Annotated in this window: 50 protein-coding genes and 1 tRNA gene (2 of these 51 only partly in view); 39 read left to right on the top strand and 12 right to left on the bottom strand. The window is 61.8% G+C overall.

The window, feature by feature from the left end; all coding sequences use genetic code 11:
* From fmt to GQB00_RS16860, 9 genes are all read left to right on the top strand, one after another.
* A protein-coding gene (gene fmt / locus GQB00_RS16900; protein ID WP_165857185.1) for a methionyl-tRNA formyltransferase crosses the window boundary here: on the top strand, positions 1 to 2 show a 2-nt sliver of it. The gene continues 934 nt to the left of window position 1, outside the view; just 2 of its 936 coding nucleotides fall inside the window; its start codon lies off the left edge, out of view; only part of the stop codon is in view: it crosses the left edge, with 2 bases visible at positions 1 to 2.
* Positions 3 to 1,331 carry a 16S rRNA (cytosine(967)-C(5))-methyltransferase RsmB gene (gene rsmB, locus GQB00_RS16895; protein ID WP_165857184.1) on the top strand — a complete coding sequence of 443 codons (1,329 nt, stop codon included), beginning with the start codon at positions 3 to 5 and terminating at the stop codon, positions 1,329 to 1,331.
* Positions 1,328 to 2,701 carry a Trk system potassium transporter TrkA gene (trkA, locus tag GQB00_RS16890; RefSeq protein ID WP_111498422.1) on the top strand — a complete coding sequence of 458 codons (1,374 nt, stop codon included), beginning with the start codon at positions 1,328 to 1,330 and terminating at the stop codon, positions 2,699 to 2,701. Before rsmB ends, trkA begins: the two co-directional genes overlap by 4 nt.
* Before the next feature lie 19 nt (positions 2,702 to 2,720).
* On the top strand, positions 2,721 to 4,169 hold the full coding sequence (locus GQB00_RS16885) for a TrkH family potassium uptake protein (protein WP_111498421.1): 1,449 nt from the start codon (positions 2,721 to 2,723) through the stop codon (positions 4,167 to 4,169).
* A gap of 199 nt (positions 4,170 to 4,368) precedes the next feature.
* Positions 4,369 to 5,313 (top strand): glycine--tRNA ligase subunit alpha, encoded by a 945-nt coding sequence (gene glyQ, locus GQB00_RS16880; RefSeq protein ID WP_111498420.1) that lies wholly within the window; start codon positions 4,369 to 4,371, stop codon positions 5,311 to 5,313.
* Positions 5,314 to 5,315: 2 nt separating this feature from the next.
* Complete coding sequence (glyS, locus tag GQB00_RS16875; protein ID WP_165857183.1) at positions 5,316 to 7,391, top strand: glycine--tRNA ligase subunit beta; 2,076 nt, start codon at positions 5,316 to 5,318, stop codon at positions 7,389 to 7,391.
* A gap of 4 nt (positions 7,392 to 7,395) precedes the next feature.
* Positions 7,396 to 7,950 (top strand): D-glycero-beta-D-manno-heptose 1,7-bisphosphate 7-phosphatase, encoded by a 555-nt coding sequence (gmhB, locus tag GQB00_RS16870; protein WP_111498419.1) that lies wholly within the window; start codon positions 7,396 to 7,398, stop codon positions 7,948 to 7,950.
* Between the two features lie 91 nt (positions 7,951 to 8,041).
* Positions 8,042 to 8,118 (top strand) — tRNA-Pro (locus GQB00_RS16865).
* A gap of 158 nt (positions 8,119 to 8,276) precedes the next feature.
* Positions 8,277 to 9,026, top strand: a complete 750-nt coding sequence (locus GQB00_RS16860; RefSeq protein WP_111498418.1) for a VC0807 family protein — start codon at positions 8,277 to 8,279, stop codon at positions 9,024 to 9,026.
* Positions 9,027 to 9,135: 109 nt separating this feature from the next.
* Here the strand turns inward: GQB00_RS16860 and gyrB are convergent, their stop codons facing one another.
* The 5 genes from gyrB to dnaA all read right to left on the bottom strand — a co-directional run bounded on the left by gyrB (position 9,136) and on the right by dnaA (position 17,616).
* Entirely contained in the window at positions 9,136 to 11,550 is a 2,415-nt protein-coding gene (gyrB, locus tag GQB00_RS16855) for a DNA topoisomerase (ATP-hydrolyzing) subunit B (RefSeq protein WP_111498417.1), read from the bottom strand.
* 24 nt (positions 11,551 to 11,574) lie between these two features.
* Positions 11,575 to 12,693: a DNA replication/repair protein RecF gene (gene recF / locus GQB00_RS16850; RefSeq protein WP_165857182.1), complete on the bottom strand. Its 1,119-nt coding sequence runs from the start codon at positions 12,691 to 12,693 to the stop codon at positions 11,575 to 11,577.
* A gap of 864 nt (positions 12,694 to 13,557) precedes the next feature.
* Positions 13,558 to 14,820, bottom strand: a complete 1,263-nt coding sequence (locus tag GQB00_RS16845; protein ID WP_165857181.1) for an ABC1 kinase family protein — start codon at positions 14,818 to 14,820, stop codon at positions 13,558 to 13,560.
* A 130-nt stretch (positions 14,821 to 14,950) separates the two neighbouring features.
* Positions 14,951 to 16,054: a DNA polymerase III subunit beta gene (gene dnaN / locus GQB00_RS16840; protein ID WP_165857180.1), complete on the bottom strand. Its 1,104-nt coding sequence runs from the start codon at positions 16,052 to 16,054 to the stop codon at positions 14,951 to 14,953.
* Positions 16,055 to 16,119: 65 nt separating this feature from the next.
* A complete protein-coding gene (dnaA, locus tag GQB00_RS16835; protein WP_165857179.1) occupies positions 16,120 to 17,616 on the bottom strand; it encodes a chromosomal replication initiator protein DnaA in 1,497 nt (498 codons plus the stop codon).
* Positions 17,617 to 18,534: 918 nt separating this feature from the next.
* Between dnaA and rpmH the strand changes: the two genes are divergently transcribed.
* The 5 genes from rpmH to mnmE all read left to right on the top strand — a co-directional run bounded on the left by rpmH (position 18,535) and on the right by mnmE (position 22,529).
* The gene (gene rpmH, locus GQB00_RS16830) at positions 18,535 to 18,669 is read left to right on the top strand and encodes a 50S ribosomal protein L34 (RefSeq protein ID WP_004579611.1); all 135 of its coding nucleotides are present in this window, start codon (positions 18,535 to 18,537) and stop codon (positions 18,667 to 18,669) included.
* Positions 18,670 to 18,688: 19 nt separating this feature from the next.
* Positions 18,689 to 19,063: a ribonuclease P protein component gene (rnpA, locus tag GQB00_RS16825; RefSeq protein WP_111498412.1), complete on the top strand. Its 375-nt coding sequence runs from the start codon at positions 18,689 to 18,691 to the stop codon at positions 19,061 to 19,063.
* 22 nt (positions 19,064 to 19,085) lie between these two features.
* Positions 19,086 to 19,370, top strand: a complete 285-nt coding sequence (gene yidD / locus GQB00_RS16820; protein ID WP_111498477.1) for a membrane protein insertion efficiency factor YidD — start codon at positions 19,086 to 19,088, stop codon at positions 19,368 to 19,370.
* A 4-nt stretch (positions 19,371 to 19,374) separates the two neighbouring features.
* Positions 19,375 to 21,075: a membrane protein insertase YidC gene (yidC, locus tag GQB00_RS16815; RefSeq protein WP_111498411.1), complete on the top strand. Its 1,701-nt coding sequence runs from the start codon at positions 19,375 to 19,377 to the stop codon at positions 21,073 to 21,075.
* A 92-nt stretch (positions 21,076 to 21,167) separates the two neighbouring features.
* On the top strand, positions 21,168 to 22,529 hold the full coding sequence (gene mnmE, locus GQB00_RS16810) for a tRNA uridine-5-carboxymethylaminomethyl(34) synthesis GTPase MnmE (protein ID WP_111498410.1): 1,362 nt from the start codon (positions 21,168 to 21,170) through the stop codon (positions 22,527 to 22,529).
* A 40-nt stretch (positions 22,530 to 22,569) separates the two neighbouring features.
* On the opposite strand, the gene GQB00_RS16805 is transcribed toward mnmE, so the two are convergent.
* Complete coding sequence (locus tag GQB00_RS16805; protein ID WP_111498409.1) at positions 22,570 to 22,878, bottom strand: AzlD family protein; 309 nt, start codon at positions 22,876 to 22,878, stop codon at positions 22,570 to 22,572.
* The gene (locus tag GQB00_RS16800; protein ID WP_111498408.1) at positions 22,868 to 23,584 is read right to left on the bottom strand and encodes an AzlC family ABC transporter permease; all 717 of its coding nucleotides are present in this window, start codon (positions 23,582 to 23,584) and stop codon (positions 22,868 to 22,870) included. The genes GQB00_RS16805 and GQB00_RS16800 overlap by 11 nt, the downstream gene beginning before the upstream one ends.
* Before the next feature lie 111 nt (positions 23,585 to 23,695).
* On the opposite strand from GQB00_RS16800, the gene GQB00_RS16795 reads away from it, so the two are divergent.
* The 10 genes from GQB00_RS16795 to GQB00_RS16750 all read left to right on the top strand — a co-directional run bounded on the left by GQB00_RS16795 (position 23,696) and on the right by GQB00_RS16750 (position 35,247).
* Positions 23,696 to 24,565, top strand: a complete 870-nt coding sequence (locus GQB00_RS16795; RefSeq protein WP_111498476.1) for a LysR family transcriptional regulator — start codon at positions 23,696 to 23,698, stop codon at positions 24,563 to 24,565.
* Between the two features lie 272 nt (positions 24,566 to 24,837).
* Entirely contained in the window at positions 24,838 to 25,590 is a 753-nt protein-coding gene (locus tag GQB00_RS16790; protein ID WP_111498407.1) for a substrate-binding periplasmic protein, read from the top strand.
* Between the two features lie 287 nt (positions 25,591 to 25,877).
* The gene (locus GQB00_RS16785; protein WP_111498406.1) at positions 25,878 to 26,624 is read left to right on the top strand and encodes a substrate-binding periplasmic protein; all 747 of its coding nucleotides are present in this window, start codon (positions 25,878 to 25,880) and stop codon (positions 26,622 to 26,624) included.
* Positions 26,625 to 26,892: 268 nt separating this feature from the next.
* A complete protein-coding gene (locus GQB00_RS16780) occupies positions 26,893 to 28,506 on the top strand; it encodes an ABC transporter substrate-binding protein (RefSeq protein ID WP_165857178.1) in 1,614 nt (537 codons plus the stop codon).
* 18 nt (positions 28,507 to 28,524) lie between these two features.
* Positions 28,525 to 29,553: an ABC transporter permease gene (locus GQB00_RS16775; protein WP_165857177.1), complete on the top strand. Its 1,029-nt coding sequence runs from the start codon at positions 28,525 to 28,527 to the stop codon at positions 29,551 to 29,553.
* A gap of 3 nt (positions 29,554 to 29,556) precedes the next feature.
* The gene (locus tag GQB00_RS16770; protein WP_165857176.1) at positions 29,557 to 30,450 is read left to right on the top strand and encodes an ABC transporter permease; all 894 of its coding nucleotides are present in this window, start codon (positions 29,557 to 29,559) and stop codon (positions 30,448 to 30,450) included.
* A gap of 10 nt (positions 30,451 to 30,460) precedes the next feature.
* Positions 30,461 to 32,146 (top strand): dipeptide ABC transporter ATP-binding protein, encoded by a 1,686-nt coding sequence (locus GQB00_RS16765; protein ID WP_165857175.1) that lies wholly within the window; start codon positions 30,461 to 30,463, stop codon positions 32,144 to 32,146.
* Complete coding sequence (locus tag GQB00_RS16760; RefSeq protein WP_165857174.1) at positions 32,143 to 32,841, top strand: GntR family transcriptional regulator; 699 nt, start codon at positions 32,143 to 32,145, stop codon at positions 32,839 to 32,841. The genes GQB00_RS16765 and GQB00_RS16760 overlap by 4 nt, the downstream gene beginning before the upstream one ends.
* A 4-nt stretch (positions 32,842 to 32,845) precedes the next feature.
* Positions 32,846 to 34,456 (top strand): gamma-glutamyltransferase family protein, encoded by a 1,611-nt coding sequence (locus tag GQB00_RS16755; RefSeq protein WP_165857173.1) that lies wholly within the window; start codon positions 32,846 to 32,848, stop codon positions 34,454 to 34,456.
* Positions 34,453 to 35,247, top strand: coding sequence for a sulfite exporter TauE/SafE family protein (locus GQB00_RS16750; protein WP_165857172.1), 795 nt, complete (start codon positions 34,453 to 34,455; stop codon positions 35,245 to 35,247). Before GQB00_RS16755 ends, GQB00_RS16750 begins: the two co-directional genes overlap by 4 nt.
* A gap of 34 nt (positions 35,248 to 35,281) precedes the next feature.
* On the opposite strand, the gene GQB00_RS16745 is transcribed toward GQB00_RS16750, so the two are convergent.
* The 4 genes from GQB00_RS16745 to GQB00_RS16730 all read right to left on the bottom strand — a co-directional run bounded on the left by GQB00_RS16745 (position 35,282) and on the right by GQB00_RS16730 (position 39,686).
* Complete coding sequence (locus GQB00_RS16745; RefSeq protein WP_111498398.1) at positions 35,282 to 35,821, bottom strand: hypothetical protein; 540 nt, start codon at positions 35,819 to 35,821, stop codon at positions 35,282 to 35,284.
* Positions 35,818 to 36,471 (bottom strand): hypothetical protein, encoded by a 654-nt coding sequence (locus GQB00_RS16740; RefSeq protein WP_165857171.1) that lies wholly within the window; start codon positions 36,469 to 36,471, stop codon positions 35,818 to 35,820. The genes GQB00_RS16745 and GQB00_RS16740 overlap by 4 nt, the downstream gene beginning before the upstream one ends.
* Positions 36,472 to 36,704: 233 nt before the next feature.
* Positions 36,705 to 37,640 carry an ectoine hydroxylase gene (thpD, locus tag GQB00_RS16735; RefSeq protein WP_165857170.1) on the bottom strand — a complete coding sequence of 312 codons (936 nt, stop codon included), beginning with the start codon at positions 37,638 to 37,640 and terminating at the stop codon, positions 36,705 to 36,707.
* Between the two features lie 225 nt (positions 37,641 to 37,865).
* On the bottom strand, positions 37,866 to 39,686 hold the full coding sequence (locus GQB00_RS16730) for an acyl-CoA dehydrogenase C-terminal domain-containing protein (RefSeq protein WP_165857169.1): 1,821 nt from the start codon (positions 39,684 to 39,686) through the stop codon (positions 37,866 to 37,868).
* A gap of 259 nt (positions 39,687 to 39,945) precedes the next feature.
* On the opposite strand from GQB00_RS16730, the gene GQB00_RS16725 reads away from it, so the two are divergent.
* From GQB00_RS16725 to GQB00_RS16715, 3 genes are read left to right on the top strand one after another with little or no spacing between them, the layout of a single operon-like run.
* Positions 39,946 to 40,485: a DUF3833 domain-containing protein gene (locus GQB00_RS16725; protein WP_407657904.1), complete on the top strand. Its 540-nt coding sequence runs from the start codon at positions 39,946 to 39,948 to the stop codon at positions 40,483 to 40,485.
* A 27-nt stretch (positions 40,486 to 40,512) separates the two neighbouring features.
* Positions 40,513 to 41,607 (top strand): efflux RND transporter periplasmic adaptor subunit, encoded by a 1,095-nt coding sequence (locus GQB00_RS16720; RefSeq protein ID WP_165857168.1) that lies wholly within the window; start codon positions 40,513 to 40,515, stop codon positions 41,605 to 41,607.
* Between the two features lie 2 nt (positions 41,608 to 41,609).
* Positions 41,610 to 44,759: an efflux RND transporter permease subunit gene (locus GQB00_RS16715; RefSeq protein WP_165857167.1), complete on the top strand. Its 3,150-nt coding sequence runs from the start codon at positions 41,610 to 41,612 to the stop codon at positions 44,757 to 44,759.
* 24 nt (positions 44,760 to 44,783) lie between these two features.
* Here the strand turns inward: GQB00_RS16715 and GQB00_RS16710 are convergent, their stop codons facing one another.
* On the bottom strand, positions 44,784 to 46,040 hold the full coding sequence (locus tag GQB00_RS16710; RefSeq protein ID WP_165857166.1) for an EAL domain-containing protein: 1,257 nt from the start codon (positions 46,038 to 46,040) through the stop codon (positions 44,784 to 44,786).
* A gap of 432 nt (positions 46,041 to 46,472) precedes the next feature.
* Here GQB00_RS16710 and GQB00_RS16705 point away from each other — a divergent pair, with 432 nt between their 5' ends.
* From GQB00_RS16705 to atpG, 12 genes are all read left to right on the top strand, one after another.
* Complete coding sequence (locus GQB00_RS16705; protein ID WP_165857165.1) at positions 46,473 to 48,353, top strand: MFS transporter; 1,881 nt, start codon at positions 46,473 to 46,475, stop codon at positions 48,351 to 48,353.
* Between the two features lie 417 nt (positions 48,354 to 48,770).
* On the top strand, positions 48,771 to 50,657 hold the full coding sequence (gene mnmG, locus GQB00_RS16700; protein ID WP_323127308.1) for a tRNA uridine-5-carboxymethylaminomethyl(34) synthesis enzyme MnmG: 1,887 nt from the start codon (positions 48,771 to 48,773) through the stop codon (positions 50,655 to 50,657).
* A complete protein-coding gene (gene rsmG / locus GQB00_RS16695) occupies positions 50,654 to 51,310 on the top strand; it encodes a 16S rRNA (guanine(527)-N(7))-methyltransferase RsmG (RefSeq protein ID WP_165857164.1) in 657 nt (218 codons plus the stop codon). Before mnmG ends, rsmG begins: the two co-directional genes overlap by 4 nt.
* A 2-nt stretch (positions 51,311 to 51,312) precedes the next feature.
* On the top strand, positions 51,313 to 52,107 hold the full coding sequence (locus GQB00_RS16690; RefSeq protein WP_111498387.1) for a ParA family protein: 795 nt from the start codon (positions 51,313 to 51,315) through the stop codon (positions 52,105 to 52,107).
* A 52-nt stretch (positions 52,108 to 52,159) separates the two neighbouring features.
* The gene (locus GQB00_RS16685; RefSeq protein WP_111498475.1) at positions 52,160 to 53,038 is read left to right on the top strand and encodes a ParB/RepB/Spo0J family partition protein; all 879 of its coding nucleotides are present in this window, start codon (positions 52,160 to 52,162) and stop codon (positions 53,036 to 53,038) included.
* 225 nt (positions 53,039 to 53,263) lie between these two features.
* Positions 53,264 to 53,662: a F0F1 ATP synthase subunit I gene (locus GQB00_RS16680; RefSeq protein ID WP_165857163.1), complete on the top strand. Its 399-nt coding sequence runs from the start codon at positions 53,264 to 53,266 to the stop codon at positions 53,660 to 53,662.
* Positions 53,663 to 53,681: 19 nt separating this feature from the next.
* The gene (gene atpB / locus GQB00_RS16675; RefSeq protein ID WP_111498385.1) at positions 53,682 to 54,554 is read left to right on the top strand and encodes a F0F1 ATP synthase subunit A; all 873 of its coding nucleotides are present in this window, start codon (positions 53,682 to 53,684) and stop codon (positions 54,552 to 54,554) included.
* Between the two features lie 59 nt (positions 54,555 to 54,613).
* On the top strand, positions 54,614 to 54,868 hold the full coding sequence (gene atpE, locus GQB00_RS16670; RefSeq protein ID WP_004579640.1) for a F0F1 ATP synthase subunit C: 255 nt from the start codon (positions 54,614 to 54,616) through the stop codon (positions 54,866 to 54,868).
* A gap of 68 nt (positions 54,869 to 54,936) precedes the next feature.
* Positions 54,937 to 55,407 carry a F0F1 ATP synthase subunit B gene (locus GQB00_RS16665; RefSeq protein ID WP_111498384.1) on the top strand — a complete coding sequence of 157 codons (471 nt, stop codon included), beginning with the start codon at positions 54,937 to 54,939 and terminating at the stop codon, positions 55,405 to 55,407.
* A gap of 12 nt (positions 55,408 to 55,419) precedes the next feature.
* On the top strand, positions 55,420 to 55,956 hold the full coding sequence (locus tag GQB00_RS16660; protein ID WP_111498383.1) for a F0F1 ATP synthase subunit delta: 537 nt from the start codon (positions 55,420 to 55,422) through the stop codon (positions 55,954 to 55,956).
* Between the two features lie 28 nt (positions 55,957 to 55,984).
* A complete protein-coding gene (gene atpA / locus GQB00_RS16655) occupies positions 55,985 to 57,529 on the top strand; it encodes a F0F1 ATP synthase subunit alpha (protein WP_111498382.1) in 1,545 nt (514 codons plus the stop codon).
* A 71-nt stretch (positions 57,530 to 57,600) separates the two neighbouring features.
* Positions 57,601 to 57,671 carry the 5' end (the start) of a F0F1 ATP synthase subunit gamma gene (gene atpG / locus GQB00_RS16650; RefSeq protein WP_111498381.1) on the top strand. Its footprint extends 799 nt past the window's final position, so 71 of the gene's 870 nt are visible here — the first part of the coding sequence; it begins with the start codon at positions 57,601 to 57,603; its stop codon lies beyond the right edge, outside the window.

The following is a 57,671-nucleotide window of genomic DNA, read 5'->3' as shown; positions in this document are numbered from 1 at the left end:
AGATGGCCCGCCAGCAACTTCCCCTGCGCGCACTCGCGGCCCGGGTGATCCAGTCCGTCACCCAGGGGCAGTCCCTCTCCGATGCGCTGCCACCGGCCCTGCGTCAGGCCCAGGAACAGGACCGCAGCCAGTTGCAGGCCCTGTGCTACGGCACCTGCCGCTGGTACCACCGCCTCGACGCCGAACTGCAGACACGCCTGCACAAACCGCTCAAGAAGGGCGATCGCATTGCGGTGCCGCTGATCCTGCAGGCGCTGTTCCAGCTGCGTCACAGTCACCAGGCCGAGCACGCGGTGCTCAATGAAACCGTGGCCGCCTGCCGGTCGTTGGGCAAACCGCACCTGGCAGGCCTGGTGAACGCCATCCTGCGAGCGGCCCAGCGCGACGGCGAGCCCGAGCCAACGACGCCGGCCGCGACCTTCAGCCACCCCCAGTGGCTCACCGAAAAGCTGCGCCATAACTGGCCGGACCAGTGGCAGGCGATTCTCGACGCCAACAACGCGCAGGCGCCCATGACCCTGCGCGTCAATGCCCGCCAGGCCACCCGCGACGCCTACCTGGCCGCGCTGGACGAGGCCGGCATCGAGGCCAGCGCCACCCGTTTCGCGCCTCACGGCATCCAGCTCGCGGAACCCTGCGGCGTCGACCGGCTGCCCGGTTTCGCCGAGGGGCGCGTCAGCGTGCAGGACGAGGCGGCCCAGCTGTGCACCGAACTGCTCGACCTGGCCCCCGGTCAGCGGGTGCTGGACGCCTGCGCCGCGCCGGGCGGCAAGACCTGCGCTATTCTGGAGGCACAGGCAGAAATCAAAGAGGTGGTGGCTCTGGATCAGTCGGCGCAGCGCCTGGAACGGGTGCGGGAAAACCTGGAGCGGCTGCGTCTGCCGGCCACGGTCAGCGCCGGCGACGCCGCCGACCTGGAGCGCTGGTGGGACGGGGAGCCGTTCGACCGCATCCTGCTGGACGTGCCCTGCAGCGCCAGCGGTGTAATTCGCCGCCATCCGGACATCAAGCTGCTGCGGCGTGAGGACGACATCACGCCGCTGGCCGCCATCCAGATGGGGCTGCTGGAGCGCCTGTGGAGCACCCTGAAACCGGGCGGTAAACTGGTCTACGCCACCTGTTCCGTGTTCCCACAGGAAAATCACCGTATAATCCAACGCTTTATCAAGGCGCATGAGGACGCTGTCCTGACCATGCCGCCGGTTTCCTGGGGTCAGGACACCGGCGCAGGGCGGCAGCTCTTCCCGGACGCCGGGTCGCACGACGGGTTCTTCTACGCCTGCCTGACCCGACAGGACGATCACGCAGCCAATCAGGCCTCTACGTCATGAAAATCATCATCCTCGGCGCCGGCCAGGTCGGCGGCACCCTCGCCGAGAACCTGGCCAACGAAGCCAACGACATCACCGTCATCGACAGTGACAGCAGCCGGCTGCGCGAGCTCCAGGACCGGCTCGATATCCGCACCGTGCAGGGCCGCGGGTCCTATCCGAGCGTATTGCGCCAGGCCGGCGCCGAGGACGCGGACATGCTGATCGCGGTCACCAACAGCGACGAGACCAACATGGTCGCCTGTCAGGTGGCCTACTCGCTGTTCAAGACGCCGACCAAGATCAGCCGGGTGCGGGCCAACGCCTACCTAGCGCGCAAAGAGCTGTTCAGCACCGACGGCTTCCCCATCGACGTGCTGATCAGCCCCGAGCAGGTGGTCACCCGCCACATCACGCGGCTGATCGAGTACCCCGGCGCGCTGCAGGTGCTGGAGTTCTCCAAGGGGCTGGCGCGACTCGTCGCCATCCAGGCGACCAAGGGCGGCCCGCTGGTGGGCCACGAGCTGTCTCACCTGCGCACCCACATGCCCAAGATCGATACCCGGGTGGCGGCCATCTTCCGTAAGGACCGCCCCATCATCCCGCAGGGGGACACGGTGATCGAAGACGGCGACGAGGTCTTCTTCATCGCCGGCACCGACCACATCCGCTCAGTGATGAGCGAGCTCCAGCCGCTGGAAAAACCCTACAAGCGCATCTTCATCTGCGGCGGCGGCAATATCGGCCAGCGTCTGGCGCACAACCTGGAAAACCGCTACCAGGTGAAGCTGATCGAGCGCAACCGGGACCGCTGCGTGATGCTGTCGGAAAACCTGCGCAAGACCATCGTATTGCAGGGCAACGCCGCCAACAAAGACCTGCTGCTGGAAGAGAACATCGAGAGCACCGACGTCTTCTGCGCCGTCACCAACGACGACGAGGCCAACATCATGGCGTCGCTGCTGGCCAAGCGGCTAGGGGTGCGCAAGGTGCTGACGCTGATCAACAACCCGGACTACGTGGACCTGATCCAGGGTGGCGAAATCGATGTGGCCATCTCGCCCCAGCAGACCACCATCGGCAGCCTGCTGACCCACGTGCGCCGGGGTGATGTCGTAAACGTTCACTCACTGCGCCGGGGCGCTGCCGAGGCGATTGAGGCCATCGCCCACGGCGACCACCGGTCGTCCAAGGTGGTGGGCAAGCGGCTGGATGAGATCCCGCTGCCGGAAGGCACCACCATCGGCGCCATCGTGCGTCATAACGAGGTTTTGATTGCTCACGACCACCTGCGCGTCCAGCCCGACGATCACGTGATCCTGTTCCTTGTGGACAAGTCCCGGATCCGCGACGTCGAGCGCCTGTTCCAGGTTGGTCTGACCTTCTTCTGATCCGGGTTTAATCCGATTCATGCGACTGTCGGTCATTCTCAAGATCCTCGGCATCCTGATGATGCTGTTCAGCTTCACCATGCTGCCGCCGCTGGGCATCTCGCTGATCTATGACGACGGTCAGTGGCTGCGCTTCGCCGACGCCATGGCGATCGTCTTCATCGGCGGGCTGCTGGTGTGGGCGCCGTTCCATTCGGTACACGGCGACCTGCGGGTGCGCGACGGGTTCCTGATCACCACCCTGTTCTGGGTGGTACTGAGCGTGGCCGGCTCGATTCCCTTCTACCTCAGCGATAACCCGCCTCATTCCTACGTGGATTCGCTGTTCGAAGCCGTCTCCGGCCTGACCACCACCGGCGCCACGGTGATCACCGGCATCGACGACCTGCCGCATTCGATCCTCTGGTATCGCCAGCAGCTGCAGTGGCTGGGCGGCATGGGGATCATCGTGCTGGCGGTGGCGATCCTGCCGATGCTGGGCATCGGGGGCATGCAGCTGTACCGCGCCGAGGTACCGGGCCCGGTCAAGGACAATAAGCTCACCCCACGCATCGCGGAAACCGCCAAGGCGCTGTGGTACATCTACGTGTCGCTCACCGCGATCTGCGCCATTGCCTACTGGATGGCGGGCATGAGCTGGTTCGACGCCATCGGCCACAGTTTCTCCACCATCGCCATCGGCGGGTTTTCCACCCACGACGCCAGCATCGGCTATTTCAACAGCCCGGTGATCGAGATGATCGCAGTGGTGTTCATGGTGCTGTCCGGCGCCAATTTCGCGCTGCACTTCATGGCCTGGCGCCAGCGCAATCCGCTGCTCTATCTGGCGGACTCGGAATTCAAGCTGTATATCGGCGCGCTGATCGTGGTCAGCCTGATCACCATCGGCGTCCTTATCGGCACCGACACCCTGGGCCCCATGGAAGCGGTCACCAGCGGCATCTTCGAGGTGGTCTCCCTGGCCACCACCACCGGCTACGCCACCGCGGATTTCTCCGTGTGGCCGGCCATGCTGCCGTTCCTGCTGTTCGTGATGTCCTTCATGGGGGGCTGTGCGGCGTCCACCGGCGGCGGCATCAAGGTGGTGCGCATCCTGCTGATCTTCCGGCAGGGGTCGCGGGAAATGAAACGCCTGCTGCACCCCAACGCGGTGATGCCGGTCAAACTGGGCAACCGGCCGGTCTCGGACCGGGTGCTGCAGGCGGTGTGGGGCTTCTTCTCGGTCTACATGTTCATGTTCGTGGTGCTGCTGGTGATCCTGCAGGCCACCGGGCTGGATCAGGTGACCGCCTGGACCGCCGTCGGCGCCACCATCAACAACCTGGGCCCCGGCCTGGGCGAGGTGACCTATCATTACGGCACCATCAACGATACCGCCAAGTGGGTGCTGTGCTTTTCCATGCTGCTTGGGCGGCTGGAAGTGTTCACCCTGCTGTTGCTGCTGACCCCCGCTTTCTGGCGCCGCTAGTACGCGCCGTTCCAGACGGGGAGGCGGCGGCCCAAGTCGACTGTACAAAACACGAACAGGTTTCGAAATAGCGTGGCGAGAAGCGTATAATGCCGGTTTTCGCGCGCGCCGCGGGTTGTTTCCACACGCCCGATCCCCACTTAACCAGTGCGCAAGGCGCCACACACAGAGAGATAGACAGGCAACCGTCGTGACTGAGATGGCAAACACGGACATCAAGACTTTCCAGGGCCTTATCCTGGCCCTGCAGCAATTCTGGGCACGGCACGGCTGCGTCGTTCAGCAGCCGCTGGATATGGAAGTCGGGGCCGGCACTTTTCACCCGTCCACTTTCCTGCGGGCGATCGGTCCGGAAACCTGGAACGCGGCCTACGTTCAGCCCAGCCGCCGGCCCACCGATGGCCGTTACGGGGAAAACCCCAACCGTCTGCAGCATTACTACCAGTTCCAGGTGGTGCTCAAGCCATCGCCGGACAACATCCAGGAGCTGTACCTGGATTCGCTCAAGGCGCTGGGCCTGGACCCGCTGGTGCATGACATCCGCTTCGTCGAGGACAACTGGGAATCGCCCACGCTGGGCGCCTGGGGCCTGGGCTGGGAAATCTGGCTCAACGGCATGGAAGTCACCCAGTTCACCTACTTCCAGCAGGTGGGCGGCCTGGAATGCTACCCGGTTACCGGCGAGCTGACCTACGGTCTCGAGCGCATCGCGATGTACCTGCAGGGCGTCGACAGCGTCTATGACCTGGTCTGGACAGAAGGCCCGGACGGCGTGGTGACCTACGGCGACGTGTTCCACCAGAACGAGGTGGAAATGTCGACCTACAACTTCGAACACGCCGACATCGACTTCCTGTTCCAGTGCTTCGACGTTCACGAGCGCGAAAGCCAGCGCCTGATCGAAGCGGGCCTGGCCCTGCCGGCCTACGAACAGGTTCTGAAGGCTTCGCACACGTTTAACCTGCTCGATGCCCGTCACGCCATTTCCGTGACGGAGCGGCAGCGCTATATCCTCCGCGTACGCACCCTGGCCCGCGCCGTGGCCCGGGCCTATTTCGACAGCCGCAAGGCTCTGGGCTTCCCCATGGCGCCGGATGCCCTGCGTGAAGAAATGCTGGCGGACGCGGAAAAAGGGGACGCATGATCATGGCAACACAGGATTTTCTGGTCGAAATCGGCACCGAGGAGCTGCCTCCCAAGGCGCTGAAGACGCTGTCCGAGGCGTTTACCGCCGGTTTCTGCAAAGGCCTCGACGACGCCGGTATCGAGTATGGCAAGGTGGAATCCTTTGCCGCGCCGCGCCGTCTGGCCATCCGCGTCAGTGACCTGGCCGACGCCCAGCCGGACAAGGCTGTGGAAAAACGCGGTCCCGCCGTGAAGGCGGCCTTCGACGACGCCGGCAACCCGACCCGCGCGCTGACCGGCTTCGCCACGTCCCTGGGCGTGACGCCGGACCAGCTGGATACCCTGGAAACCGAAAAGGGCGCCTGGGTGGTCTACCGCACCGTCGAGCAGGGCAAGGCCACCGCCGATCTGGTGCCGGATCTGGTCAACCAGTCGCTGGCCGGTCTGCCGATTCCCAAGCGCATGCGCTGGGGCGCCCACAAGTCCGAATTCGTGCGCCCGGTGCACTGGATCGTGCTGCTGTTCGGCAGCAAGATCATCGACGCCGATATCATGGGGCTGCCGGCGGGTAACGAGACCCGCGGCCACCGCTTCCATTGCCCCAAGGAACTGATTATCCCGACGCCGGACGCCTACGAACTGGTCCTGCGCGAGGAAGGCTACGTGCTGGCCAGCTTTGCCGAGCGTCGCGACAAGATCCGCGCCGGCGTGACCCGCCTGGCGCAGGAGAAGGAAGGCAAGGCAGTCATCGATGAGGAACTGCTGAACGAAGTCACCGCCCTCAACGAATGGCCCGTGCCGCTGATGGGCGCTTTCGAGGAACGCTTCCTGGACGTGCCCGCCGAGGCGCTGATCTCTTCCATGAAGGAACACCAGAAGTACTTCCACGTTGTGGATAACGCCGATCGCATGCTGCCGTTGTTCATCACCGTGGCCAATCTGGAGAGCAAGGACCCGCAACAGGTGGTCGAAGGCAACGAGAAGGTCATCCGTCCGCGTCTGGCCGATGCCGCCTTCTTCTACGACACCGACCGCAAGCACACCCTGGAGAGCCGCATCGACGCCCTCAAGCCGATCGTCTTCCAGGAAAAACTGGGCAGCCTGCACGACAAGTCCGTGCGCGTGGCCAGCCTGGCGAAGAAGATTGCCGAAGCCATCGACGGCAACCCGCAATACGCCGAGCGCGCCGCGATGCTGGCCAAGACCGACCTGGTCAGCGAAATGGTGCTGGAGTTCACCGACCTGCAGGGCATCATGGGCGAATACTACGCCCGCAATGACGGCGAGCCGGACGAGGTGGCCGGGGCCCTGAACGAGCAGTACATGCCGCGCTTTGCCGGCGACGACCTGCCCCGCAGCCTGACCGGTTGCGCGGTGGCACTGGCGGATCGCCTGGACTCGCTGGTGGGGCTATTCGGCATCAACCAGCCGCCGTCCGGCACCCGCGACCCGTTCGGCCTGCGTCGCTCGTCGCTGGGCGTGCTGCGCATCATCGTCGAGCGTGAGCTGCCGCTGGACCTGGAAACCTGCTGCCAGTGGGCGGCCGAGAACTTCACCTCGCTGACGGTGGAGGACCCGGTCACGCCGGTGGTCGACTACATGCTGGAACGGTTTCGCGCCCATTACGAGGAACAGGGCATCGGCGCCGAGGTTTACCTGGCGGTGCACGCCCGCCGTCCGACCCGGCCGCTGGACTTCGAACAGCGTATCCAGGCTGTGGAAAAATTCCGTCAGCTGCCGGCCGCCGAAGCCTTGGCCGCTGCCAACAAGCGCGTGTCCAATATCCTCGTGAAGCAGGGTGGGGACAGCCTGGGCGACACCGTCGACACCAGTCTGCTGCAGGACGACGCGGAGAAGGCGCTGGCCGACGCGGTGGACGCCCAGGCGGAGAAAGTCGCGCCGCTGTTCGCACGAGGCGACTACGCCGCGGCACTGGCGTCCCTGGCGGATCTGCGCGAGACGGTGGACCGTTTCTTCGACGAGGTCATGGTGATGGCCGACGACGAGTCCGTGAAACGTAACCGGCTGGCGCTGCTCAACCGCCTGCGGAACCTGTTCCTGCAGGTGGCGGACATTTCCCTGCTGCCGACCGGCTAGCGCGATGCTGATCATCCTCGACCGCGACGGCGTGATTAACCGTTACCACGGTGAATACATCTGTTCGGTCGAGGAGTGGCTGCCGATAGCCAGCAGCATCGACGCCATTGGCCGCCTGACCCGGGCCGGGCATCAGGTGGCCGTGGCCACCAACCAGTCCGGCATCGCCCGGGGTTTCTACGACCATCTCATCCTCGACGCCATGCACGCCCAGCTGCGCCGCCTGGTGGACGCCGTGGGCGGTCGCATCGACTGCATCGCCTACTGTCCGCATCACCCGGACGAGGACTGCAACTGCCGCAAACCCCGCACCGGTCTGCTGGAGGACATCCGCGACCAACTGGGTCTGGCGGACCTGACGGACGCGATCATGGTGGGGGACAGTCGCAAGGACCTCGAGGCGGGCCTGGCGGCGGGCTGTAAGGCCGCCGCGCTGGTTCGTACGGGCAACGGCCGGCAAACCGAAAAAGAGCTGCACAAGGCGCCTCTGGGCGCTGTGACGGTCTGGAAGAATCTGTCTGCGTTTGTGGATAACCTGCTCGGCGCGGACGGATCCTGATCCCGCCCACCGACTGACTCGCCGGCCGGCAAAAAAGACCGCATAAAGGGGTGGCATTCCCCGCAATCATCAGTATAATACGGCCGAAATTCGGCGTGTGGCGCAGTCTGGTAGCGCACTTCGTTCGGGACGAAGGGGTCGCAGGTTCAAGTCCTGCCACGCCGACCATTTTCCCTCCCTTCAATGACTTAGCGTCATTTACCCCGCGTTTTCCACAGATCAATCCCAATCTTGAAAGGTCAGGCCGTAACCGCCATTCTTCGGTATACTGCCAGCAGCAACGTTGCCAACGGCAAAGCCTTCCTGACCGACCGGATTCGCGCACTATGAGTCAACAATCCTCAGCGGCCGCCACCGCGCCGAAACATCAGCAACGCCCCTGGGCCGACCTGCTGATCAGTATCGTTATTCCTTCCGTCATCCTCATGAAGTTCAGCGGCGAGCAGGACCTGGGGTCGGCCAACGCGCTCATCGTGGCGCTGGCCTTTCCATTGGGTTGGGGTCTGTATGAACTGGTCCGCTTTGGCAAGAAGAACTTCATTGCGGTACTGGGGCTGATCAGCATCCTGTTGACCGGCGGCATCGGCCTGCTGCACCTGGATGCCGAATGGCTGGCGATCAAGGAAGCCGCCGTGCCACTGATCATCGGCCTGGCCGTGCTGATATCCACAAAGACGCGTTATCCACTGGTGCGGACGCTACTGTACAACCGCACGGTGCTCGATGTGGATAAAATCCACGATGCGCTGGTGGAGAAGGGCAATGAAGGGGTGTTCGAAACCCGTCTGATGCGGGCCAGCTACTACTTCGCGGGCACATTCCTGTTTTCCTCGGTGATGAACTACATCATCGCCAAATGGATCGTCACCAGCCCGTCCGGCACACCGGCGTTCAATGAGGAGCTGGGCCAGATGACCCTGGTGAGCTATCCGATGATCGCCATCCCCTCGATGATCATGATGATCGCCATTTTCTACTATCTGTGGCGCGCCATCCGTAACCTGACCGGCTTCAAGCTGGAAGAGGTACTGTCACCGGCCCTGGCCGCCGCCCAGGACGACAAAGACAAGTCCTGATCGGCCACGGATCCTCCCCTTCAATTGAGTTTTCCACAGATATAAAAAAGCCCGGGCAATGCCCGGGCTCTTTATATCCAGATCTTTTAACAGATCTATCCACAGCTTTTTACACGTCGAGGTTGGTCACTTCCAGCGCGTTGGTCTGGATGAAGTCCCGACGCGGCTCCACCTCGTCCCCCATCAGGGTGGTGAAGATCTGGTCCGCGGCGATGGCGTCCTCGATGGTCACCTTCATCATGCGGCGGGTGTCCGGATCCATGGTGGTTTCCCACAGCTGTTCCGGGTTCATCTCGCCCAGCCCCTTGTAGCGCTGGATGTTGAGGCCGCGCTGGGCTTCCTTCATCAGCCACTGCAGGCCACCCTCAAAGCTCAGTACAGCCTGTTTGCGCTCGCCACGCTGGATGTAGGCGCCTTCCTCGATCAGACCGTCCAGCTTTTCCCCAAGGCGGGCAATGGCCGCGTAAGAAGCTGACTCGAAAAACTCGTGATTGAAGACGTGGGTCTGTGGGATGCCGTGCACGAAGATTTCCACACGCGGCAGATACAGTTTGCGCTCTTCGTCCTCGTGGACCGAGAACACGTACTTGGTGCCCGTGCGGGTATCCAGATCGAGGCCTGCACCCAGGCGTCCGACCCATTCGGTAACCGCATCGCGGTTGCTCAGGTCTTCCGGCTTGAGGGAGCTGTTGTAGATCATCTGCTCCAGCACCTTGGTGGGGTAGGCGCGGGACAGACGATCGATCATGGCCATCACCGACTGGTATTCCTTCACCAGGGATTCCAGCGCGGAATCGGCGATGGGCGGAGCCGACGGATTGACGTAGAACTGGGCACCTTCCAGGGCGGTCTGGGTCAGGTAGGCTTCCTTGGCCTTCTCGTCCTTCAGGTATTGCTCCTGCTTGCCACGCTTGACCTTGTAAAGCGGCGGCATGGCGATGAACACGTGGCCGCGCTCAATGATCTCGCGCATCTGGCGGAACAGGAAGGTCAGCAGCAGCGTGCGGATGTGGGAACCGTCGACGTCAGCGTCCGTCATGATGATGATGGAGTGATAACGCAGCTTCTCCGGATCGAACTCTTCGCGACCGATGCCGCAGCCCAGGGCGGTGATCAGCGTGCCCACTTCGGCGGAGGACAGCATCTTGTCGAAGCGCGCCTTCTCCACGTTGAGAATCTTGCCCTTGAGCGGCAGGATCGCCTGGGTGCGGCGATCACGACCCTGCTTGGCGCTGCCGCCGGCCGAATCACCCTCCACAATGTACAGTTCGGACAGGGCGGGATCCTTCTCCTGGCAGTCCGCCAGTTTGCCGGGCAGGCCGGCGATATCCAGAGCGCCCTTGCGGCGGGTCATTTCCCGCGCCTTACGCGCCGCTTCCCGGGCCCGCGCCGCGTCGAGCATCTTGTTGACGATGATCTTGGCTTCGTTGGGCTGCTCGTTCAGGAAGTCGGAGAAGGTCTGATACAGCTCCTGCTCGACCGCGGTCTTCACTTCTGAGGAGACCAGCTTGTCCTTGGTCTGGGAGGAGAACTTGGGATCCGGCACCTTCACGCTGATGATCGCGGTCAGACCTTCCCGGGCGTCATCGCCGGAGGTGGCGATCTTGGCCTTCTTGCCCAGCCCTTCCTGCTCGATGTAGTTGTTCAGCGAGCGGGTGAGGGCAGCGCGGAAGCCTGCCATGTGGGTACCACCATCCCGCTGCGGGATGTTGTTGGTGAAACAGAAGATGTTCTCCTGGAAGGCATCGTTCCACTGCATCGCCACTTCCACGGCGATGCCGTCTTCGCGTTCGCCATTGAAGTGGAATACCCGGTTCAGGGGCGTCTTGTTGGTGTTCAGGTGCTCAACAAACGCCCGCAAACCACCTTCGTACTCGAAGAGATCTTCCTTGCCGGTCCGCTCGTCGGTCAGGCGGATACGCACGCCGCTGTTCAGGAACGCCAGTTCCCGCAAGCGCTTGGCCAGGATGTCGTAGTGGAAAACGATGTTGCTGAAGGTTTCCGGCGACGGCACGAAGTGCACTTCAGTCCCGGTCCGGTCGGTTTCGCCTTTCTGGCTGAGCGGGGCATCCGGGACGCCATCGTGATAGGTCTGCTCCCAGACCACTCCGTCACGCCGGATCGTCAGGCGCAGCTGGGCGGACAGGGCGTTGACGACGGAAACCCCGACGCCATGCAGGCCACCGGAAACCTTGTAGGTGTTGTCGTCAAACTTACCGCCAGCGTGCAGGACGGTCATGATGACCTCGGCGGCGGAAACGCCTTCTTCCTCGTGCATATCGACCGGGATGCCCCGGCCATTGTCGCGCACGGTCACCGACTCGTCAGGATGGATGACGATGCCAATCTCGCTGCAGAAGCCGGCGAGCGCTTCGTCAATGGAGTTATCGACGATCTCGAAGACCATGTGGTGCAGGCCCGTGCCGTCATCCGTGTCGCCGATGTACATACCGGGACGTTTGCGAACGGCATCCAGCCCCTTGAGGACCTTGATGCTGGAGGAATTATAAGTCGACGTTGTCATTCGGACGCTCCTAAAGCGCAGATCTTATTCTTCCGTAAACTCGCCATGTTCCACGTGGAACACTTTGAAATCGGGCATGGGTTCCTGCCAGAGTTCGGCAGGTCGTGGCGGTTCGATCGAGGTGATGAACACCTGGCTGCCAAGATCTCGGAGCTTGCCAGCCAGCATTCGACGGTGATTCTCGTCGAGCTCCGCGTTGATATCGTCCAGTAAGAACGTGCATTGCCGGCCATGCTGCTTGAGCAGCTCGCCCTGGGCAATCTTCATCAGTATCACCAGGGTTTTCTGCTGGCCTCGCGACAGGGTTTCCGCCACCGGGCGACCCTGGTATTTGACGCGTACGTCGGCACGATTGGGGCCGTACAGGGTATGTCCTACCTTGGATTCCTGCTCCCGGTGCCCGGCCAGCACATCCGCCAGACGGGCTTTGCGATCCCAGCCGGGAAAAAACTCGAACTTGAGATCCTGTCGCCACGGCGCATCGATATCCTCGATGATGCGCTCCAGCAGCGGACGGAACTGATCGAACACGGCTTTTCGGACTTCAGTCACCTGCTCCGCCAGAGCAACATACTGCCGGTCCCAGATGCTGAGCAACGATTCGTCAATTCTACCATTTCTGAGAATTTTATTCCGCTGCGAAATCGCCCGCTGGCACTGCTGCCACAGGGTCGAGAAACCATGTTCCACGTGGAACACTGACCAGTCGAGAAACTGCCGCCGCTTACCGGGACCACCGGTCACAATATCGAAAGTCCCCGGATCGATCACGGACACGGGTAAATGACGCGCCACGAAGGAGAGCGTCTTCACACGTTCGCCATCCACCTTCAAGCGGGTCTCGCCCTGGGCGACATCCCGAAACAGACCAATGCGATGGGTCAAGGGGTGGGGCGACGCGCCCGCCAGCTCAGGCTCACGGACTTCGCCAAACACCGTCAGGTTCTCTTGTCCGTGGCGAACCACCGCCTCGTGACGATTGACCCGGAAGGATCGCCCGAGACCGAGATAGGCAATGGCTTCCAACACACTGCTCTTGCCGCTGCCATTGGCACCGTAGATCAGGTTCACGGAAGGGGAAAAGTTGAGATTGGCGGGCGCCAGGTTACGAAACTGTTGGGTCTGAAGTCTGAGTAGTGCCATGCACCCGGTGTGTCCGTTCCAGAAAGGCCAATCCGTAGTCTACAGGTTAACGGGCGGCGAATGCAGTCCCGACGTCGACATCCTTCAGCAGCACGGCGTACCTAAACCCAACGCTTCCGAAACGCCCCAATCGTTCCGCCGCTGTGTATAAATTCGCTGGCTCGCTTCCCCAAATTACTCAGGCATTCGCGCCGACGCGAATTTCTCCCACACAGTTGTCCACAGGATAATCCGTGGCGAAGGCCGGTCTGGAAGGCTTCGACCAGAACACCGATTATGCCCCAACTCCGCTCGCGAATCCGGCCAGCCCTGCTCCTTCCTATATTGCCAATACGACGTAAAGCCTTGGCTGGCGCGGCCCTAAATGACATAGCGCACTCGCCAATTGAGTCAGCGCACGGCTGCTATCGCACCAAAATGCCGTCGAGCCAATCCGGGAGACCGACTGTGCATACGGCACCAACCGCCGCAGCGGACAGCCCGCCCAGAAAGTTTTCCACAGATATCCTTTCTGATTCGCTAAGGTTTGTCGCTTCGGATTTCCTCTGGACAGAGTTTAACCAGGAGTCATCAAAGTTCTGGAGCTCCGAGAGCCAAACCCTACCGACAGTCGGCACATCGAAGATCCAAAGACGGCCACCAGCAGAAAAGAGTAGCGGACCAGGCAGAGCCAAAAGTCCCGGCCGTCATCCACCGATTACCGTTGATGATCTATCGGTACAGGATGTTCAACTGGCCGATGGCATGGCCTTGAAGAAGGGGGCTGACTGATACTCGGAAGGGGAAGCGAGGGAGAGAAGGCATCGAAGTAAGATGTTCCACGTGGAACATCTTACTTCGGCCAAGATAGATAGCCTCTTGGAATCAATGCAGAAGATTCAGGCGCTCGTCCATGAACATGTCCATTTCCGGCGCGAGGATATGCACATAGCGGTCGAAATAAAGGAACTGCTTGATCAGCAGCGCAAACTCGCGCGGGAAATGCAGGCCATGGGATTCACCGATCTTCACCATATCCATCAGGATATTGTTCACCTCGTCCTCTGCCTCCTCAGCGGCACAGGGCGTGTCCGGCACCATCCGGTCCATCTGGTTATACAGACGCCGAAGATCGTCCGCCAACTGGTTGACGTCTATCCTGGCATGGGTCACCCCGATCCGAACCATCGCATCCGCCATGCCTTCGAACTGCCCGACCATCACCGCGGAAATAAAATCCGACACCGCCTGCCACGTGTCCGGCTTGATTCGGCCGACAATGCCAAAGTCGATAAAGCCCACCCGACCATCGCGCAGCACCATCAGGTTGCCCGCATGGACGTCGGCGTGAAAAAACTCGCATTGGGTGAGGCTGGAGAACCAGGTGTTCATTGCGGTGATTAACGTGCGTTCCGGATCGCTGGTGACCGCTCGAATCGACTCAAGATCGGTCAGCGGCACGCCGTAGAAACGCTCCATGGTCAGCACCCTCCGGGTACTGCAGGCTTCGTAAACCCTTGGAACCGTTGCCTCCATGTTGTGACTGTCACTGAGGAACTGTCGGAACGTCTTGAGGTTGTTCGCTTCCTTGATGAAGTCACACTCCTCCATCATCGTACGCTGGATTTCCTCGACAATGCCGGACAGCGACGTCCAGGACAATTTAGGCGCAATGGTTTCCAGAACCCGCGCCGATACGTAAAGGAAGTTAAGATCCGTGAGCAGGATGTTTTCCACACCCGGCTTCTGGATCTTGATCACCACATCTTCACCGGTGACCAACCGAGCCGCATGAACCTGGGCAATGGAAGCCGACGCCAGCGGGACCGGATCAATATGCGCGAAAACGGATTCCAGAGGCTGTTTCAGTTCCTCGCGCAGGATTTTCCGCATCAGTGAAAAGGGCAGGGCGGGCGTGCGGTCGAGACATTTCTGGAACTCTTCCACATAACCGGGCGGGAAGAAGGTGGGGGAGCTGGCGATGAACTGGCCAAGCTTGATGTAGGTCGCACCCAGGTTTTCAAACGTCTGCCGCAACAGTGCCGGCGTTGGCGGTCGGTCGCCGCGAAGCCAGCTGACCCCGGTTTTGCCGAGTACGGTCAGAGTCTGACCGATCCGGAAGGCGCCCTTGATGCCATTCACTACCATTGTAAATCTCCTCGTTACCGAAGGAGCCTGAACGGCAGAACAACAGCAGCAGACTCCGGAACAATACCTGTCTGGGAAGGTTTACGCGGGCCGGGAAAGAGTCCGACCCGCCTCCGAGCTGCCTCTTACTCTATAGCCTCATGGGCATGACGACATACAGGCAACTCGCGTCATTTTGGGCCTCAATCAACGCACTGCTGTTGGGATTCGACAGGGTGATTTTCACCTGGTCATCGTCCAGCGCGTTGAGCACGTCCACCAGGTAGCCGACGTTGAAGCCGATCTGCAGACTCTCGCCCTCGTAATCCACAGGCAACGCATCTTCCGCCTGCTCCTGGTCCGGGTTGTTGGCGAAAATCTGCAGTCGCCCGGATTCCAGACTCAGACGAACACCGCGAATGTTCTCGTGGGACAGGATCCCGGCCCGCTGCAGCGTGTTCTTCAGCGTCGCGCGATCGGCCAGCATCGTCTTGTCACCACCACGCGGAATAACCCGGTTGTAGTCCGGGAATTTGCCTTCGATCAGTTTGGACGTAAACGTGTAAGCGCCCACGGTGGCACGCAGGTGGTTGTCACCAAACACGAGGGTAACCGGTGTCTGTACGTCGTCCAGCAGGCGGCCCAGTTCGAGCACGCCCTTACGCGGTACGATCACCTGACGGGGTTCATTGATGCCGGTAGCCATCGCCAGGTGGGACATGGCCAGACGGTGTCCATCGGTCGCCACGGCACGCAGGTGCTCACCGTCCACTTCGAGCAACAGGCCGTTCAGGTAGTAACGCACGTCCTGCTGCGCCATGGCGAACGCGGTCGCATCAAGCATCGTGCCCAGATCCGACTGGGCGACTTCCAGGCGGAAGCTCTCGGCATCGTCTTCCACATTGGGGAAATGCTCCGCCGGCAACGTGGACAGGGTGAAATGACTGGCTCCGCAGCGCAGGTGCAGACGATCGCCTTCCAGACTCAGCTCAATGGGCGATTCGTCCCCGAGTGCCCGGCAGATGTCGGACAGCTTGCGCGCCGGCACGGTAATCCGGCCCGGCTGGTCCACATGCACCGGCTGGATCCGGCCCACCAGCTCCACTTCCATATTGGTCCCGGTAAGCGTCAGGGTGTTGTCTTCAGCCACCAGCAATACGTTCGACAGTACTGGCATGGTCTGTTTGCGTTCCACTACCCCGGCAATCGACTGCAGTGGTGTCAGGAGGGATTCTCGGCTGATCGTCAGTTTCATGGCACTCGGATTCTGTTTATATGGATGTTAGTTGGTCAGCGTAATCGGGACGTCGCTGAACGGTATCAGGTCGTCAGCAGACGCATGAAATTCTGATAGTCTTCCCGGATATTCGCGTCCGTTTCCTGCAGTTCAACGATTTTCTTGCAGGCGTGGAGCACCGTGGTGTGGTCGCGGCCGCCAAAAGCATCGCCAATCTCCGGCAAACTGTGATTGGTCAGTTCCTTTGACAGCGACATCGCGACCTGACGAGGCCGGGTCACGGAGCGGGTCCGCCGCTTGGACAGCAGGTCCGCCACCTTGATCTTGTAGTACTCTGCCACGGTGCGCTGAATATTGTCGATGCTGACCTGCTTCTCGTGCAGCGCCAGCAGATCCTTGAGGCTCTCACGAATAAACGGCGGGGTGATTTCCTGCCCAGTGAAGTGAGCATTCGCTATCACCAACCGAAGCGCCCCCTCTAGCTCCCGTACGTTGGAGCGGATTTTCTGGGCAATAAAGAACGCGGCTTCACTGCTCAGGCGCACGTTGGCCTGCTCCGCCTTCTTCATCAGGATCGCCACCCGGGTTTCCAGCTCCGGCGGCTCCACCATTACCGTCAGTCCCCAGCCAAAGCGGGACTTGAGGCGCTCTTCCATGTCCGCAATCTCTTTGGGGAAGCGGTCGCAGGTGACGATGACCTGTTGGCCACCTTCGAGCAGGGCGTTGAAAGTGTGGAAAAACTCTTCCTGGGAGCGCTCTTTACGGGCAAAGAACTGGATATCATCGATCAGCAGGGCATCCACCGACCGATAATAGCGTTTGAATTCGTTGATGGCGTTGAGCTGCAGGGCCTTGACCATGTCCGCCACAAAGCGCTCCGAACGCAGGTACGCCACCTTGGCCCGCGGATTGCGCCGAACGATTTCGTTGCCCACCGCATGCATCAGGTGGGTTTTACCCAGGCCGACGCCGCCATACAGGAACAGCGGGTTATAGGCCCCCCCGGGATTTTCCGCCACCTGCATGGAAGCAGCCCGTGCCAGCTGGTTCGATTTACCCTCGACAAAGGTTTCGAAGGTGAAGCTTTCATTGAGAAAGCTCTGGTGCTTGATGTCCCCTTCAACCTGGACACTGCGGCGCTCGCCGGTATGGGCTGCCGGCTGCGCGGCCCGCGCCGGAGCGGGCGAAGTGGTTGCCGCCGGTGCTGCTGGCGCAGGGGCCGGACGTTCCACGACGGTGGCGGCCACCCCCCTTTCCTCCTCGCTGACCGCCTCTTCGCTTTCCACTGGACCGGGCGCCGGTGCTGCGGCGCGCTCCACCGGCTCAGCCTGGACAGGCGCGCTGCCGACGGTCATCTGAATGCGTGGCGCCTGGCCGCCGAGCAGATCCTTGAGGACCTCCTCAATACGACGCAGGTACTTTTCGTTCACCCAGTCCATCACGAAACGATTGGGTGCGAACAGCATGAGCTGATCGTCCCGGTGGTCGGACTGCAGGGGACGCAACCAGGTATTGAACTGTTGGGCGGGAAACTCATCCCGGAGTACATCAAGACACTGATGCCAGATAGATTGCGGCACGAAAGCCAGCCTCCAATGCGTAGCCAATCCCTGAATGAGGATGATTACGGAATAAATCAGCCTTCTTCTTATAAGTCACTGCCCATCGCCACAGCCGAGCATCAAACGGAAATCCCGGCACGACGGCTTCAGAGCACCCTATAACCGCGCGGGCCGGGTGTCAGTTTCAGCGGGTAACAACAGCAATAGACTCATGGAAAGCCTGAATAGCGGCTCATTCTACGCTCGCCAGCCCCCCAACAAAAGCCCCAAATTCCAAACCATAAACACCCTGTGTATAACTTTTGTATTATTTATCAAATAATTAACACGTTAAAAACAGGGTTGTGTACAGAAATTCAGTGACAGAAAGTTTTCCACAGACCTCTGTGATTTAGCGGTCAGCAACCCCCCTAACAACCTGAGCCCGAATCCATGAACAACTCGCCTGTTTGTCGGATGGTCATTTTTTCCCCATTTCCATGACCGCTTTTCCCCAGCCTCCAGGGCGCCTTACGCCCAACCTTCTCAATACTCCAGACTCATGTTTTCATTCAAATATTCTGATGTATCCACAGAAAAGCGGCTGCCTAACAGTAACAGTAACTGTCTTAGATTCATTTAAGAGAAAAAGAGACTTTTTATGACTGTTACCGAAAAACACCGGGGATTCGGATAATCGATCCGTGGCTTCTCCTTCCAATCGAAATCCGTCAGTCACCGCCGACATAACAAGCAACTGCGTAGAAACCGTGAATCCCCCAATAACGATTGAATTCCAGCCGCCGTTTGTCTAAAATCGCGCTCCTATTTTGGCTGATCATTTTTTGACAGGTTGCTCCGGCAAGAGGATATCTGCCGATCCAGCAGATGCCCGGAGGTCGACAGTCAAAAGACAGGATTACGTATTCCACACATCACGAACGTGAGATCGACATCATGAAAAGAACGTTTCAACCCAGCGTCCTGAAGCGTAAGCGTGTTCACGGCTTCCGTGCCCGCATGGCAACCGCCAACGGCCGCAAAGTGATTGCCCGTCGTCGTGCCAAGGGTCGCGCCCGCCTGTCTGCCTGATACAGACTGACAGGTCTCGATGCCGCCAAGAACGTTTACGAAGCAGGATCGCCTGCTCAAACCCCATGATTTCAGTGGGGTTTTCAATCAGGTGCAAGTGCGCGTTCCGCACCGGCATTTTCTGATCCTGGCTACCCCGAATAACCTCGGGCGCGCCAGGGTCGGCTTGATATTCTCGAAGAAGAATCTGAGGCTGGCTGTTCAACGCAATCGGGTGAAACGCCTGGTGCGGGAAACTTTTCGCCAGCATGACGATCTACCCGCGATGGACATTGTTGTCCTGGGCCGACCGGGGTTGGCGGAACTCGATAATCCGACAATCCATCGGATTCTAAATGAGCTGTGGCAGCGCTTGCGGCGCAAGGCCCGTAAAGCGGAGCCTGCCTCCGGCTGACTCAGGGGTACCGGATCTGATGATACGACAGCTCGTACTTCTGCCCGTCCGCTTTTACCGGTACGCCATCAGTCCCCTCATGGCCTCCCACTGCCGCCACTACCCCACCTGCTCAAGTTATGCACTGGAAGCGATTGAAAGGCATGGTATCCTGCGCGGCGGTTACCTGACGTTAAGACGGCTGCTACGCTGTCATCCCTGGTGTGCCGGCGGTTATGACCCCGTCCCACCAACGGCTGGGACGCCCGATTCTCAGGACGAGCACCCACAACACGGTTCATACCATTCAAAACAGCCGACACAGTAAACCTATGGATATTCAAAAAACGATCCTCTGGATAGGCCTTGCCATTGTCAGTTACATGATGGTGCTCGCCTGGAACGAAGATTATCACCAGACGCCGGAAACCCCGGTGGCCCAGAGCTCCCAGTCCCAGAATGGTGAGCAGGCCCCGGCACTGGACAGCCCATCCGCCACCGGCGATACCGGCAACGAGTTCGGCACGCCGGAGGATCAGGGGCAGACCCAGGTTGCCGGCAGTACCACGCAGGACGCCGACGCCAGCCAACAGATCGAGGTTCGTACCGACGTGCTGGATCTGGCCATTGACCTGCGCGGCGGTAATATCACGCGCGCTTCACTGCTGCAGTACAAGGAATCCCTGAACAAGCCCAACCCGTTGGAGCTTTTGCAGAACAATGACTTCCGAACCTATGTACTGGAAAGCGGCCTGATCGGTCGGGACGGCTTTGACGCCTCGCGCAACGGTCCGGTGCCCACCTACCAGGCCAAGGCGGATCGTTATACGCTGGACGAGGGCGCTGACACCCTGACGGTGGATCTCGCCTTCACCAGCGACAGCGGCGTCAAAGTCACCAAGCGTTACACCCTGCAGCGCGACAGCTACGAAATCGACGTCCGTTACCTGATCGACAACCAGTCAGGCGAGCCCTGGCAGGGCAACTTCGCCGGCAAGATCGTGCGCGACAACAGCCCCGATCCCACCGCCCAACAGAGCCTGGGTATCAAGGCGTTCCTGGGCATGGTGCTGAGCACCGACGAAGACCCGTACCAGAAATACGATTTCGACGACATCAAGGAGCAGCCCATCAACCGCACCGCCGAAGGTGGCTGGGTGGCGTTCCTGCAGCACTACTTCATCAGCGCCTGGATTCCGGACGCGGACACTCAGCACCAATACCAGACCACCCAGCGTAACAACCTGACGGTGATGGGCTTTGTCAGCGGTTCCACCCAGGTGGCGCCCGGTGAGCAGGCGGAAGTGGGCGCCCGCGCCTACGTCGGCCCGAAAATCATCGATCGCCTGGAAGGCGTGGCCCCGAACCTGGATCGTACGGTCGACTTCGGCTTCCTGTTCTTCATTGCGCACCCGCTGTTCATCGTGCTGAACTGGTTCCACAGCATCTTCGCCAACTGGGGCATCGCCATCATCCTGTTGACGGTGTCGGTCAAGGCGCTGTTCTTCAAGCTGTCCGCGACCAGCTACCGGTCCATGGCCCGCATGCGCGCGGTGGCACCGCAGCTTACCCGCCTGCGAGAAATGTACGGCGACGACCGTCAGCGGATGTCTCAGGAAATGATGGCCCTGTACAAACGGGAGAAGATCAACCCGCTGGGCGGCTGTTTGCCGATCCTGGTGCAGATGCCGGTGTTCATTTCCCTGTACTGGGTTCTGTTCGAGAGCGTCCAGCTCCGGCACGCGCCTTTCTTCCTGTGGATACACGATCTGTCGGTGATGGATCCCTACTTCGTGCTGCCGATCCTGATGGGCATCAGCATGTTCATCCAGATGAGCCTGAACCCGACACCGCCGGACCCCATGCAAGCGAAGGTGATGAAGCTGATGCCATTGGTCTTCACCATCTTCTTCCTGTGGTTCCCGGCCGGTCTGGTGCTCTACTGGCTGGTCAACAACGTGCTTTCGATCGCGCAGCAGTACTACATCACGCGCAAGATCGAATCCGAGGGAATGGCTGCCAGCAAGGCCTGATCCTCGCAACAACGGCACACACAGGGCTCCGCAAGGAGCCCTGTTTCGTTTAGCATGCCCCCAATCCCTGGAATCTGCCTTCTGGATCGCCCATGACCGCCACCGACACCATTGCCGCCATTGCCACCGCCCCCGGCCGGGCCGGCGTCGGCATCATCCGTCTGTCCGGGCCCGATGCCGGGACCATCGCCGAGCGGGTGCTGGGATTTATCCCCAGGCCGCGTTACGCGCACTATGGTCCATTCCTGGCGCGGGATGGCTCGGTGATCGACGAGGGGATCGGGCTGTTTTTCCCCAACCCGCATTCGTTCACCGGCGAGGACGTGTTCGAACTGCAGGGCCACGGCGGCACCGTGATCCTGGACCTGCTGCTGCGGGAAGTCTGTGAGCAGGGCGCGCGGCTGGCGCGGCCCGGTGAGTTTTCGGAGCGGGCGTTCCTCAACGACAAGATGGACCTGACCCAGGCCGAGGCCATCGCCGACCTGATCGAAAGCAGCTCCGAGCAGGCCGCCCGCTGCGCCATGCGCTCCCTGCAGGGGGCCTTTTCCCAGCGCATCGAATCGCTTGTGGATAACCTGACTCACCTGCGCATTTATGTGGAAGCGGCGATTGATTTTCCCGAGGAGGAAATCGATTTCCTGGCGGACGGCAAGGTGGCCGGTGATCTGCAGCAACTGATGGACGAGCTGGAAGGCATTCTCGGCGAAGCCCAGCAGGGGACGATCCTGCGCGACGGCATGCGGGTGGTGATCGCCGGTCGGCCCAATGCGGGAAAGTCGAGCCTGCTCAATGCCCTGGCCGGGCGCGAGGCGGCCATCGTCACGGCAATCGAGGGCACCACCCGGGACGTGCTGCGCGAACATATCCACATCGACGGGATGCCGTTGCACGTGATCGACACCGCCGGCCTGCGCGACAGCCCGGACGAGGTGGAGCGGATCGGCATTGCGCGAGCCTGGGAGGAAATCGAGCAGGCCGACCGCATCCTGTTGATGGTCGACGCCACCACCACCGACGCGGTGGACCCGGAAGCCATCTGGCCGGACTTTATCCACAGGTTGCCCGAGAACGCGCCGCTGACCGTGATCCGCAACAAGGTCGACCTGTCCCATGAAAATGTTGGCTATGAAGACAATCCGTTGGCGCCGGTGATCCGTATCGCCGCCAAGGCCGGTGATGGCATCGAGGTGCTGCGCGATCACCTGAAGGATTGCATGGGCTACGCCACCACCACCGAAGGCGGGTTCCTGGCGCGGCGGCGCCATCTGGTGGCCCTGGAAAAGGCTCGCGATGCCATGATCCAGGGTCAGGCCCAACTGGAAGGGTTCGGTGCCGGCGAGCTGCTGGCCGAAGACCTGCGTCAGGCCCAGGACGCCCTGGGGGAAATCACCGGCGCCATGACGCCGGACGATCTGCTGGGCAAGATTTTCGGCAGTTTCTGTATTGGCAAGTGACGTTGTCGATCCGGGGGGCAGTGCGACGCGCGGAACACCCCTACCAATGCCTCACTAACGCCGCCGTTGCTATACCGCACGTGATAGCCAGTAACGGCTTTTTCGAAAGCAGCATAACCACGGCTGTCGCCAGCAATGCCCAGCGGGTACCGATGTCCCCGGTTTCTGCCATGGGGGCGATCAGGGCAACCAGCACTGAGCCGGACATGGCGTTGATGAACTGTTTGGCCCGATTGTTGATGGGGGCGATAGACATTGCGTAGACGCCGCCCCAGCGCGTGGCCACCGTGACCCCCACCATCAGTAGTACGATAATGAGAATGCCGCTGCCTGAGGTTTCAATGCCCATCGTTTTGTGACCTCTTGAGTATCCCCGCGAACCCACCCGCCAGCGTGCCTGCGACGACATGACTGTTTTCAGGCAAATAGTGGTAAGCCAGTAAGGATGTAGTGGCCGCAACGGTCCAGATGAATAGCGTGCGAGGGCTCTTTTCACCGCCAACTACCATCGTAAGCAGGAAGCACCCCACCACCATATCCAAACCGAGGCTTTTGGGATCGCTGAGGATATTGCCAAAGTAAATACCGATCCAGGTACCCATTACCCAGAAGAGCCAGATGGCCAAGCCACCGCCCAGCAAGAGTCCCAACCCAGGCTGGCCCCGACCAAAGGCCTGCATGGACATCGCCCAGTTGGCATCGGAAGCGACCAGCATTATGCCGTAGCGTTTTGGCCAGGGTAGGTGACGCAGCCAGGGATAGAGTGTGGCCCCCATCAAGAGGTGGCGGGCATTGATCGCAAAGGCCGTCAATAACATGGTAAATAACGGAATCTGTGTTCCCCACTGGTCGAGCAGCGCGAACAACGCGTAGCCGGAGAAAACCAACGCACTCAAAGCGAGTGTGAGCATGCCATCCAGCCCGGTCTGCCGGGCCGCCAGTCCGAAGGCCGCCCCGAACAGGGTGACGAAGATCGAAATCGGAATAAGTTGTTTAAAGCCTGACCACACCAGCCACCTGTCGAGCTGATGGAGCTCCTTGTCGGTCGTTACCATGCTCCCCCCTGCCACTGTATTCACTTGAGAGCACTATAGGTTTGGCGATTAAATTTAAGAAGCGCATAATTTGACAGGTTGGTATTCGGTTTTCTAATAGTGGGGGTCCGCTTGGCGTATCAAAATTTGCAGGTTGACTGGCTCAAGTGCTTTGTTGCTGTCGTGGATGCTGGATCGCTCTCGTCGGCGGCACCGGAAGTCCATCGCTCCCAGTCGGCTGTTAGCATGCAACTGAAAAAGCTGGAAGCCGCCTTGGGGTGCCGGCTGTTGCTGCGGGGGCCCCGCCAACACCAACTAACCCCTGAGGGGCAAAAGCTGTTGGGCTACGCTCGCCGAATGCTCGATCTCCACGCTGAGACTCAGGCGGCTTTTCATGGCGATGAATTGACTGGTCGCATCCGGTTAGGTGTTCCTGATGACTATGCCGCCAAGTACTTTACTCCGGTACTGAAACGATTTGCGCCATACCATGGCTCGGTGGAAATCGAGTTGGTATGTGAGCAGTCGACATTGTTGATACCCCGCGTTGAGCGAGGCGAATTGGACATGGCGCTGGTTTCGCGGGAGCATCCGCGTCATGGAGCGGTGTTGTTTCATGAGCCGTTGGTGTGGGTGGGATCGCCGCAGTTCGAGGTATGGCGACGCGACCCGTTGCCTATCGCGGTATATGAAAGCTCCAGTCTCGCGAAACGCTGTGCCATTAAAACGCTTGCACTGCAGGGGCGTCGCTATCGGGTGGTGTACGAAAGCTCCAGCGTGGCGGGTCAGGTCGCAGCCGTTGAGAGCGGGCTCGCCGTTGCGGTGTTGACCCAGTGCAGTACGCCAGACCATCTGGAGATCCTGGGGAGCGATCATGGCCTTGGTCCGCTGGAGCCAATGGAAGTCTCTGTCTACCGGAGCTGGGAATCACTGGGGTCTCCAGCCGTGAATAGCCTTTATGACCTCTTGGTACGGACACTCCGCCTGTCAGGCGGGTCCTAGACGGATTAGCGGGTATTGTGTCGTCGATGCCATCCGAACCATGAGCATTCCGACGTTCTCATGTCTGGAACGAGGTCCTGCACCAGCCGAGCGCGGCCTGAACCAGAAGTGGGCGGGCAGGCGGCTATCTGGCTGCTGGCATCGAACTTGAGCAGTGAAAAAAGTTAATAACCAGAAGGTCTTAACGTTCCCGCTTTATTGTGGCTCGGTCTATGCACAGGGGAAAACGCCTGTTCCAACCGTGAACCGACGTACCTCTGGAGACACAACGCATGAGCAAGTTCCTGGTTGTTTGCTCACTCTTCTGCGCCTGGCTGCTGCCCGCTACGGTGGTCCATGCCGACGATGACAAACTCTACTTCTACACCGAGAATTTCCCGCCCTATAACATGAGCGCGTCCGGTCGGGCGTTCGAGCACAAGCGAGACCATATAGACGGCTTGTGTACCGAAATGGTCAAGGCCATCATGGCCGAGACCGACCTGGAATACCGCATGAAGCTGCGGACCTGGGATTACGGTTACCACCGCGTCCTGGACAAAACCAACCACGGTCTCTTCTGCACCACCCTGACCGACGACCGTAAGCCGCTGTTCAAGTGGGTGGGCCCGCTGACCCACAATCTGTGGACTCTGTTTGCCCGGGACGACAGCACGCTCCAGGTCAACAAGCTCAGCGATGTCAAAGGGCTGACAATCGGCGGCTACCGCAATGACGTCAAGGCGGTCTACCTGGAGAAGCATGGCTACAAGGTGTCGGAACTGGACAGCGACGAACTCAACCCCAAACGCCTGTCGCTGGGACAGATCGATGTCTGGCTGGCCGATCGGCTGGGTGGCCCCTACTTTGCCTCGCAGCAGGATGTGGAAAACATCAAACCGATCTTTTCCTTCAACAAGACCGACCTCTATCTCGCCATGAACCCGGAAACCCCGGACGCGATTGTGGATAAACTTCAGGCCGGCCTGGAAGCTATCCACAGCAATGGCCTGTACGAAGCGATCGAAGACAAATACGGCTTGTAACCGGGACGGCGGTTACCAGTTGGTGGGCCGCCGGGTCATGCGGGATACTCGCGATTTCACGTTTTTTTGCATCCAGATTCAGTGGTTTAACAGAAATTGATTTACAAAAACGAACAGGGAAGCTGACGCATTGCGCCCCGGCCTTGGGGTAGACTTTTTCCGTTTTTTATCATCCGGATCATTGGGCTCGCCATTGGACCCCCGGCCAGCTCGGGGAACAGACCGGTTCGCAGTGGTGGCCACCCGTGGTTTCGGGTGTCATTCCATGCGACGGAGAAGTACCCAAAATGCGAAAACTGCTAGCCCTGTGCCTGCTCTCTGCGTCCCTGCTGTCCCCGATGGGAGTCCAGGCTGCGGACAAGCTCTATTTCTACACCGAGAATTTCCCCCCGTATAACATGAGCGCTTCCGGCCGCGCGTTCGAGCACAAGGGGGAGGACATCGACGGTCTGTGCACCGAGATGGTCAAGGCCATCATGTCCCACACCGACCTCGAATACGTGATGAAGCTGCGCAACTGGGACTACGGCTACAACCGGGTCCTGGACAAGCCCAACCACGGTATATTCTGCACCACCTACACCGAGGATCGCGCTCCGAAATTCAAGTGGGTGGGGCCACTGACCCATAACCTGTGGACGGTATTCGCACCTCCGGGCAGCGACATCGAGATGGACGAACTGGAAGATGCCAAGGGCAAGACCATCGGCGGCTATCGCGGTGACGTCATGACCCAGTACCTGCTCAAGCGCGGCTACACCGTATCCCAGCTCGACAGCGACGACCTTAACCCCAAGCGTCTGGCACTGGAGCAGATCGACCTGTGGATCGCCGACCGTCTGGCCGGCCCGTACTTCGCTTCCCAGCAGGACGTTGAGGGCCTGGTACCCGTCTATTCCTTCAACAAGACCGAACTCTACCTGGCCATGAACCCGGCCACGTCCGACGAGATTGTGGATGAATTGAAGGAAGCGCTGCGTCAGGTCCACGAATCCGGTATGTATGAAGCGATCGAGGACAAGTACGGCCTTTAATTCCTACCGTTTTTCCAGAAAAGCACCTGCGGGTTTTTGCCCCCAGGTGCTTTTTTGTATGCAATTTCCTGTTCTTGGATGGTGCATTGCTGTCGGGGGCTGCCCGCTCAGACTCCCTTAAAGACCGACTGGCGTTAATTCTGGGCTCGTTACGGAGTCCATTATTTGTGTTCAAGTTATTGTTTTATAGATATTTTTTCTTTTTGATTTAATAGTGGCACATGCACTGCATGCAATCCTTGAAAATATTATTCATGGAGCATGCAAAATGAAGCGTCGCGAATTCGTTAAAGGGGTTTCGGCCCTGTCGCTGGGTGCCAGTGTTCTGCCTTTGATGAAAGCCATTCCCGCCCAGGCTGCGGGGCAGGACACGGCCGTCGTTGTGTTCGGTGGCACGATCAACAGTCTGGATATCCACAGGAGCGGGACCAATCGCGACAGCTACCAAGTTGCGATCAACTGTTACGACCGGCTGGTAACCTTTGGTACCAAGACACTGGAGGACGGCTCCCTGTCCTACGATTACAGCGACGTACAGCCGGAGCTGGCCGAATCCTGGCATCTCAGCGATGACGGCACCGTGATGACCTTCGAGTTGCGTAAGGACGCCACCTTCTGGGACGGCAAACCGGTCACGGCGCACGACGTGAAATGGTCCTTCGACCGGGCAGTGTCCCTCGGCGGCTTCCCAACGGTGCAAATGAAAGCTGGACGCTTTACCAGCCCCGAGCAGTTCGAGGCGGTGGACGACAAAACGTTTCGCATCACCCTGCCGTTTGCGTCGAAACTGTCGCTGCCGGATCTGGCAACACCGATTCCGATCGTCATCAACGCTACCGTCGCCCGGGCTCACGCCACCGACCAGGACCCCTGGGCGACGGAGTACCTGCATCGCAACCCGGCCGGTTCCGGGGCGTTCCAGATCAGTCGTTGGGATCCCGGACAGCAGTTGGTTTATACCCGCAACGAAGACTGGGCCAGCGGACCGCAGCCCGGCTTCAGCCGTGTGATTGTGCGTGAAATCCCGGCCCAGTCGACCCGTCGCGCCCTGATCGAGCGGGGCAACGTCTCGGTTTCCCAGAACATTCCCAACAAGGACGCCAGGGAGCTGGCGAGCAAGCCGGGCGTGAAGGTGGTCAGTACCCCCATCGAGAACTGCATCTATTCCCTGTGCACCAACCTGAACTTCGAGCCTTTCCAGGACAAGCGGGTGCGTCAGGCCATTGCCTGGGCCATTCCCTATCAGTCCATTTTTGAGCAGGCAGCCTACCAACAGGGCGTTCCCATGTGGGGAGGCTCCTCCTCTGTGGATAACATTGCCTGGCCCCAGCGTTCGCCGTACGACTACAACCTGGAGAAGGCGCGGGAACTGCTGGGCCAGACCGATTACAAGGACGGTTTTGAGGTGCCCCTGTCGTTCAGCCTGTCCCAGGCGGACTGGGCTGAGCCGGCTGCGCTGCTGGTCCAGCAGGGACTGGGCAAGATTGGAATCAAGGCCACCCTGGAAAAGATTCCCGGCGCCAACTGGCGCACCATTGCCCTTGTGGAAAAGAAACTGCCCCTGCACATGGAGAACTTCGGCGGCTGGCTCAACACGCCGGACTATTACTTCTTCTGGGCTTATATCAAGGGCAACCTGTTCAACTCCTACAACTACGACAACCCGGAAATGGCCCGTCTGGTCGAGCAGACCCTGGACATGCCCATGGACGATCCGCGCTACGCACCCAACGTTACCCGCATGATTGAGCTGGCGTTTGACGACATTCCGCGGATCCCCCTCTGGCAGCCGACGCTCAACGTGGCCTTGAATGCCGATGTGCAGGGCTACGAATACTGGTTCCATCGCCAGATGGATGTACGACCGCTGAAACCCGCCTGATTCCGTAAGGAGCCAATCATGTCCCTGGCATTGAAGAGCCGCCGGGTGGGGATGCGTCTGCTGCAGGCGATTCCCACGGTGTTCGGCATCCTGGTGGTCTGTTTCCTGCTGACTCGGGCGCTGCCGGGAGATCCGGCGGCGTACTTCGCCGGACAGATGGCGGACCAGGAGTCGATCGAGGCCGTACGCAAGAACCTTGGCCTGGACCAGCCACTGCCGGTCCAGTTCGTTGACTACGTCGGGGACCTGGCGCAGGGGGATCTGGGCACGGCCATCTCCACCGGCCAGACGGTGTCCGCCGAGCTGGCGACGCGACTGCCCGCGTCCCTGGAGCTGACCCTCGGAGCATTGTTGCTGGCCTTTCTGATTGCCGTTCCACTGGGTGTGATGGCGGCCACGCGCCCCAACACCTGGATCGATCACCTGTGCCGTTTCCTGGTGACTGCCGGGGTGTCGCTGCCCATTTTCTTCACCGGTCTGGCGCTGATGTACGTCTTCTATTACCTGCTGGGCTGGGCGCCGGCGCCCATGGGGCGGCTCGACATCTTCTATCTGCCGCCGGAGTCGGTCACTGGTTTCTATACCATCGACGCGCTGATTGCCGGTGACTGGGAGGTGTTCCGCGCTGCCCTGGCGCAGATGGCCCTGCCGTTGGTGACCCTGGCGCTGTTCGTGCTCGCTCCGATTGCGCGGATGACCCGGGCGGCGATGCTGCAGACCCTGGGCAGTGACTATGTTCGTACCGCTCGGGCCGCGGGACTGAGCGGCCGCCGTGTGCTGATCACCTACGCCTTCCGCAACGCATTGCTGCCGGTGGTGACGACGCTGGGCATGGTGTTCTCGTTTCTGCTGGGGGCCAACGTGCTTGTGGAAAAAGTTTTCGCCTGGCCGGGGATCGGCTCCTTCGCCGTGGAAGCGCTGGTGGTCTCGGACTACGCCGCGGTGCAGGGCTTTGTCCTGTGCATGGCGCTGTTGTTCGTTGGTCTGAACCTGCTGATCGACGTCGTCTACACCCTGATTGATCCCCGTGTGGGCGAGGAGGCCTGATTCATGACCGCTGCAACGCCCGCCAAGCCGCCGGTGTCCGATCAACGGGCCCGTTCGGGCTATTGGGCGCACCTCAAGCACGTGATGGCCGACAACCCGATGACCGGCCTCGCGTTCGGATTGTTCGCCCTGTTCGTGCTGATGGCCATTCTCGGGCCGGTGCTGGTGCCCTTCGATCCGCTGGCCACAGGCGTGGGGCCGGCGCTTCAGGCGCCCAGCGCCAGTCACTGGTTCGGCACCGACCACCTGGGCCGCGATGTGTTTTCCCGGGTTGTCGTGGCCACCCGGCTGGACCTGCTGATTTCCGTATCGGCGGTGGCGATATCGTTCCTGATTGGATCCGTGACGGGGGCTTTCGCCGGCTACTTCGGAGGATGGACCGACCGCATCACCGGACGCCTGGTGGACACGATCATGGCGTTCCCGCTGTTCGTGCTGGCGATGGGGATTGTGGCTGCGGCCGGTAATACGGTGGAAAACATCGTCTACGCCACCGCCATCATCAACCTGCCGTTCTACGCCCGGATGGCCCGGGCCGAAGTGAGTATCCGCCGCAATGCCGGTTTCGTACAGGCGGCTCAGCTGTCGGGAAACTCGGAGCTGCGGGTGCTGTTCGGGCATGTGTTTCCCAACACCCTGCCGCCGATGATGGTGCAGATTTCCCTGAACATGGGCTGGGCCATCCTCAACGCCGCCGGCCTGTCGTTCATCGGGCTGGGCGTCCAGCCACCGACGCCGGAGTGGGGGATCATGGTCGCCGAGGGCGCCAACTTCATCATTTCCGGTGAATGGTGGCTGGCCCTGTTCCCGGGACTCGCGCTGATGCTGGCGGTGTTCACTTTCAACCTGATCGGGGACGGCCTGCGGGATCTGGTCGATCCCCTGCGCCGGACCTGAGGAGCCTGCGATGACGGAGACACAGCAAACGGTACCACTGCTGGACGTCCAGCGCCTGAGTGTGGACTTTTCCACACGTAACGGCATCGTGCGAGCTATCGATAACGTGTCGCTGGACCTCGCCAAGGGCCGGACGTTGGGCATTGTCGGCGAGTCCGGGTCGGGCAAGTCGGTGACGTCCTATGCCGTGATGCGGATTCTCGACCGCGCCGGGCGCATCGCCAACGGCCGCATCGTCTACGGCGGGATGGAGTTGCACAAGGCCCGGGAAAAAGACATGCGCGACCTGCGCGGGCGCGAGATTTCGATGATCTTCCAGAACCCGCGGGCCGCATTGAACCCTATCCGCAAGGTCGGCCAGCAAGTCGCCGACGTACTGATCCAGCACAGTCAGGCCACCCGTGGGGACGCTGTGCATAAGGCTGTGGATATTTTGCGGTCGGTAAAAATCCGCGATCCGGAAAAGCGTTTCCACGCCTATCCGTTCGAGTTGTCCGGCGGCATGTGCCAGCGGGTGGTCATTGCCATGGCCCTGGCGTGCCGGCCGCAATTGTTGATTGCCGACGAGCCGACGACAGGCCTGGACGTGACCACCCAGAAGGCGGTGATGGATTTGATTGTCGAGCTGACCCGCGAGTACGGCATGGCCACCATCCTGATTACCCATGACCTCGGGTTGGCGGCGGCCTACTGCGATCGCCTCGTGGTCATGGAGAAGGGGCGGGTTGTGGAAAAAAACGCGGCCGCCGAACTTTTCCACAACCCGCAACAGCCCTACACACGTCAGTTGCTGCAAGCCACCCCGCACCGGGATTCCCAGGTACGGGATCTGTTGCCGCCCGCCTTGCGGGCCCAGGCCCAGTCGTTGCCGACTGAGGTCCGGGTTGGGGACCCGCTGCTCGAGATCCGTCACCTGAAAAAGCAGTTCGGCAAGCCGGGTGCCGCGGGCGGCCATCTGGCGGTTAACGACCTGTCCCTGACCATTCACGAAGGCGAAAGCCTGGGTTTGGTGGGCGAAAGCGGCTGTGGAAAATCCACCACCTCGGCGATGATCATGCGATTGCTGGATGCAACCTCCGGAGAAATCCGCTTTGCCGGTGAGGATATCGGTGAGATCTCCAGCGCCCGGTTCGCCGCGCATCCGTTACGCGGCAAGCTGCAGATGGTGTTCCAGGACCCCACCGACAGCCTCAATCCCCGCTGGTCCGCGGCCCGCTCCATCAGCGATCCGTTGCGTCGGCTCGGGCGAGGCTTAACCCGCGTCGATCGCGATCGGCGGGTGGAGGAACTGGCGGATCTGGTCGGCTTGCCGCGTCATCTTCTGGACCGTTTTCCTCACCAGCTGTCCGGTGGACAGAAAGCGCGGGTCGGTATCGCCCGGGCCATTGCCCTGGAGCCGCGCCTGTTGATCCTCGACGAACCGACCGCCGCGCTCGACGTCTCCGTCCAGGCGGTGGTACTCAACCTGCTGGAGGATCTCAAGCACCGGCTGGGTATGAGCTACCTGTTCATCAGTCACGACCTCAACGTGGTGCGCCTGCTGTGTGACCGGATTCTGGTGATGCAGAACGGCGCCATCGTCGAGCAGGGCGAGTCGCAGCAATTGCTGGACAACCCGGCCTCGGACTACACCCGCCAGTTGCTGGCGGCCATTCCTCATCCGCCCGAAAGTCGCAGGGAAGTAACCGACGTATGACTTCAGAACCCACCGTGCGCAAGGGAACCGTGGTGGACGCGATCGTCCAGACTTTGGCCGATGACATTGTCAGCGGCCGCCTGGTTCCCGGCACCAAGCTGGATGCTCAGGGCATGGCCGGGCGCTTTGGCGTCTCGCGGACGCCCATCCGGGAGACCTTCGGTCACCTGGCGGCGATGGGCCTGGTGACCCACCGTCCCAATCGTGGGGTGGTGGTGGCAACCCTGTCCCCCGAAGCGCTGACCGACCTGTACGAAGCCATGGCAGAGCTGGAGGCGGCCCTGGCGCGGCTGGCAACGCTGCGTATGAACCGGGAGCAGCGCGAACGCCTGCAACAGATCCATCGGGATTCGGTACACCTGGTGCGCGATGGCTGTACCGATGCCTACGCCCGCTTCAACCAGACGTTCCACGACCTGATCTTCGAGGCGGCGCAGAGCCCGCAGCTGCAGGACCTGGCGATCGCCACCCGCACCCGGCTGGCGCCATTCCGCCGGGCCCAGTTCCGGCTGCACAACCGCATGAGCCGTTCCTGGGAAGAGCATGAGGCCATCGTCCAGGCCGTCGTCGCGGGCGACGCGGATGGCGTGGCGCGGCTGATGCGCCTGCATGTCCAGACGGTCAGCGCCATGACGGCTGAGTTTGTTGCCGAGCACCGGCCGCCGGGACAGGCGTCCTCGGCGAGTGGGGCGTGACGCGATGACTTATCCACAGACCGCGATATCCACAGGGGGTGTGATCTGCACGCCCGATGCACGGGCCAGTGAATCGGGGTTGGCCATCCTTGACGCCGGTGGCAGTGCCATTGATGCGGCTCTGGCCGCCAGCGCCACGCTCTGTGCCGTTTATCCACACATGACCGGGTTGGGCGGCGACGCCATGTGGCTGCTCAGTGACGGGCACCGGGTGGACGCCATCCTGGGTCTCGGTCAGGCCGGCCAGCGCCTGCCGGATGGCGGCGGGATCAGCGAACGGGGGCCGGCGTCGGCCGCCACGACCGCCGGCGCCCTGCGCAGCTGGTCGATGGCCCACGACTGGAGCCGCCATCGCTGGCACTCGCGAATGACCTGGCCGGATCTGCTGGAATCCGCCATTGGGCTGGCGGAACAGGGCTGTGGCGTGTCCGCCAGCCAGGTGTTCTGGCAGCAGCAGCGTGCCGAGCTGATTGCCGACCTGCCTGACCTGCACAAGCTCTGCTACAACCGCGCAGGACATCTGCTCCACGAAGGCGACCGCCTGCGCCAGCCGCAATTGGCCGCGACCTTGCGTCGCCTGGCTGCGGCCGGTGTGGACGACTTCTACGACGGCGACATCGGTGACGCCCTGGCCGAGGGGTTTGCGGCCCTGGGCAACGGCCTGAACCGGACCGACTTGAGACGAACAGTGGCCCAGTGGGTCGAGCCGCTGCGTATCCGCTACCGGCAGGGCTCACTGTTTAATATACCGCCGCCCAGCCAAGGCCTGTACACTTTGCGCGCGCTGCACGCGCTGGATCGCATCGACCTGGCCGGCCTGCCCAACCTGGGAGCCGATTACTATCACTACCTGGTCGAAGCCATCAAGCAACAGCTGGTGAATCGCAACCGCGAGCTGTGCGATCCGCGGTGGTCCGGGCTGGATGGCCCGTCTCAGTTATCCACAGCGCAGGCGGATGCCGACGTTGCTCGCATTGACCCCGGGCGCGCCGTCCACTGGCGGGAGCCCGCGCAACCGGCGGACACGGTCTGGTTGGCCGCCAGCGACCGCAACGGACGTACCGCCTGCCTGATCCAGAGCCTGTTTCACGATTTCGGGTCCGGCTGTTTGGTGGGCGACACCGGCGTACTGTGGCTGAACCGGGCGGCGGGCTTCCATCCTGACCCGAAGCATCCAAACTGCTGGGCGTCGGGGAAGCGGCCCGCGCACACGCTGAACCCGTCCTGCTACCTGGCAGACGATGGCGAACAGCTTTACTTCGGCACCCAGGGCGGCGACGGTCAGCCCCAGACACAGATGGTACTGGCGACGCAACTGATCGACCATCGCCAGTCTCTGGAAGCGGCCCTTCACGCGCCGCGGTTTCTGCAGGGCCGCAGTTTCTTTGGCAGCACCGAGAACCTGAAACTGGAAGAGCCGGCCGGCCATGATGTGGCCAGGTCGTTGAGAGCACGAGGCCACGACGTGGAATGGCTGCCCGAACTCAGCCCGTTCTCCGGCCAGGCCGGGGCGATCCGGGTACGTCCGAATGGCGTCCGGGAAGCGATGCATGATCCACGAGGCCAGGGAATCGGTCTGGGCCAATCCACTGAAACAATGGAAGAAAAAGCATGATGGAAATGATTCTGGCCTGTTCCGGCCTGGGTATCGTGGCTGGCATCCTGGCCGGCATGTTGGGCATCGGCGGGGGCGTGGTCATCGTTCCGGCGCTGGTGATGATCCTGGCCGGTCAGGGCTTTCCCGCCGATTACATCGTGATCTCGGCGGTTGCCACTTCCCTGTGTACGATTATCTTTACGTCCATCTCGGCGGCCCGGGCCCAGATCAAACGCCAGGCCGTGGACTGGTCGATCTTCCGGCGCTGGGCCCTGCTGGTGGTCGCAGGCAGCTTCCTGAGCGGTTTTATTGCCGGTCAGTTGCCGCCGGTGGTGCTGGAGGTGGGCATTGCCTGCTTCCTGTTGCTGGTGTCGATCATCATGCTCAGCAAGTGGACACCCAATCCGTCCCGCTCGATGCCGGGGCCGGCCGGCACCTCGGTGCTGGGGCTGTTCAGCGGAACGCTATCGGGTCTGGCAGGGATTGGTGGTGGCAATGTGATGGTGCCGCTGATGGTGTTCTTTAACGTGCCCATGCAGCGGGCCGTGGCCACCTCCAGCACCCTGGGGTTGCCCCTGGCGCTGGTCGGGACCATCGGCTATGTGATCTCCGGCTGGAACACGACCATCACGGACGGGTCGCTGGGCTACGTTTACCTGCCTGCCGCGGCGCTGATCGCCGGCTTTACCGTGATCACCGCGCCGCTCGGCGTGGCGTTGAGTCACCGCATTCCCGCGCCGACCCTCAAACGCTGTTTCGGTGCGCTGCTGTTCCTGGTCGCGACGCGGATGCTGATCAACGCGCTCTGACCCATCGGTTAACGGACCCGGTCGGCCGACGGGTTTATTCCGTCAACTTATCCACACGCGCCGGGCTGCCGATGTAGAGGCTGGTGGTCCGCTGCGTGCGCGGGCCGCCGCTGCGGCTGATGCTGTGGACAGACACCACTGGCTCGCCCTGCGGTGGGGCGTAACGGCTGCCGTTTCCGGCGGCATCGCCGTTGCGCTCGCGGGAGAATTCGGTCCGTTCCCAGTCGGCACCCAGGCACTGCTGCACGAACTGATCGGTCTTCTGCCAGCGTTGCTCGGCGACCTCGGCGTTGGGGGCGTTGAGGTTGCAGGCATAGGCGGCGTCCGTCTGGTCCCAGGCCCAGATTTCACAATGGCCGCTGACCAGTTGTTCCTTGGCCCGGTACACGGTAAGCAGGTTGTAGCTCGAGGCCTTGCCGCGGTAGCTGGCAAAGCCGTCGGGATAGTCGGCGACCACAGCCTGCAGGCTGGCGCAGGGATCGTCGCTACCCAGGGAGACGGATTGCCAGCCGCTGCAACCGGCCAGCAGCGTACAGGACAACAGGCCGATCAGGCCGCAATGCGTGTGGATCATGGGCGACTTCCGTGTTGAACGTCTTGGTTGAGGACTTCGGCCACAGCCACGGCGTAATCCCGTGCAGCCGACTCCAGCGAACCCGGATTGACCGTGTTGGAGTAGAGCTCCCAGACCGATTGCCCGGAAGCGGTGTCGAACAGGGTGGTCTTGAGCACGTAGGTTCGCGTCTGTTCATAGTAACCCGGCGCCACAGTGGTATCCATGTAGGTCTGGGCGTGGGCGCCGAACCCCACGCTGATCGGACGCTGGATCACCTGCATGGGCACGTAGTTCTGCTCGCCTTCCTCACGCACCAGGGTCGTGATGAGGACACCGTCGGCACCGGCTCGCGCGGCCAGGTCGTTGACCGTCCGGGTCAGCTGTTCGGGATCGTCCCAGGTCAGGTCATCGTCCGCCAGGCGCGCTACCTCAAAACCCCGATCGATCAGCTTGGCGGCCAGGGTGCGTTCAATGATGCGGCGGTATTCCTGATTGGCGGTGACCGCCAGGGTGATGATCGAATCGTAGGAGCCGGAGGGCTCGCCACGGAGCTGACTGCTCTCGGTCACGGTTGTGGACGACGTGGGTTGCGGGCCGGAGCAGGCGCTGAGCCAGAGAACGCTGGCGAGCAGGCCAAGCAGGGGCCAGCTGTGGATAAGTCGGGTCATGGCGTGTCCTTGCGCTGAGGAAGAGAATCCAGATCCGAACGTCCGCCGCGGCGACGTTATCCACAGGCGGTCATGGCTCGGGCTCGGCTTGTCGGATCCGGACGCTGGTCTGCCTACTGTTTAGATGCAAAAGCGCCAGTCGACAAGCCGCGACACCACGATGGCCCTCGGAATGTGGATTGCGACACATCGCCTGGCCGGCTTTCGGGGCCTGGGCAAAAGCGGCCCAGTCCTTATCCGACCCGGGTCAGTGGGTCCTGCGATAAGGGCGTCAGTGCCTCGGTATTGGCACGGCTGCCCAGGAAGTCGGGGCGTGATTTGTTGCCGCAGAAGGGCGCTTCAAGGCGGTTTTCCACACTGTTGTAGACGAAAAACAGATTACTGCGCGGCCAGGGGGACATGTTGGCGTTCGAGCCATGCAGCGTGTTGCACTCGAAAATGATCAGCGAGCCGGCGGGACCGGTGGGCGCCTGGATGCCATGGCGGTCGATCATGTCGTTCAGGTCACCCTGGCTGGGCACGCCCAGTTCCTGCTTTTTCAGGGAGGATTGGTAGTTGTCCTCCGGGGTGCGGCCGACGCAGGGGATAAACTGCCTGTGGGAACCGGGGACCAGCATCAGCGGGCCGTTGAACGGGGTGTTATCCGTCAGGGCGATGGAAAAGCTGACGGCGCGCATGCGCGGCATGCCGTCCTCGGCGTGCCAGGTTTCGAAGTCCGAGTGCCAGTCGAAGCCCTTGCCGTGGAACCCGGGCTTGTAGTTGATGCGGGACTGGTGGATGTAAGCGTCGCTGCCCAGCAATTGATGCACCATGTCGAGGATGCGTGGATCGCGGGTCAGGCGGTCGAAGCGGTCGGACAGCTCATGGATGCTGAATATCGAGCGGATTTCCTGCTTGCCGGGTTCGGTGATGGTGCCCTCGGACCGCAGGATCGCCTCGTCGTCCTCATACCGGCGCAGGTCCTCGCGGAATCTCCGGACAGTGGTTTCGTCGAGGAAGCGGTCGAACACCAGGAACCCGTCGCGCTCGTACCGGGCCAGTTCGGTTTCGCTCAGGGGGCCGTCCTGGCGGGCGCTGCCCTGGCTGTGGATAACCGGATCGAGCCGGTCGAAGCGTGCTTGTGGACGTTCCAGGCGGGTGGGATAAAAGTCGTCAGATCGAATGTCCATGATCGAACCTCCTACTTTTTTGCGAGCACGAAAGCTCAACGCGTGTTAGCGAATAACGTCGTGAGTCACCTCGTTGGCGAATGAATGCGTGAGTGAGGTTAGGGCGTTGGGGATAAGTTTCAACCCCCGGATTTCAAAACGAAAAATCCCGGCGCGGGCCGGGATCTGTGGATAACACAATGGAGTCGGGTTGACGAGCAGCCTGTGGATAACCGCCCGCCCGGCTCAGTGTGTAAAGGTCATGTCGTCCGCATTCAGCTGCATCAGGTTGCGGGTGGGGGTCAGCATGCTGGTGGCGTGGGCCTGGGCGCGGGGCAGCAGGCGGTCGTAGTAGAACTCCGCGGTGGCCAGCTTGGCGCGGTAAAAATCCTCGGACTCTTCGCCGCCTTTCTCCAGGCGTTCATGGGCCACCACCGCCATGCGCGCCCACATGTAGGCCATGGTCACGTAGCCGCTGAACATCAGGAAGTCGTGGGCGGCGGCGCTGATCACGTCCCGGTCCTTGCGCGCGGCCAGCATCAGGCGAACCGTCAGCAGGTTCCACTGGGCGGCCAGCTTGAGCAGCTCCCAGGCGTAGGGACGCAGGGCCTTGTTGGTCACGTGTTTGCGCGCGAAGTTGGAGACCCGCAGGGTGAACTCGCGCACCGCGCCGCCCTGGGTCATCAGCATCACCTTGCGGCCCAGCAGGTCCAGCGCCTGGATGCCGGTGGTGCCCTCGTACAGGGTGGCGATGCGGGTGTCGCGCACGATCTGTTCCATACCGTGCTCGCTGATGTAACCGTGGCCACCGAACACCTGCATCCCCAGGTTGGCCGCCTCGTAACCCATCTCGGTCAGGAAGCCCTTGAGGATCGGGGTCAGGAAGCCGAGCTTGTCGTCGTAGGTCTCGACCTTCTTGTCATCGCCGTCCAGGTGACCTTCGACCATGTGGTCCGCCAGGCGCGCGGAGTAATAGAGCATGGCCCGGCCGCCCTCGGCGATGGCCTTCTGGGTGAGCAGCATGCGCCGCACGTCGGCGTGGTGGATCAGGCTGTCGGCCACCTGGTCCGGCTCCTTCTTGCCGGACAGGGCGCGCATGGAGCGCCGGTCCCTGGCGTAGTCGAGCGCCCACTGGTACGACAGCTCCGCCGGCCCCACGCCCTGGATGGCGGTGCCGATGCGGGCCGTGTTCATGAAGGTGAACATGCAGTTCAGGCCTTCGTTCTCCGGGCCGATCAGGTAGCCGGTGGCGTCGTCGAAATTCATCACGCAGGTGGCGGAGGCCTTGATGCCCATCTTCTTTTCCAGGCTGCCGCAGCTGACGCCGTTGCGTTCGCCCACGCCACCCTCGGCATCCGGCAGGAACTTGGGCACGATGAACAGGGAGATGCCCCTGGTGCCCCTGGGGGCGTCCGGCAGGCGCGCCAGCACCACGTGGACGATGTTCTCGGTCAGGTCGTGGTCGCCGGACGAAATAAAGATCTTGGTACCGGTGATCCGGTAGCTGCCGTCGGCCTGAGGTTCAGCCTTGGTCTTGACCTGGCCCAGGTCGGTGCCGCACTGAGGTTCGGTCAGGCACATGGTGCCGGCCCAGCGACCCTCGGTCAGGGGTACCAGGTAGGTTTGCTTCTGCTGATCGTCGCCGTGCAGCTGGATGGTGTTCATGGCGCCCAGGGACAGCCCCGGGTACATGCTGAACGACCAGTTGGCGGTGCCCATCATTTCCTGTTTGAGCAGACCCATGGAGGCGGGCAGGCCCTGGCCGCCCAGCTCTTCCGGCGCCGACAAACCCTGCCAGCCGCCCATCACGTACTGCTGGTAGGCCTCCTTGTAGCCGGACGGCGTGGTCACTTCGCCGTTTTCCAGCTTGCAGCCCTCGGCGTCGCCGGACTGGTACAGGGGGCTCAGGACTTCCTCACAGAACTTCGCACACTCGGTGAGAATGGCGTCGACGATGTCCGGCGTCGCCTGCTCGCCGGCTTTGAGCGAGGCGTAGTGTTTTGGATAGTCGAACACTTCATTCAACAGGAATTTGATATCGCGCACAGGCGCCTTGTAGGTCGGCATAGTCTCACCTTCCGGTTCTGAATAGCGGAATAAACGCTGCGTTGATCCATCGGACCAGGCGGTTGTGCTCGTTGTACGACAATCGCTGTGGGCTGCCATTGACGAAAACCGCCCGGGCCCCTGTCGGTTGAGTCAATTGGCCGAAATGACGGTGGCGTTTCGACTGGTCCGTCGGCGGTTCGGGGGCGTAATCGAAAAGCAATCATTGGCGATCAGAATTTTTTGAAGGTTCATGCATATGAGTGCACGCAAAGGTAATATGAGACGTCTGGGAGCACGGCTGGCACTGGTGGTTGCCCTGTTGATCACGGCCGGTTGCGTCAGTCCGTCCCTGAACGATTACGCCGGGCGCGAGCCGACACTCTCCCCGCGCGGATTTTTCAACGGCGCACTGACGGCCCGGGGCGTGGTCAAAGACTACAGCGGCACGGTCATCCGCACCTTCGACGCGGATATCGAAGCCAGTTGGGACAGCGCGGGTGTGGGCACGCTGGACGAGGTATTCCGCTTCGATGACGGCGAGGTGCAGACCCGCACCTGGACGCTGACCCCGGACGGCGATGGCTATCGGGCGACCGCCGGGGACGTGGTGGAACCGGGACACATGAGCTGGCGTGGCAACGCCATCCACATGAATTACGTGCTGCGAGTGCCGTACGGGGACGACACCATCGATGTCCGCATGGACGACTGGATGATTGCCGTCACGCCGGACACGGTGATCAACGAAACCCGCATGAGCAAGTGGGGCGTGACGGTGGGCGAGCTGGTGCTGGTGATCCAGCGGCGGAGCCCCTGAGGCCGCCCGGACCGATGGAAGGACGTTATGGGAAAACAGATCCTGATCGCAGTGGCCGTCCTGGTCATTGCCGCGGCCGGCGCCGGTGGCGTCTGGTGGCAGCAGAGCACCGAGGCGTCGGGCCAGCAGGCGGCCCGACCCGCCAGCAAGGTGAATGTGGTCTATCCGCGCATGGCCGAGGTGCAGGATGTGGTGGAATCCGTCGGTACCCTGCAGGCGCGTGAGGATGTGGTGCTCAGTGCCGAAGTCAGCGGTCGGGTGGTGGCGCTGGCTTTTAACGAGGGCGCCGCTGTGGATAAGGGGCAGCTGCTGGTCCAGCTCGACGACCGCCAGGCCCGCGCCGACCTGCAGGTGGCCGAAGCCCAGCTGCGCGATGCCCGCACCAAGTACGATCGCGCCTCGCGCCTGCAGGGCCGCGGCAGTATTTCCCAGTCCGAGGTGGACGAGTTGCGCACCGCCCTGAGCGTGGCGGAGGCCCAGCGTATCGCCGCCAGCACCCGCCTGGATAACCACCGCATCGGGGCGCCGTTTGCCGGTGTGGTTGGCCTCACCGATGTCAGTGTCGGCACCTACCTGGATGCCGGCGACAGCATCGCCACCCTGGATGCCATTGACCCGATGGAGCTGACGTTTTCCATTCCCGAGCGTTACCTGGGCCAGATCAGCATGGGCCAGACGCTGCGGGCGGGTACCGCCGCCTATGCCGGGCGTTCTTTCGACGGCGCCCTGTCGGAAATGGACTCCCGGCTTAACCCCCTGACCCGCTCGCTGCCGGTCAAGGCGGTGATCGACAACCCGGACGGCGTGTTGCGGCCGGGACTGTTCATGGCCGTGTCCCTGACCCTGGACACCCGCCGTGCGCTGGTGATTCCCGAGCAGGCGGTGATGACCCGCGGCGACAGCCAGTACGTCTTCCTCGCCGTGGACGGCCAGGCCCGGCGCCAGCCGGTGGAGCTGGGCACCCGCTCGCCCGGCCGGGTGGAAGTGGCCAGCGGCCTGAGCGAATCCGATGCCGTGGTCATTACCGGCCAGGATCGACTCAGCAGCGGCGACGCCGTGGAAGTCATCGAAGGCGAGAACGCCCTGATCGGCGGTGGCTGGCCGGACCGTCAGGAAGGCTGACCATGATCCTCTCCGATGTGTCCATCAAGCGACCGGTATTCGCCACGGTCATCAGCCTGTTGATCCTGGTGTTCGGCATCGCCGCCCTGCGCGGGCTCCCGGTGCGTGAATACCCCGACATCGACCCGCCCCAGGTGTCCATCGCCACCGACTACACCGGCGCGGCCGCGGAAGTGGTGGACACCCAGATCACCCAGGTGATCGAGGGTGCCATCAGTGGCGTCGAGGGTATCCGTTCCATCGAGTCCAGTACCGAGCAGGGCGAGTCCCGCACCTCCATCGAATTCACCACCGATCGCGACATCGACGTGGCCGCCAACGACGTGCGCGATGCCATCGCCCGGGTGGCCGACGAACTGCCGGACGAGGCCGACGCGCCGGTGGTGCGCAAGGCGGATTCCGACGCCCGCCCGATGATGTGGGTCACCCTGCAGAGCGACGAGTGGGACGCCGCCCAGCTCAGCGATTTCGCGGAGCGGGTGCTGGCCGACCGGCTGTCGGTGCTGGACGGGGTGGCGGACGTGCAGATCGGCGGCGAGCGCCGCTACGCCATCCGCGTCTGGCTGCAGCGGGAGAAGCTGGCTTCCCACGACATTACCGTGTCGGAGGTGGAATCGGCCCTGCGCGCCAATAACGTGGAACTGCCGGCCGGGTCCATTGAGTCCACCAACCGCGACTTCACCGTGCGCGCCGAGGGGCGCTTATCCACCGTGGACGAGTTCCGCAACCTGGTGATCCGCCGCGACGGCAACGACCTGCTGCGCCTGGGCGAAGTGGCCAATGTGGTGATGGGGGTGGAATCCGATACCAGCCGCCTGCGCGCCAATGGCCGTACCGCTATCGGCATGGGCATCATCCGCCAGTCCAAGGCCAACACCGTGGCGGTGTCCGACCGGGTGCGGGCGGAAATGGAGCACATCCGCGAAACCCTGCCGCCGGAAGTGTCGATCCGCCAGAGCTACGACGAGTCCATCTTCATCCGCGCCTCCATCCAGGAGGTGATGATCACCCTGGGCATCGCCATCTCCCTGGTCATCCTGGTGATCTTCGTTTTCCTGCGTTCCTGGCGCGCCACCCTGATTCCGGCGGTGACCATCCCCGTGGCGGTGATCGGCGCTTTCATCGGCCTGGGCATCATGGGCTTTTCCATCAACGTGCTGACGCTGCTGGCAATCATCCTCGCCATCGGCCTGGTGGTGGACGACGCCATCGTCATGCTGGAGAACATCCAGCGCCGCATCGACAACGGCGAACCGCCGTTGCTGGCGTCCTACCTGGGGGCGCGGCAGGTGGCCTTCGCCGTGATCGCCACCACTCTGACGCTGGTGGCGGTGTTCGTGCCCATTTCCTTCATGGGCGGCAACATCGGCCGGCTGTTCGGGGAATTCGGCTTTACCCTGGCCAGCGCGGTGATCGTCTCCAGCCTGGTGGCGCTGACCCTGGCGCCGATGCTCTGCTCCAAGTGGCTCAGGCACAGCCCGGAAACCGCCGAGGGCCATCGCCTGTGGGCGTTCTCCGAGCGTCTGTTCAACGGCCTCAACCGGGGCTACGAACGCCTGCTCAAATTCTCCCTGCGCCAGCCGGGCCTGGTTCTGGGGCTTGGCCTGGCGGGCATCCTGCTGTCGGCGCTGATTTTCCCCAGCCTGCCCCAGGAGCTGGCACCCACCGAGGATCGCGGCGTCATCATCATGCCCACCAAGGCACCGCGCGGATCGACGGTGGAGTACACCGATCATCACGTGCGCCAGATCGAGGAACGCCTGCTGCCCTACCTCGAGCAGGGTGTGGCGGACCGTCTGCTGGCCATCGTCGGCTTCCGCGATGAAGCGGATAACGCCTTCCTGATCCTGGGGCTGACGGACTGGGCCGAGCGCGACATCAAGCAGCAGGACCTGAGTGCCCAGCTGTTTCCCAAGCTGGCGGAAGTGCCCGGCGTGCGCTCGGTGGCGGTCAACCCGCCGGGGTTGGGGCAGCGCGGTTTCAACCAGCCCATCGAGTTCGTGATCGGCGGGCCGGATTACGACACGGTGCAGGCCTGGAGCGAGGAAATCCTGGAACGGGCCAAGCAGAATCCCAATCTGCTCAACCTGGAGACCGACTTCGAGCTGACCCGGCCGGAGCTGCGGGTCAGCCTGGATCGCCAGCGTGCCGCCGATCTCGACGTTACCGTGCAGGATGTGGGCAATACCCTGCAGACCATGCTGGCCTCGCGGCAGGTGACCACTTACATTGACCGGGGTCGGGAGTACGACGTGATCCTGCAGGCGGCGGACGCCGACCGGGCCACGCCCTCCGACCTGAACAACATCTTCCTGCGGCCCCGGGACGGCGGCGAGCTGATTCCGCTGGGCGCGCTGGTCAACCTGCAGGAAATCGGCGCCAACCCGGACCTGCGCCGCATCGACCGGCTGCCGGCGGTGGTGATCAGCGGTTCGCTGGCGCCGGGCTACGACCTGGGGTCGGCCCTGGCCTACATGAACCAGCTGGCTGTGGATAACCTGCCGCCGGAGGCGCGCATCAGCTACAAGGGCCTGAGCCGGGAGTTCGAGGAATCCTCCAACGCCATCTACATCACCTTCGTGCTGGCGTTCATCATTGTCTTCCTGGTGTTGGCGGCCCAGTTCGAGAGCTGGATCCACCCGCTGATCATCATGCTGTCGGTGCCGCTGGCGGTCACCGGCGCGCTCATGGCCCTTTGGTGGTCCGGCATCAGCCTGAACATCTACAGCCAGATCGGGATCATCATGCTGCTGGGGCTGATGGCCAAGAACGGTATCCTGATCGTGGAGTTCGCCAACCAGTTGCGGGATGAGGGCCGCAGCGTCCACGACGCCATCGTCGAAGGCGCCATCCTGCGCTTCCGGCCGGTGCTGATGACCACCATTTCCACCATTTTCGGCGCGGTGCCGCTGGTGATCGCCACCGGCGCGGGCGCGGAAAGTCGGGCGGCCATAGGCGCGGTGGTGCTGGGCGGGCTGATCTTCGCCACCACGCTGACCCTGTTCATCATTCCGGTGCTGTACAACCTGATCGCCCGCTTTGCCAAGTCCACCAACGCGGTGGAAAAGGCGCTGGAGGCGGAAATTCGGGGGCAGGGGAGCACCGGCACCCTGGCCGGGTCGGTGCAGTCACCGCGGCGGGACGAGACCTGACGTTTTATCCACAGGTCCGGTTATTCACAGGCTGTCGGGGAAATCCAGCTGGCCGTCGAACAGCTCGTTGGGGTGCAGGTCGACACAGAACACCTGGGTCGTGCCGTGGCGGGTGATGCTGGCCGACAGCGTGATGGTGCGCACGGCATCCGGCAGGGCCACGTAGGGTCGGCTGACGTTGATCTTGCCGGGCTGCTCCAGCGCACGCCGGAAGTACTCCCGATGTGACCAGCAGGCGCCGCTCGACTGATAGAGCGGGTTGAATCGCGTGGTGTGGCGCACCCGCGTCTCGCTGGCCAGGCCGCCTTGCTGAATGCCGTCGGCATCCAGGATAAAGCAGCGCTTGATGCCGCGCAGTTGCAGCAGCCCCGCGCAGGCATCGGCCAGGATGTCATGGCCGGCGATGCGCTGGCAGGCCTCCAGCACGGCCAGGCGCAGGCTGTCCAGATAACCCGAATGCTGATAATCCGCCTGGCGGTTGTGGCGCTGGACCACCGCCAGGTGCTCGGCGAAGTCCAGTTCCGGAGCGGTGCGTGGTTTGTCCAGCGGCGTCGGGTAGCCGAACAGGAAACCCTGCAGCAGGTCAGCCCCGGTGGCCAGGGCGATGCGCGCCTGGTCCGGGGTTTCGATGCCTTCGATCAATACCAGGCTGCCGCTCTCCCGGATCAGGCTCACCAGCCCGTTGAGCAACTGTCGGGCGCGCTGATGCACCTCGGCATTGACCAGCAGGCTGCGGTCGATCTTGATGATCTGCGGCTCCAGCTGCCACACCCGCTCGAAATTGGAATCACCGATCCCAAAGTCGTCCACCGCGATCTGGAAACCCCAGGCTCGGGCCCGCTGTACGAAGTCGAGCAGTTGGGCCTTGTTGTCGGTGGCGGTTTCCACCAGTTCCAGCACCACCTGGGCGGGATGCAGATCATGGTCGAGACAGGCCTGCTCCAGGTGTGCCAACGCCTTTTCCGGCTGAACGCAGTTGGCAGGGCTGATGTTGAGGAACAGCCAGGTGTCGGGTTGGTGCTGGGTGAAGGTCCTGATGTGCAGCGACTGCAGACGCCGGTCCAGGCATTCGGTCTGGTGCAGCGCCTCAGCCTGCTGGAACACCTCAAGGGGAGCGATGGCTTCGCCGTCACGGTTGGCGCGCATCAGTGCTTCGTAACCCACCAGACGCTGGTGCGTGGGACTGAAGATGGGCTGGAACACGGATGTGTAGTCATAGTCCCGCAGTGGCTGGCGGGTGGTGCGGTTGAACGTGGCTTTCAGTGAAGCGACATACGACATGGATGCTCTCTTAGTGCCGGACAACACCGGTTCCGGTCACACGGCGCAGGCAAGGCACTCCATCGCGCTCGGTTGTGTTTTGGGTGTTCGCTTTGATCGTGCCGGGCATATCGTCCAATGCTCGTCCTGAGATGGGATGATATGACGGGTTTCCCAACCGATAACCAATGCGAACGCCATGCCACGGTGATCAAACTCTGACGGCACCCGCGCCATTCGGGTGTCAAATAAACGTTGTCTGGTGTGTCAGACGCTGAACTCGGTTCGCAAATGCATTTTTATGGTGCAGCAGCCCCTGACGAGTGCGGGTGCTGATCGTCCGGCCGGGCGTGAGTTGCGGCGGCGCAGGCGTTACCGCACACTCCTGCGTTGATAAAAACGGACTTTCCGGCCTTGACGGCCCCTGAAAAAGAAAACAAAGGACCACCACGCATGGCGGATCAAAGCCAGTTCCGGCTGATGGGGCAGCGACGTTTCCTGCCGTTCTTCCTGACCCAGTTCCTGGGCGCCCTCAACGACAACTTCTTCAAGAACGCGCTGCTGTTCCTGATCACCTACGGCGTGGCGCGCGGCCTGCTGGGGTTATCCACAGACGTGGCGGTGAACCTGGCGGCGCTGCTGTTCATCCTGCCGTTCGTCCTGTTTTCCGGCATTGCCGGGCAGGTGGCGGACAAGTACGACAAGGCGCGGGTGATTCGCTGGGTCAAGGCGGCGGAGATCCTGATCATGCTGGTCGCTGCCGTGGGTCTCTGGCAGGGCTGGTACGAGGTGATGTTCCTCCTGCTGTTCCTGATGGGCACCCAGTCGGCGTTCTTCGGGCCGGTGAAATACGCCATCCTGCCCCAGGTGCTGCGGGACGACGAGCTGGTCGGCGGCAACGCCCTGGTGGAGATGGGCACCTTCGTCGCGATCCTGCTGGGCATGCTGCTGGCGGGCGTGGTCATGGCCGGCGCCGACGCGGTGCACTGGATCGCGATCGGCGTGCTGGTGATGGCGGTGCTGGGGTATCTGGCGGCGCGGCAGGTGCCGTCGGCATCCGCCGCCTCGCCGGACCTGACGCTGCGCCTGCAGCCGCTGCGGGAGACCTGGCGCCTGATCGGCATCGCCCGGGAAAACCACGCCGTGTTCCAGGGCATCCTGGCCATTTCCTGGTTCTGGTTCCTGGGCGCGGCCTATCTGACCCAGTTCCCCAACTTCGCCAAGGTCGACCTGTTGGGGGACGAAACCGTGGTGACCCTGCTGCTGGCGGTGTTCATCATCGGCATCGCCCTGGGCTCGATGCTGTGTGAGAAACTCTCCGGCCACCGGGTGGAGCTGGGCATTGTGCCCATCGGGTCGCTGGGCCTGAGCCTGTTCGGTCTGGATCTGTACTTCAGCGTGCCGGCGGCGCCAGTGGAATCCACCTGGATGAGCCTGCTGACCAGCGCCTCCGGTCTGCGGGTGCTGGCGGATCTGCTGGGCGTTGGGCTGTTTGGCGGCTTTTTCATCGTGCCGCTCTACGCGTTCGTTCAGCAGCGGGCCGAGGCCGCCAAGCGGGCCCGGGTGATCGCCGCGCTGAACGTGATCAACGCCCTGTTCATGGTGGTCAGTGCGCTGGTGGGCGCCCTGATGCTGGGCCCGTTCGGGCTGAGTATTCCCGAATTCCTGCTGGTGCTGTCCATTGCCAACCTGGTGGTGGCCGGTTATGTCTACGCCCAGGTGCCCGAGTTCGCCCTGCGTTTCATCATCTGGTGCCTGTCGCACACCATCTACCGTGTCCGTCACGAGGGGCTGGAACACATCCCGGACGAGGGGCCGGCCATCCTGGTCTGCAATCACGTGTCCTACACGGATCCGCTGGTGATTGCCGGGGCGGTGCGTCGGCCGGTGCGGTTCATCATGGACGAGCGGATCTTCCGCTCGCCGTTGCTGGGCTGGTTCTTCCGTCTGGCCCAGACCATTCCCATTGCACCGCGCAGCAAGAAGCCCGAGGTCTACGACGCGGCCCTGCAGAAGGTGGCGGAGGAACTGGAAGCGGGCAACGTGGTGTGCATTTTCCCGGAAGGCAAACTCACCACCGACGGCGAGATTGACCGCTTCCGCCAGGGCATCGAGACGCTGGTGGAGCAGACCCCGGTGCCGGTCGTGCCCATGGCGTTGCAGGGGCTCTGGGGCAGCGTCTTCAGTCACAAAGGCGGTACCGCCGGCACCCATCCACCCAAGCGATTCTGGTCGCGCATCGGGCTGGTGGCCGGGCCAGCCTGGGAACCCGGACGGGTGAGCGCCGCGGACCTTGAGGACGCGGTGAAAACCCTGCGTGGAGGGCGAGCGTGAGTGGTCCCGGCGGGTAAGCGTTTACCCCCATGCCGATCGCCGCTTTTCGGTCGGGGGCGTTTGTGCAGAGGGTACGCCCGGGGTTGTGGATAAAAGCATGAATAACCTTGAAGAAGTCGTGGGAAAGTGACTTTTTATTTTATTTATATCAATGAGTTATTGTTGTTATTTGGCCGTTTGGGACTTGGCCGCAGTGTGGATAAGTTTTTTGAAAAGTTTTCTTAGGTGCGCCTCACAACCAGTTGAGCCGCCAAGCAATTTTTGCGAATTGAAAGGTGTTTATTCCCAAAGGCTCTAAGGGCTGGTTAAAAAGTATTCAGAACCCCTGCAATTTGCCCGACGTAAGCGGTATACTTCGCACCCATTTTGTTCAGGAACTTCTGGCTGAATCAGAGGTTCCCCATTCCCATGAGGTGTATTGTGGAGTTCCCGGATCGTTTCGATGTCATCGTAATCGGCGGCGGCCATGCCGGTACCGAGGCTGCCCTGGCGGCCGCGCGGATGGGATCCCGTACGCTGCTGCTGACCCACAACATTGAGACCCTGGGCCAGATGTCCTGCAACCCCGCCATCGGCGGAATCGGCAAGAGCCATCTGGTCAAGGAGATCGACGCTCTCGGGGGCGCCATGGCGCAGGCCACGGATCTGGCCGGTATCCAGTTCCGGGTGCTCAATTCCCGCAAGGGACCGGCGGTGCGCGCGACCCGCGCCCAGGCCGACCGCGTGCTCTATAAAGCCGCCATCCGCGAGGTGCTGGAAAACCAGCCCAACCTGACCATCTTCCAGCAGGCCGCCGACGATCTGATCGTCGAAGGCGACCAGGTGCGTGGCGTGGTGACCCAGACCGGTATCCGCTTCAGCGCCGCCAACGTGGTGCTGACCACCGGCACCTTCCTGGGTGGGGTTATCCACATGGGGCTGAAGAACCACGCCGGCGGCCGTGCCGGCGATCCCCCCGCGATTGCCCTGGCACAGCGCCTGCGCGAACTGCCGTTCAACGTCGGTCGCCTGAAAACCGGCACGCCGCCGCGCATCGACCGTCGCAGCGTCGATTTCTCGGTGATGCAGGAACAGTGGGGGGACGACCCGACCCCGGTCATGTCCTTCCTGGGCTCCCGCGACCAGCACCCGGAGCAGGTGTGCTGCTACGTGACCCGCACTACCGAGGAGACCCACGACATCATCCGCAGCGGCTTTGACCGCTCGCCCATGTTTGCCGGCGACATCGAGGGCGTGGGCCCGCGCTATTGCCCGTCCATCGAGGACAAGGTGAACCGCTTCGCGGACAAGGACTCGCACCAGATTTTCGTCGAACCGGAAGGCCTGACGGTCAGCGAGCTGTACCCCAACGGCATCTCCACCAGCCTGCCGTTCGATATCCAGCTCAAGGCGGTGCGTTCGATCCCGGGCTTCGAGAACGCGCACATCACGCGTCCCGGCTATGCCATCGAGTACGATTACCTGAACCCGCAGGACCTGCGCCACACGCTGGAAACCAAGTTCATCGGCGGGCTCTACTTTGCCGGTCAGATCAACGGCACTACCGGCTACGAAGAGGCCGGCGCCCAGGGGCTGCTGGCGGGCATCAACGCTTCGCTGCGGGCGCAGGAAAAAGACCCCTGGTACCCGCGCCGGGACGAGGCCTATCTGGGCGTACTGGTGGACGACCTGATCACCATGGGCACCTCCGAGCCGTACCGCATGTTCACCAGCCGCGCGGAATACCGTCTGATCCTGCGCGAAGACAACGCCGATCTGCGCCTGACCGAGACCGGCCACAAGCTGGGTCTGGTCAACGAGGACCGCTGGCAGCGCTTCAACACCAAGCGCGAGGCCATCGCCACCGAACGTCAGCGACTGGACAAGACCCACGTGCATCCGAACACACCGGAAGCCGAGCGGGCCAACCCATACCTGAACAAGGCCCTGCACAAAGAGCACACCCTGGCGGATCTGCTGCGCCGGCCGGAAATCACCTACGCCCACATCGCCGAGATCAGTGGCGAACAGGCAGAAGAGATCGTCGCCGGCCAGGTCGAGATCGAGGTGAAGTATGAAGGGTACATCTCGCGCCAGGAGGCGGAGATCGATCGCCTGCGCCGCAACGAGAACCTGCCGCTGCCGACCGATCTGGATTACGACGCGGTGGGCGGTCTGTCCAACGAAATCAAGCAGAAGCTCAAGGATGTGCGCCCGGAAACCGTGGCCCAGGCCTCACGCATCCAGGGCGTGACGCCGGCGGCGATTTCCCAGTTGCTGGTGCACCTCAAGAAGCGGGATCTGCTGCGTAAGCAGTCCGCATGAGCGGCGCTGTCGACAACGCCTGGCCCAGGCAGTTGCGGGCCGGGCTCGACGAGCTGGGGCTGGAGCTGGACGAGGCCGTCCAGCAGCGGCTGCTGGACTTCCTGGGGCTGCTGCAGAAGTGGAACCGCGCCTACAACCTGACGGCGGTGCGCGAGCCGCACGAGATGGTGTCGCGCCAGTTGCTCGACAGCCTGGCGATCCTGCCCTATATCAAGTCGGAACACCTGCTCGACGTGGGCGCCGGTGGCGGGCTGCCGGGCATTCCGCTGGCCATCGTCTGTCCCGGGCGGCAGTTCACCCTGCTCGACAGCAATAGCAAGAAAACGCGATTCCTGACACAGTGCGTGCTGGAGTTGGGGCTGGATAACGTCACCGTCATCCACGCCCGTGCCGAAGATTTCCAGCCCGGGCAGGGGTTTGAGCAGATCACCTCGCGGGCGTTCACTGCGCTGGAGAATCTGGTGGCCTGGTGCGGGCACCTGTTGGCGCCGGACGGCCACTTCCTGGCGATGAAGGGGCAGTATCCCACCGAGGAACTGGAAGCCATGCCGGCGGACTGGCGGCTGGATCGCAATGTCGAGCTGGCGATTCCCGGTTGTGAGGGGGCACGTCACTTGCTTATCATTGATCGCGTTCGGACGACAGGAGGCTAACCATGGCGCGAATCATCGCGGTCACCAACCAGAAGGGCGGCGTGGGCAAGACCACGACCTGCGTCAATCTGGCGGCCTCCCTGAGCGCCACCAAGCGCCGCGTGCTGCTGGTGGACATGGATCCACAGGGCAACGCCACCATGGGCAGCGGCGTGGACAAGAACGCGCTGGCCCTGTCCGGCTACGACGTGCTGACCAAGCGCCAGTCGGCGGCGGATGTCATCATCCACGCGGACGCCTCCGGCTTCGACATCCTGGCGGCCAACGGTGATCTGACCGCGGCGGAAGTGGAGCTGATGAACGAGATCGGTCGCGAGCACCGCCTGCGCCTGCAGCTCAACAGCGTGCGCGACCGTTACGATTTCATTCTGGTGGATTGCCCGCCGTCGCTGAACCTGCTGACCGTGAACGCGCTGTCGGCGGCCGACAGCGTGCTGATCCCCATGCAGTGCGAGTATTACGCGCTGGAAGGCCTGGCGGCGTTGATGAACACCGTCGAGCAGATCCAGGAGACGGTGAACCCGGACCTGGAACTCGAAGGCATCCTGCGGACCATGTACGATCCGCGCAACAGCCTGACGCTGGACGTCTCCGCCCAGCTCAACGAGTACTTCGGCGACAAGGTCTACAAGGCCGTGATCCCGCGCAACGTGCGGCTGGCGGAAGCGCCCAGCTACGGGGTGCCGGCGCTGAAGTACGACCGCACTTCCAAGGGCGCAATTGCCTACCTGGCGCTGGCCGGCGAGATGGTCCGGCGTAACGGGCAGCAGCGCAAGACCCAGCCGGTGGCGGTGTAATGCCTGACCGGACTGAGGCTTCGATGACTCTGACAGAAGAATGACGGACAAGATGGCGGCGAAAAAACGAGGATTGGGCGAACGCGGACTGGGCGCCTTGCTGGCGGGCTCGAAGGTCAACCTGGATGGCGACGAGATCCGTGAGCACGACGGCGAGCTGCGGGACATCCCCGTCGACCTGATCCAGCGCAGCCGCTACCAGCCGCGCCGGGACATGGACCAGGACGCGCTGCAGGAACTGGCCGACTCCATCCGTCAGCAGGGTGTGATGCAGCCGGTGGTGGTGCGTCCGCTGGCGGAAGGCCGTTTTGAGCTGATCGCCGGCGAGCGGCGCTGGCGCGCGACCCAACTGGCCGGACTGGACCAGATCCCTGCCATCATCCGCGATGTGCCGGACGAAGCCGCCATCGCCATGGCGCTGATCGAGAACATCCAGCGCGAGAACCTCAACCCCATCGAAGAGGCCTTCGCCCTGCAGCGCCTGCAGGAAGAGTTTGGCCTCACCCAGGCCCAGGTGGCAGAGGCGGTGGGTAAGTCCCGCACCACCATCACCAACCTGCTGCGTCTTATCGGCCTGACCGAGGACGTGCGGGTGATGCTTGAGCACGGTGATCTGGAAATGGGGCACGGTCGCGCCATGCTGACCCTGCCGCCTGAACTGCAGGGCCAGGCCGCACGTCAGGTCGTCTCCAAATCCCTCTCCGTGCGCCAGACCGAAGCCCTGGTGCGCAAGCTGCAGCAGGAATCGCCAAACCAGAAAGCCGGTGCCAAGCCGGCGCTCGATCCCAATATCCGCGCCCTGCAGGATGACCTTGCCGAGCGCCTCGGGGCCCGTGTAGCCATCAGTCACGGCCAGCGTGGTAAGGGCAAACTGGTGATCGAATACAGCAGCCTCGACGAGCTGGATGGCATCCTGGGCCATATCAAGTAAGTCGCCGTTTCCCGCTATTTCCTGAATGTTCTGTGAAAAACACTACATGTTGTGGGTGAATGAATTATCCACAACCATGGGTGCCATTTCTTCGTGCGCGCTGTATCGCAGGTGCTCGTTAACTGGGCAGATTTGTTGATTCGCCCATTTTGAAAACATATAATCTGCGGCGCTTATGCAGGTGGATTGGTAATCAGAAACGGCCATTATTTTCTCGGGACGGGCATGGCAAAAGCTAAAAAAAACGGTATCTACCGTCCCCCCGTTCTCCGATGGCTACTGTTCCAGGCCGGCGTTGTCTTGTTTGTGGGTCTGGTTTTTCTGTTCAAAAGTAAGGTTGCCGGTTATTCCGCCATTCTGGGAGGCTTTATCTTCGTTCTCCCCAACACGTTTTTCGCCCTCAAGGCATTTCGCTATGCCGGGGCACGGTCTGCCAGGCAGACGGTCAGTTCGTTTTATCAGGGAGAGGCTGGAAAGCTTGTCCTGTGCGCCATCCTGTTCACGATGGCCTTTAAATGGATTCAGCCACTTGATGTGGCAGCACTTTTTTTAACATTTGCGATCATGCTGGTGACAAACTGGCTGACGCCTCTCATCATGAGCGGCGGACCGCAGCGACGCTAACAGGACTCGAGAGACTACTATGGCAGGCACTGCATCAGAATACATCGTGCACCATCTGCAGAACTTGACGTATGGCAAGTTGCCCGCAGGGTACGAGCGTGCAGACGGCACCGTGTTGAACGAATCCACCTGGACCATGGCGCACAACGGTCAGGAAGCCTCCGACATGGGCTTCTGGGCGCTGCATGTGGATTCCCTGGGCTGGGCCGTTTTCCTGGGTGTTGTCTTTCTGGTGATCTTCCGCATGGCGGCCAAGCGGGCGACCTCAGGTCAGCCCAGCGGCCTGCAGAACTTCGTCGAAGTGATGGTCGATTTCGTCGACACGAGCGTCAAAGAGACCTTCCACGGCCGCAACAAGGTGATCGCGCCGCTGTCGCTGACCATCTTCTGCTGGGTCTTCCTGATGAACCTGATGGACCTGGTGCCGGTGGACTTCCTGCCCCAGCTGTTCCATGCCGCCGGCGTCGAATACATGAAGGTGGTACCGACCACCGACGTCAACGTGACCCTGGGCATGTCCCTGTCGGTGTTCGCGCTGATCATTTTCTACAGCCTCAAGGTCAAGGGCCTGGGGGGCTTCCTGGGTGAGCTGACCCTGCATCCGTTCAGCTCCGACAACTTTTTCCTGAAGGTCCTGCTGATCCCGGTCAACCTGCTGCTGGAAGGCGTCAGCCTGCTGGCCAAGCCGGTTTCCCTGGCACTGCGTCTGTTCGGTAACCTCTACGCGGGCGAGCTGATCTTCATCCTGATTGCACTGCTGCCGTTCTGGGCACAGTGGGCGCTGTCCGTGCCCTGGGCCATTTTCCACATCCTGATTATCACGCTGCAGGCCTTCATCTTCATGATGCTGACCATCGTGTACCTGAGCATGGCGCACGAAGATAATCACTAAAACGCTTTAAACCGAAAACCCATAACTTGAAACCTACTAACTGAAAACTGGGAGTTATCATGGAAACTGTAGTTGGAATGACCGCGATTGCCGTTGCTCTGCTGATCGGCCTGGGTGCCCTGGGTACTGCGATTGGCTTCGGTATCCTGGGTGGCAAGTTCCTGGAAGGCGCCGCGCGTCAGCCGGAAATGACCCCGATGCTGCAGGTCAAGATGTTCATCGTTGCCGGCCTGCTGGACGCCGTCACCATGATCGGTGTTGGTATCGCGCTGTTCTTCACCTTCGCCAACCCGTTCGTCGCTCAGGTCGGTTAATGAATCGCCTCGCAAGAGGCGATTTCCGATTTTGAACGAGCTCTATACGACAGGCGAGAGGTGAAGACGTGAACATTAATTTGACGCTGATCGGTCAAGCAATCGCGTTCTTTATCTTTGTCGTCTTCTGCATGAAGTACGTCTGGCCGCCGATTATGGCCGCCATGCAGGAGCGTCAAAAGAAAATTGCCGATGGTTTGGCTGCCTCAGAGCGCGCCTCACGTGACCTGGAACTGGCTCAGGAAAAAGCTGCCCAGGAACTGCGTGAAGCCAAAGAGCAGGCCGCTGCGCTCATTGATCAGGCCAACAAGCGCGCCAACAGCATTGTGGATGCTGCCAAGGATGACGCTCGCAAAGAAGGCGAGCGCCTCGTTGAGCAGGCCCGCTCGGAAATCGAGCAGGAACGCAATCAGGCCCGCGAAGCCCTGCGTGCAGAAATCGCGGCCATCGCGATTGCCGGCGCAGAAAAGATCCTGGAGACCTCTGTCGACGCTGACAAGCACAGCGAAATGCTGAACAAGCTCGCAGCGGAACTCTAAAAGAGGTTCATCATGGCAGAACTGACAACGCTAGCCCGGCCTTATGCGAAAGCCGCGTTCCAGGCCGCTCAGGACCAGAATCAACTGGCCGAGTGGGCGGAATCGCTGGCTTTTGCTGCACAGGTCGCGTCTGACAGTGACGTGCGTCAGCTTCTGGGTAATCCGAATGTGCCCGAAGCGAGCAAAGCTGAGTTTCTGATCGACCTCTACGACGGCTCAGTTTCCGAGCAGTTCAGGAATTTTGTATCCCTCCTGTCCGAAAAGCGGCGCCTGGCGCTGCTGCCGGAAATTGCCGAGCTTTACGACACCTACCGTGCCGAGATCGACCGCACCGTGGATGTCGAGGTGAGCGCGCCGTATGAGATGACAGATGAGCAGAAGCAGACGCTCAGCCAGGCACTGTCAAAGAAACTGGATCGCAAAGTGAGCCTTTCCAGCAAGGTCGAGCCCGCCCTGATCGGGGGAGTGCTGATCCGCGCCGGCGATATGGTTATCGACGCCTCTGTACGCGGAAAGATCGCGCAGCTGACCGACGCTCTGGGCTCCTGATTTCTGCACAAGGTTTGAGGATAAAGGCATGCAGCAACTGAATCCATCCGAGATCAGTGACATCATCAAGAAGAGGATCGAGAAGCTCGATATCTCTTCCGAAGCACGTAACGAAGGTACCATCCTGTCGGTTTCCGACGGCATCGTGCGTGTCCACGGTCTGGCCGACGTCATGTACGGCGAGATGATTGAATTCGACAACGGCATCTTCGGCATGGCGCTCAACCTTGAGCGTGATTCCGTCGGCGCGGTTGTCCTGGGTGATTACGAAGGTCTGGAAGAAGGCGGCAAGGTCCGCTGTACCGGTCGTATCCTGGAAGTCCCCGTGGGTAACGAGCTGCTCGGTCGCGTCGTCGACGCACTGGGTAACCCGATTGACGGCAAGGGCGAACTGGGCACCGACAAGACCGCTCCGATCGAGAAAGTGGCGCCGGGCGTTATCGCCCGTCAGTCCGTTGACCAGCCGGTCCAGACCGGTCTGAAAGCCATCGACACCATGGTGCCGATCGGTCGTGGCCAGCGTGAGCTGATCATCGGTGACCGTCAGATCGGTAAGACCGCCGTCGCCATCGACGCGATCATCAACCAGAAAGACAGCGGCATCAAGTGTATCTACGTTGCCGTCGGCCAGAAGCAGTCTTCCATTGCCGCCGTTGTGCGCAAGCTGGAAGAACACGACGCCATGGACCACACCATTGTTGTGGCCGCCGGTGCCGCTGATCCGGCCGCCATGCAGTTCCTGGCCCCGTACGCCGGTACCTCCATGGGTGAATACTTCCGCGACCGCGGCGAAGACGCCCTGATCGTGTTCGACGACCTGTCCAAGCAGGCCGTGGCGTATCGCCAGATCTCCCTGCTGCTGCGTCGTCCGCCGGGCCGTGAAGCCTACCCGGGTGACGTGTTCTACCTGCACTCACGTCTGCTGGAGCGCGCTTCCCGCGTGAACGCGGAATACGTCGAGCAGCTGACCAACGGCGAAGTGAAAGGCCAGACCGGTTCCCTGACGGCGCTGCCGATCATCGAGACCCAGGCGGGTGACGTATCGGCGTTCGTACCGACCAACGTCATCTCCATCACCGACGGTCAGATCTTCCTGGAAACCAACCTGTTCAACTCCGGCATCCGTCCGGCGATGAACGCGGGTATCTCGGTTTCCCGGGTCGGTGGTTCCGCCCAGACCAAGATCATGAAGAAGCTGGGTGGCGGTATCCGTCTGGCCCTGGCCCAGTACCGCGAACTGGCGGCTTTCGCCCAGTTTGCGTCGGACCTGGACGAGGCGACCCGCAAGCAGCTTGAGCATGGTCAGCGGGTAACCGAACTCATGAAGCAGAACCAGTACAGCCCGATGTCCGTGGCTGAAATGGGTACGGTTCTGTATGCAGCGAACGAAGGTTTCCTCGACGACGTTGATGTCAACAAGGTGGTTGCATTCGAAGCCGCCCTGCTGGACTGGATGCGCAGCGAACAGGCTGAGCTCCTGGCCAAGATCAACGAGAAGGGCGATTACAACGACGAGATCGCCTCAGGCCTGAAAGCTGCAATCGAGAAATTCAAGACCACTCAGACCTGGTAAGACGCCGGCCCGCCCCAAGGCGGGCCCAGTCAGTTCAGGCTCGAGTGTCTAACTTGAAAAGGCAGTGAGTTATGGCCGTCGGAAAAGAAATACGTAACCAGATCTCCAGCATCAAGAGCACGCAGAAGATCACCTCCGCCAT

Origin of the sequence: Marinobacter sp. JSM 1782161 (assembly GCF_011421605.1) — a bacterium.
GTDB classification, from domain to species: Bacteria; Pseudomonadota; Gammaproteobacteria; order Pseudomonadales; family Oleiphilaceae; genus Marinobacter_A; species Marinobacter_A bohaiensis.
This window is presented reverse-complemented; position numbering and strand designations above follow the sequence as displayed.

Bases quoted from the DNA above. Each gene is read 5' to 3' on its own strand.
- rsmB (WP_165857184.1), top strand. From the start codon at position 3: ATGGCCCGCCAGCAACTTCCCCTGCGCGCACTCGCGGCCCGGGTGATC.
- trkA (WP_111498422.1), top strand. From the start codon at position 1,328: ATGAAAATCATCATCCTCGGCGCCGGCCAGGTCGGCGGCACCCTCGCC.
- GQB00_RS16885 (WP_111498421.1), top strand. From the start codon at position 2,721: ATGCGACTGTCGGTCATTCTCAAGATCCTCGGCATCCTGATGATGCTG.
- glyQ (WP_111498420.1), top strand. From the start codon at position 4,369: ATGGCAAACACGGACATCAAGACTTTCCAGGGCCTTATCCTGGCCCTG.
- glyS (WP_165857183.1), top strand. From the start codon at position 5,316: ATGGCAACACAGGATTTTCTGGTCGAAATCGGCACCGAGGAGCTGCCT.
- gmhB (WP_111498419.1), top strand. From the start codon at position 7,396: ATGCTGATCATCCTCGACCGCGACGGCGTGATTAACCGTTACCACGGT.
- GQB00_RS16860 (WP_111498418.1), top strand. From the start codon at position 8,277: ATGAGTCAACAATCCTCAGCGGCCGCCACCGCGCCGAAACATCAGCAA.
- gyrB (WP_111498417.1), bottom strand. From the start codon at position 11,550: ATGACAACGTCGACTTATAATTCCTCCAGCATCAAGGTCCTCAAGGGG.
- recF (WP_165857182.1), bottom strand. From the start codon at position 12,693: ATGGCACTACTCAGACTTCAGACCCAACAGTTTCGTAACCTGGCGCCC.
- GQB00_RS16845 (WP_165857181.1), bottom strand. From the start codon at position 14,820: ATGGTAGTGAATGGCATCAAGGGCGCCTTCCGGATCGGTCAGACTCTG.
- dnaN (WP_165857180.1), bottom strand. From the start codon at position 16,054: ATGAAACTGACGATCAGCCGAGAATCCCTCCTGACACCACTGCAGTCG.
- rpmH (WP_004579611.1), top strand. From the start codon at position 18,535: ATGAAAAGAACGTTTCAACCCAGCGTCCTGAAGCGTAAGCGTGTTCAC.
- rnpA (WP_111498412.1), top strand. From the start codon at position 18,689: ATGCCGCCAAGAACGTTTACGAAGCAGGATCGCCTGCTCAAACCCCAT.
- yidC (WP_111498411.1), top strand. From the start codon at position 19,375: ATGGATATTCAAAAAACGATCCTCTGGATAGGCCTTGCCATTGTCAGT.
- mnmE (WP_111498410.1), top strand. From the start codon at position 21,168: ATGACCGCCACCGACACCATTGCCGCCATTGCCACCGCCCCCGGCCGG.
- GQB00_RS16805 (WP_111498409.1), bottom strand. From the start codon at position 22,878: ATGGGCATTGAAACCTCAGGCAGCGGCATTCTCATTATCGTACTACTG.
- GQB00_RS16800 (WP_111498408.1), bottom strand. From the start codon at position 23,584: ATGGTAACGACCGACAAGGAGCTCCATCAGCTCGACAGGTGGCTGGTG.
- GQB00_RS16790 (WP_111498407.1), top strand. From the start codon at position 24,838: ATGAGCAAGTTCCTGGTTGTTTGCTCACTCTTCTGCGCCTGGCTGCTG.
- GQB00_RS16785 (WP_111498406.1), top strand. From the start codon at position 25,878: ATGCGAAAACTGCTAGCCCTGTGCCTGCTCTCTGCGTCCCTGCTGTCC.
- GQB00_RS16780 (WP_165857178.1), top strand. From the start codon at position 26,893: ATGAAGCGTCGCGAATTCGTTAAAGGGGTTTCGGCCCTGTCGCTGGGT.
- GQB00_RS16775 (WP_165857177.1), top strand. From the start codon at position 28,525: ATGTCCCTGGCATTGAAGAGCCGCCGGGTGGGGATGCGTCTGCTGCAG.
- GQB00_RS16770 (WP_165857176.1), top strand. From the start codon at position 29,557: ATGACCGCTGCAACGCCCGCCAAGCCGCCGGTGTCCGATCAACGGGCC.
- GQB00_RS16765 (WP_165857175.1), top strand. From the start codon at position 30,461: ATGACGGAGACACAGCAAACGGTACCACTGCTGGACGTCCAGCGCCTG.
- GQB00_RS16760 (WP_165857174.1), top strand. From the start codon at position 32,143: ATGACTTCAGAACCCACCGTGCGCAAGGGAACCGTGGTGGACGCGATC.
- GQB00_RS16755 (WP_165857173.1), top strand. From the start codon at position 32,846: ATGACTTATCCACAGACCGCGATATCCACAGGGGGTGTGATCTGCACG.
- GQB00_RS16750 (WP_165857172.1), top strand. From the start codon at position 34,453: ATGATGGAAATGATTCTGGCCTGTTCCGGCCTGGGTATCGTGGCTGGC.
- GQB00_RS16745 (WP_111498398.1), bottom strand. From the start codon at position 35,821: ATGATCCACACGCATTGCGGCCTGATCGGCCTGTTGTCCTGTACGCTG.
- GQB00_RS16740 (WP_165857171.1), bottom strand. From the start codon at position 36,471: ATGACCCGACTTATCCACAGCTGGCCCCTGCTTGGCCTGCTCGCCAGC.
- thpD (WP_165857170.1), bottom strand. From the start codon at position 37,640: ATGGACATTCGATCTGACGACTTTTATCCCACCCGCCTGGAACGTCCA.
- GQB00_RS16730 (WP_165857169.1), bottom strand. From the start codon at position 39,686: ATGCCGACCTACAAGGCGCCTGTGCGCGATATCAAATTCCTGTTGAAT.
- GQB00_RS16725 (WP_407657904.1), top strand. From the start codon at position 39,946: ATGAGACGTCTGGGAGCACGGCTGGCACTGGTGGTTGCCCTGTTGATC.
- GQB00_RS16720 (WP_165857168.1), top strand. From the start codon at position 40,513: ATGGGAAAACAGATCCTGATCGCAGTGGCCGTCCTGGTCATTGCCGCG.
- GQB00_RS16715 (WP_165857167.1), top strand. From the start codon at position 41,610: ATGATCCTCTCCGATGTGTCCATCAAGCGACCGGTATTCGCCACGGTC.
- GQB00_RS16710 (WP_165857166.1), bottom strand. From the start codon at position 46,040: ATGTCGTATGTCGCTTCACTGAAAGCCACGTTCAACCGCACCACCCGC.
- GQB00_RS16705 (WP_165857165.1), top strand. From the start codon at position 46,473: ATGGCGGATCAAAGCCAGTTCCGGCTGATGGGGCAGCGACGTTTCCTG.
- rsmG (WP_165857164.1), top strand. From the start codon at position 50,654: ATGAGCGGCGCTGTCGACAACGCCTGGCCCAGGCAGTTGCGGGCCGGG.
- GQB00_RS16690 (WP_111498387.1), top strand. From the start codon at position 51,313: ATGGCGCGAATCATCGCGGTCACCAACCAGAAGGGCGGCGTGGGCAAG.
- GQB00_RS16685 (WP_111498475.1), top strand. From the start codon at position 52,160: ATGGCGGCGAAAAAACGAGGATTGGGCGAACGCGGACTGGGCGCCTTG.
- GQB00_RS16680 (WP_165857163.1), top strand. From the start codon at position 53,264: ATGGCAAAAGCTAAAAAAAACGGTATCTACCGTCCCCCCGTTCTCCGA.
- atpB (WP_111498385.1), top strand. From the start codon at position 53,682: ATGGCAGGCACTGCATCAGAATACATCGTGCACCATCTGCAGAACTTG.
- atpE (WP_004579640.1), top strand. From the start codon at position 54,614: ATGGAAACTGTAGTTGGAATGACCGCGATTGCCGTTGCTCTGCTGATC.
- GQB00_RS16660 (WP_111498383.1), top strand. From the start codon at position 55,420: ATGGCAGAACTGACAACGCTAGCCCGGCCTTATGCGAAAGCCGCGTTC.
- atpA (WP_111498382.1), top strand. From the start codon at position 55,985: ATGCAGCAACTGAATCCATCCGAGATCAGTGACATCATCAAGAAGAGG.